The 55,610-nt window shown below is 71.5% G+C and carries 53 protein-coding genes and 2 tRNA genes (1 of these 55 running past the window's edge); 20 read left to right on the forward strand and 35 right to left on the reverse strand.

What is annotated here, in order from left to right; genetic code table 11:
* Positions 1-16 precede the first annotated feature (16 nt).
* The 10 genes from ACFYZF_RS19580 to ACFYZF_RS19625 form a co-directional block, all read right to left on the reverse strand.
* A complete protein-coding gene (locus tag ACFYZF_RS19580; protein ID WP_387022611.1) occupies positions 17-787 on the reverse strand; it encodes a hypothetical protein in 771 nt (256 codons plus the stop codon).
* Positions 784-1,233 carry an NUDIX hydrolase gene (locus ACFYZF_RS19585; RefSeq protein WP_387022614.1) on the reverse strand — a complete coding sequence of 150 codons (450 nt, stop codon included), beginning with the start codon at positions 1,231-1,233 and terminating at the stop codon, positions 784-786. Before ACFYZF_RS19585 ends, ACFYZF_RS19580 begins: the two co-directional genes overlap by 4 nt.
* Before the next feature lie 168 nt (positions 1,234-1,401).
* Positions 1,402-3,417 carry a hypothetical protein gene (locus ACFYZF_RS19590; RefSeq protein ID WP_387022617.1) on the reverse strand — a complete coding sequence of 672 codons (2,016 nt, stop codon included), beginning with the start codon at positions 3,415-3,417 and terminating at the stop codon, positions 1,402-1,404.
* 222 nt (positions 3,418-3,639) lie between these two features.
* Positions 3,640-4,689, reverse strand: a complete 1,050-nt coding sequence (locus ACFYZF_RS19595) for a glycoside hydrolase family 26 protein (RefSeq protein WP_387022619.1) — start codon at positions 4,687-4,689, stop codon at positions 3,640-3,642.
* 79 nt (positions 4,690-4,768) lie between these two features.
* Positions 4,769-6,304 carry a lipopolysaccharide biosynthesis protein gene (locus ACFYZF_RS19600; protein WP_387022622.1) on the reverse strand — a complete coding sequence of 512 codons (1,536 nt, stop codon included), beginning with the start codon at positions 6,302-6,304 and terminating at the stop codon, positions 4,769-4,771.
* On the reverse strand, positions 6,292-7,152 hold the full coding sequence (locus ACFYZF_RS19605) for a sulfotransferase domain-containing protein (protein ID WP_387022625.1): 861 nt from the start codon (positions 7,150-7,152) through the stop codon (positions 6,292-6,294). The genes ACFYZF_RS19600 and ACFYZF_RS19605 overlap by 13 nt, the downstream gene beginning before the upstream one ends.
* A complete protein-coding gene (locus ACFYZF_RS19610) occupies positions 7,149-8,378 on the reverse strand; it encodes a hypothetical protein (protein ID WP_387022628.1) in 1,230 nt (409 codons plus the stop codon). The genes ACFYZF_RS19605 and ACFYZF_RS19610 overlap by 4 nt, the downstream gene beginning before the upstream one ends.
* Positions 8,378-9,865: an O-antigen ligase family protein gene (locus tag ACFYZF_RS19615; RefSeq protein ID WP_387022631.1), complete on the reverse strand. Its 1,488-nt coding sequence runs from the start codon at positions 9,863-9,865 to the stop codon at positions 8,378-8,380. The genes ACFYZF_RS19610 and ACFYZF_RS19615 overlap by 1 nt, the downstream gene beginning before the upstream one ends.
* Positions 9,862-10,854, reverse strand: coding sequence for a DUF3048 domain-containing protein (locus tag ACFYZF_RS19620; protein WP_387022634.1), 993 nt, complete (start codon positions 10,852-10,854; stop codon positions 9,862-9,864). The genes ACFYZF_RS19615 and ACFYZF_RS19620 overlap by 4 nt, the downstream gene beginning before the upstream one ends.
* Positions 10,851-12,653, reverse strand: coding sequence for a lipopolysaccharide biosynthesis protein (locus ACFYZF_RS19625; RefSeq protein ID WP_387022637.1), 1,803 nt, complete (start codon positions 12,651-12,653; stop codon positions 10,851-10,853). Before ACFYZF_RS19625 ends, ACFYZF_RS19620 begins: the two co-directional genes overlap by 4 nt.
* A 204-nt stretch (positions 12,654-12,857) precedes the next feature.
* Here ACFYZF_RS19625 and ACFYZF_RS19630 point away from each other — a divergent pair, with 204 nt between their 5' ends.
* Positions 12,858-13,790: a hypothetical protein gene (locus tag ACFYZF_RS19630; RefSeq protein WP_387022639.1), complete on the forward strand. Its 933-nt coding sequence runs from the start codon at positions 12,858-12,860 to the stop codon at positions 13,788-13,790.
* A gap of 51 nt (positions 13,791-13,841) precedes the next feature.
* Here the strand turns inward: ACFYZF_RS19630 and ACFYZF_RS19635 are convergent, their stop codons facing one another.
* Positions 13,842-14,810, reverse strand: a complete 969-nt coding sequence (locus ACFYZF_RS19635) for a sulfotransferase family protein (RefSeq protein WP_387022642.1) — start codon at positions 14,808-14,810, stop codon at positions 13,842-13,844.
* 248 nt (positions 14,811-15,058) lie between these two features.
* On the opposite strand from ACFYZF_RS19635, the gene ACFYZF_RS19640 reads away from it, so the two are divergent.
* Genes ACFYZF_RS19640 through ACFYZF_RS19655 form a run of 4 tightly spaced genes read left to right on the forward strand, consistent with a single transcriptional unit; the run spans position 15,059 to position 17,965 of the window.
* Positions 15,059-15,499 (forward strand): UDP-N-acetylglucosamine--LPS N-acetylglucosamine transferase, encoded by a 441-nt coding sequence (locus ACFYZF_RS19640; protein ID WP_387022801.1) that lies wholly within the window; start codon positions 15,059-15,061, stop codon positions 15,497-15,499.
* 56 nt (positions 15,500-15,555) lie between these two features.
* Complete coding sequence (locus tag ACFYZF_RS19645; protein WP_387022803.1) at positions 15,556-16,092, forward strand: glycosyltransferase; 537 nt, start codon at positions 15,556-15,558, stop codon at positions 16,090-16,092.
* Positions 16,080-17,045, forward strand: a complete 966-nt coding sequence (locus ACFYZF_RS19650; protein ID WP_387022645.1) for a sulfotransferase family protein — start codon at positions 16,080-16,082, stop codon at positions 17,043-17,045. Before ACFYZF_RS19645 ends, ACFYZF_RS19650 begins: the two co-directional genes overlap by 13 nt.
* Entirely contained in the window at positions 17,042-17,965 is a 924-nt protein-coding gene (locus ACFYZF_RS19655) for a glycosyltransferase family 2 protein (protein ID WP_387022648.1), read from the forward strand. The genes ACFYZF_RS19650 and ACFYZF_RS19655 overlap by 4 nt, the downstream gene beginning before the upstream one ends.
* A gap of 3 nt (positions 17,966-17,968) precedes the next feature.
* Here the strand turns inward: ACFYZF_RS19655 and ACFYZF_RS19660 are convergent, their stop codons facing one another.
* A complete protein-coding gene (locus ACFYZF_RS19660; protein WP_387022651.1) occupies positions 17,969-19,102 on the reverse strand; it encodes a hypothetical protein in 1,134 nt (377 codons plus the stop codon).
* A gap of 79 nt (positions 19,103-19,181) precedes the next feature.
* On the reverse strand, positions 19,182-20,012 hold the full coding sequence (locus ACFYZF_RS19665; protein WP_387022654.1) for a 3'(2'),5'-bisphosphate nucleotidase CysQ: 831 nt from the start codon (positions 20,010-20,012) through the stop codon (positions 19,182-19,184).
* Positions 20,013-20,250: 238 nt separating this feature from the next.
* Here ACFYZF_RS19665 and ACFYZF_RS19670 point away from each other — a divergent pair, with 238 nt between their 5' ends.
* Both ACFYZF_RS19670 and corA read left to right on the forward strand, forming a co-directional pair.
* Entirely contained in the window at positions 20,251-21,345 is a 1,095-nt protein-coding gene (locus ACFYZF_RS19670; RefSeq protein ID WP_387022657.1) for a PLP-dependent aminotransferase family protein, read from the forward strand.
* Positions 21,346-21,719: 374 nt separating this feature from the next.
* Positions 21,720-22,862, forward strand: coding sequence for a magnesium/cobalt transporter CorA (corA, locus tag ACFYZF_RS19675; RefSeq protein ID WP_387022660.1), 1,143 nt, complete (start codon positions 21,720-21,722; stop codon positions 22,860-22,862).
* Between the two features lie 113 nt (positions 22,863-22,975).
* Here corA and ACFYZF_RS19680 read toward each other — a convergent pair whose 3' ends face one another.
* Positions 22,976-23,815, reverse strand: coding sequence for a hypothetical protein (locus tag ACFYZF_RS19680; protein WP_387022663.1), 840 nt, complete (start codon positions 23,813-23,815; stop codon positions 22,976-22,978).
* An 84-nt stretch (positions 23,816-23,899) separates the two neighbouring features.
* On the opposite strand from ACFYZF_RS19680, the gene ACFYZF_RS19685 reads away from it, so the two are divergent.
* Positions 23,900-24,430 carry a peptidylprolyl isomerase gene (locus tag ACFYZF_RS19685; protein WP_387022666.1) on the forward strand — a complete coding sequence of 177 codons (531 nt, stop codon included), beginning with the start codon at positions 23,900-23,902 and terminating at the stop codon, positions 24,428-24,430.
* A 65-nt stretch (positions 24,431-24,495) separates the two neighbouring features.
* Positions 24,496-25,407, forward strand: a complete 912-nt coding sequence (locus ACFYZF_RS19690; protein WP_387022669.1) for a rhomboid family intramembrane serine protease — start codon at positions 24,496-24,498, stop codon at positions 25,405-25,407.
* A gap of 35 nt (positions 25,408-25,442) precedes the next feature.
* Here ACFYZF_RS19690 and ACFYZF_RS19695 read toward each other — a convergent pair whose 3' ends face one another.
* Positions 25,443-25,892: a PH domain-containing protein gene (locus tag ACFYZF_RS19695; protein ID WP_387022672.1), complete on the reverse strand. Its 450-nt coding sequence runs from the start codon at positions 25,890-25,892 to the stop codon at positions 25,443-25,445.
* A gap of 177 nt (positions 25,893-26,069) precedes the next feature.
* Between ACFYZF_RS19695 and ACFYZF_RS19700 the strand changes: the two genes are divergently transcribed.
* Positions 26,070-27,242, forward strand: a complete 1,173-nt coding sequence (locus ACFYZF_RS19700; RefSeq protein WP_387022675.1) for a thiolase family protein — start codon at positions 26,070-26,072, stop codon at positions 27,240-27,242.
* A 102-nt stretch (positions 27,243-27,344) separates the two neighbouring features.
* Positions 27,345-27,854, forward strand: a complete 510-nt coding sequence (locus tag ACFYZF_RS19705; RefSeq protein ID WP_387022678.1) for a hypothetical protein — start codon at positions 27,345-27,347, stop codon at positions 27,852-27,854.
* Positions 27,855-27,956: 102 nt separating this feature from the next.
* Here the strand turns inward: ACFYZF_RS19705 and ACFYZF_RS19710 are convergent, their stop codons facing one another.
* Positions 27,957-30,131, reverse strand: coding sequence for a hypothetical protein (locus tag ACFYZF_RS19710; protein ID WP_387022680.1), 2,175 nt, complete (start codon positions 30,129-30,131; stop codon positions 27,957-27,959).
* A 124-nt stretch (positions 30,132-30,255) separates the two neighbouring features.
* On the opposite strand from ACFYZF_RS19710, the gene ACFYZF_RS19715 reads away from it, so the two are divergent.
* The gene (locus tag ACFYZF_RS19715; protein ID WP_387022683.1) at positions 30,256-30,963 is read left to right on the forward strand and encodes a glycosyltransferase family 2 protein; all 708 of its coding nucleotides are present in this window, start codon (positions 30,256-30,258) and stop codon (positions 30,961-30,963) included.
* 6 nt (positions 30,964-30,969) lie between these two features.
* On the opposite strand, the gene ACFYZF_RS19720 is transcribed toward ACFYZF_RS19715, so the two are convergent.
* Together ACFYZF_RS19720 and ACFYZF_RS19725 are read right to left on the reverse strand one after the other, a co-directional pair.
* On the reverse strand, positions 30,970-31,857 hold the full coding sequence (locus tag ACFYZF_RS19720) for a transketolase family protein (RefSeq protein WP_387022805.1): 888 nt from the start codon (positions 31,855-31,857) through the stop codon (positions 30,970-30,972).
* Between the two features lie 8 nt (positions 31,858-31,865).
* Positions 31,866-32,579 carry a transketolase gene (locus ACFYZF_RS19725; protein WP_387022686.1) on the reverse strand — a complete coding sequence of 238 codons (714 nt, stop codon included), beginning with the start codon at positions 32,577-32,579 and terminating at the stop codon, positions 31,866-31,868.
* Between the two features lie 46 nt (positions 32,580-32,625).
* Between ACFYZF_RS19725 and soxR the strand changes: the two genes are divergently transcribed.
* The gene (gene soxR / locus ACFYZF_RS19730) at positions 32,626-33,087 is read left to right on the forward strand and encodes a redox-sensitive transcriptional activator SoxR (RefSeq protein WP_387022689.1); all 462 of its coding nucleotides are present in this window, start codon (positions 32,626-32,628) and stop codon (positions 33,085-33,087) included.
* 10 nt (positions 33,088-33,097) lie between these two features.
* On the opposite strand, the gene ACFYZF_RS19735 is transcribed toward soxR, so the two are convergent.
* Positions 33,098-34,075 (reverse strand): NAD(P)H-quinone oxidoreductase, encoded by a 978-nt coding sequence (locus tag ACFYZF_RS19735; RefSeq protein ID WP_387022692.1) that lies wholly within the window; start codon positions 34,073-34,075, stop codon positions 33,098-33,100.
* Between the two features lie 312 nt (positions 34,076-34,387).
* Between ACFYZF_RS19735 and ACFYZF_RS19740 the strand changes: the two genes are divergently transcribed.
* A tRNA-Ser gene (locus ACFYZF_RS19740) sits at positions 34,388-34,474 on the forward strand.
* A gap of 135 nt (positions 34,475-34,609) precedes the next feature.
* Here ACFYZF_RS19740 and ACFYZF_RS19745 read toward each other — a convergent pair.
* The 12 genes from ACFYZF_RS19745 to ACFYZF_RS19800 form a co-directional block, all read right to left on the reverse strand.
* Complete coding sequence (locus tag ACFYZF_RS19745) at positions 34,610-35,986, reverse strand: tyrosine-type recombinase/integrase (RefSeq protein ID WP_387022694.1); 1,377 nt, start codon at positions 35,984-35,986, stop codon at positions 34,610-34,612.
* Complete coding sequence (locus tag ACFYZF_RS19750) at positions 35,983-36,192, reverse strand: helix-turn-helix transcriptional regulator (RefSeq protein ID WP_387022697.1); 210 nt, start codon at positions 36,190-36,192, stop codon at positions 35,983-35,985. Before ACFYZF_RS19750 ends, ACFYZF_RS19745 begins: the two co-directional genes overlap by 4 nt.
* Positions 36,189-36,356, reverse strand: coding sequence for a hypothetical protein (locus ACFYZF_RS19755; protein WP_387022700.1), 168 nt, complete (start codon positions 36,354-36,356; stop codon positions 36,189-36,191). The genes ACFYZF_RS19750 and ACFYZF_RS19755 overlap by 4 nt, the downstream gene beginning before the upstream one ends.
* A 446-nt stretch (positions 36,357-36,802) precedes the next feature.
* On the reverse strand, positions 36,803-38,368 hold the full coding sequence (locus tag ACFYZF_RS19760; RefSeq protein ID WP_387022703.1) for a hypothetical protein: 1,566 nt from the start codon (positions 38,366-38,368) through the stop codon (positions 36,803-36,805).
* Entirely contained in the window at positions 38,365-39,297 is a 933-nt protein-coding gene (locus ACFYZF_RS19765; RefSeq protein WP_387022706.1) for a bifunctional DNA primase/polymerase, read from the reverse strand. The genes ACFYZF_RS19760 and ACFYZF_RS19765 overlap by 4 nt, the downstream gene beginning before the upstream one ends.
* A gap of 188 nt (positions 39,298-39,485) precedes the next feature.
* A complete protein-coding gene (locus ACFYZF_RS19770) occupies positions 39,486-39,785 on the reverse strand; it encodes a hypothetical protein (RefSeq protein ID WP_387022708.1) in 300 nt (99 codons plus the stop codon).
* On the reverse strand, positions 39,782-40,021 hold the full coding sequence (locus ACFYZF_RS19775) for a hypothetical protein (RefSeq protein WP_387022711.1): 240 nt from the start codon (positions 40,019-40,021) through the stop codon (positions 39,782-39,784). Before ACFYZF_RS19775 ends, ACFYZF_RS19770 begins: the two co-directional genes overlap by 4 nt.
* A gap of 146 nt (positions 40,022-40,167) precedes the next feature.
* Positions 40,168-42,348, reverse strand: a complete 2,181-nt coding sequence (locus ACFYZF_RS19780) for an FtsK/SpoIIIE domain-containing protein (protein ID WP_387022714.1) — start codon at positions 42,346-42,348, stop codon at positions 40,168-40,170.
* A gap of 94 nt (positions 42,349-42,442) precedes the next feature.
* Positions 42,443-43,297 (reverse strand): ABC transporter permease, encoded by an 855-nt coding sequence (locus ACFYZF_RS19785; protein ID WP_387022717.1) that lies wholly within the window; start codon positions 43,295-43,297, stop codon positions 42,443-42,445.
* On the reverse strand, positions 43,294-43,491 hold the full coding sequence (locus ACFYZF_RS19790; RefSeq protein ID WP_387022720.1) for a hypothetical protein: 198 nt from the start codon (positions 43,489-43,491) through the stop codon (positions 43,294-43,296). The genes ACFYZF_RS19785 and ACFYZF_RS19790 overlap by 4 nt, the downstream gene beginning before the upstream one ends.
* Positions 43,488-43,814, reverse strand: coding sequence for a hypothetical protein (locus ACFYZF_RS19795; protein ID WP_387022723.1), 327 nt, complete (start codon positions 43,812-43,814; stop codon positions 43,488-43,490). Before ACFYZF_RS19795 ends, ACFYZF_RS19790 begins: the two co-directional genes overlap by 4 nt.
* 27 nt (positions 43,815-43,841) lie before the next feature.
* A complete protein-coding gene (locus ACFYZF_RS19800) occupies positions 43,842-44,084 on the reverse strand; it encodes a DUF6284 family protein (protein ID WP_387022726.1) in 243 nt (80 codons plus the stop codon).
* Positions 44,085-44,521: 437 nt separating this feature from the next.
* Between ACFYZF_RS19800 and ACFYZF_RS19805 the strand changes: the two genes are divergently transcribed.
* Together ACFYZF_RS19805 and ACFYZF_RS19810 are read left to right on the forward strand one after the other, a co-directional pair.
* On the forward strand, positions 44,522-45,388 hold the full coding sequence (locus tag ACFYZF_RS19805) for a GntR family transcriptional regulator (RefSeq protein WP_387022729.1): 867 nt from the start codon (positions 44,522-44,524) through the stop codon (positions 45,386-45,388).
* Positions 45,385-46,080: an HAD family hydrolase gene (locus tag ACFYZF_RS19810; RefSeq protein ID WP_387022732.1), complete on the forward strand. Its 696-nt coding sequence runs from the start codon at positions 45,385-45,387 to the stop codon at positions 46,078-46,080. The genes ACFYZF_RS19805 and ACFYZF_RS19810 overlap by 4 nt, the downstream gene beginning before the upstream one ends.
* 87 nt (positions 46,081-46,167) lie before the next feature.
* Here the strand turns inward: ACFYZF_RS19810 and ACFYZF_RS19815 are convergent, their stop codons facing one another.
* Positions 46,168-47,187 (reverse strand): bifunctional oligoribonuclease/PAP phosphatase NrnA, encoded by a 1,020-nt coding sequence (locus ACFYZF_RS19815; protein ID WP_387022735.1) that lies wholly within the window; start codon positions 47,185-47,187, stop codon positions 46,168-46,170.
* A gap of 98 nt (positions 47,188-47,285) precedes the next feature.
* Positions 47,286-48,419, reverse strand: coding sequence for a hypothetical protein (locus ACFYZF_RS19820; protein WP_387022738.1), 1,134 nt, complete (start codon positions 48,417-48,419; stop codon positions 47,286-47,288).
* Between the two features lie 1,743 nt (positions 48,420-50,162).
* Here ACFYZF_RS19820 and ACFYZF_RS19825 point away from each other — a divergent pair.
* The 3 genes from ACFYZF_RS19825 (at position 50,163) to ACFYZF_RS19835 (ending at position 51,975) form a co-directional block, all read left to right on the forward strand.
* Positions 50,163-50,271: transfer RNA gene (locus ACFYZF_RS19825), tRNA-Ser, on the forward strand.
* A 469-nt stretch (positions 50,272-50,740) separates the two neighbouring features.
* A complete protein-coding gene (locus ACFYZF_RS19830; protein ID WP_387022741.1) occupies positions 50,741-51,313 on the forward strand; it encodes a hypothetical protein in 573 nt (190 codons plus the stop codon).
* Between the two features lie 128 nt (positions 51,314-51,441).
* On the forward strand, positions 51,442-51,975 hold the full coding sequence (locus tag ACFYZF_RS19835; protein WP_387022743.1) for a YbhB/YbcL family Raf kinase inhibitor-like protein: 534 nt from the start codon (positions 51,442-51,444) through the stop codon (positions 51,973-51,975).
* A 102-nt stretch (positions 51,976-52,077) separates the two neighbouring features.
* Here ACFYZF_RS19835 and ACFYZF_RS19840 read toward each other — a convergent pair whose 3' ends face one another.
* A complete protein-coding gene (locus ACFYZF_RS19840) occupies positions 52,078-52,788 on the reverse strand; it encodes a class I SAM-dependent methyltransferase (RefSeq protein ID WP_387022745.1) in 711 nt (236 codons plus the stop codon).
* Between the two features lie 211 nt (positions 52,789-52,999).
* On the opposite strand from ACFYZF_RS19840, the gene ACFYZF_RS19845 reads away from it, so the two are divergent.
* Positions 53,000-54,850, forward strand: a complete 1,851-nt coding sequence (locus ACFYZF_RS19845; protein WP_387022747.1) for a hypothetical protein — start codon at positions 53,000-53,002, stop codon at positions 54,848-54,850.
* 26 nt (positions 54,851-54,876) lie between these two features.
* Here the strand turns inward: ACFYZF_RS19845 and ACFYZF_RS19850 are convergent, their stop codons facing one another.
* Positions 54,877-55,610: the 3' portion of an IucA/IucC family C-terminal-domain containing protein gene (locus ACFYZF_RS19850; protein WP_387022807.1), read on the reverse strand. Its footprint extends 43 nt past the window's final position; 734 of the gene's 777 nt are visible here — the last part of the coding sequence; the start codon falls outside the window, past its right edge; its stop codon occupies positions 54,877-54,879.

The raw sequence follows: 55,610 nt of genomic DNA on the forward strand, positions 1-55,610 counted from the left end.
CGCCGTCAACCGGGGTTCACCCCGGCAGCGCGGCCAGGTCGGCGAGCACGGCCAGCCGCTCGTCGGCGGTCAGCACCGCGTACGGGCCCGCCGCCCGCCGGTCCGTCTCCTGCTCGATGGCCAGCCGTTCCGGGCCGGCCGGCAGCTCGGTGATGCTGAGCGCGGTGTGCCCGGCCGCCGTCCACGCGGCCTCGTGCGCGTCGGCCCGGTGGTAGCGCAGCGTGCCGAGCCGGTTGAGCAGCAGCACCCCCGGCGAGGCGCTGTCCGGCTCGTGCGGGGGCGCCATCACGGCGAACGCGTCGCCGGCCGAGCCCGGCTCCTCCTCAGCGGCGACCATCGCGTACGTGAGCAGCCGGCCGAGCGCCTCGACCAGCCGGAGCACCCGGTCGTCGTGCCCGGCCCACAGCTCCTCGGTCACCTCGGCGTGCACCTGGTAGATCTCGGTGAGGAAGGCCTGCCCGCGTTCCGTCGCGGAGAAGCAGCCGTCGGGGCGGCGGTGCAGCATGCCGTAGGCGACCTGCTTGTCCAGCGCCCGCTGGCAGGACCCCGGGTCCCGGTACCGGGTCACCGCGGCGAAGCCCGCCGGGTCGACGGTCCCGCCCGGCGCGGCCAGCCGGGTGCGGAACTCGATCAGGAAGCCGGTGGCCGCCGGCCCGCCGTACCGCTGGCTCAGCTCCGCGCCGCCCCCGTCGCGGCCGGCGAGGATGCCGGCGACGAAGACCCGGTCCACCGGCGGGGCGACCAGCCCCGCGAACCGGTGCGGCGCGAGCTCGACGTCGTCGCTCACAGACCGATCGAGCGCAGCGCCGCGAAGGCGTCCTCGGCGATCCGCCGGATCAGCCCGTCGTCGACGTCGCGGTGCTCGTCCAGCAGGGCGACATCCCGCTCGGCCAGCCAGCGGAACTCGGTGTGCTTGCCCTCCTCCAGCCGGGGCCGGCTGAGGTCGCCGTCGACCCGGACGAGGAAGTCGATCTCGATCCGGTCCAGCCCGTCGGCGCCGGTCCAGCGGTACTCGCCGACCGGGCCGAGGACGTGCGACACGGTCCAGCCGGTCTCCTCGGTGACCTCCCGGCGCAGCGCGTCCTCGACCCCCTCACCCGGCTCCAGGTGGCCGCCGACGATGTCCCAGGTGCCGGGGAACAGGACCCGCTGCGGGGACCGGCGCTGGATGAAGAGGCGGCTGTCGTCGTCGACGATAAGCGCGCCGGCGCAGCGGAGAGGCTCTGTGGGCACGTCACGACAGTAGCGAGCCGGGGCCGGTACGGCGATGCCCCCGTACCGCCCGACGACCGCCGGTGGGTTCCACGGGCGGCGGGACGCCGACGGCCCGGCCCCCGCGAGGGGACCGGGCCGTCGGTGGAGGCCGGTCGGGCGGGGTCGTCCCCCGCCGTGGGACGACGGTTACGGGCCGGTGAAGACCGCCCGGGCCCGCCAGTCGACCCCGCCGACGGCGGGGCCGCTGCGCACGGTCCAGGCACCCGAGGGCGCCCCGTTGACCCAGCTCGCCGACGACAGGTTGCCGGTGGTGCGGCTGATCAGGTAGATCCGGGACCCCGCGACGAAGACGCTGCCGGAGTCGGCGAAGCCGGTCGCGCCGGCCACGGTGAACTTGTCCGCCCCGACGGTGCCGCTGTCCGGGTTGAACCAGCGCCAGAAGAGGCCGGCCTGCCCGCTGAGCGTGTAGTAGAGCCGCCCGTTGGTGTAGAACATGCCGGTCACGTTCGCGATTTCCGGGTAGAAGCTCACGGTGGCGCCCCGGAACGTCTGGCCCTCCGGCCCGCCGCCGGTCACCACCGTGTCCCACAGCGGGTCGTGGTACGGGTCGACCAGCTTGGGGGTGCCGAACGTGGTGCCGTTGAACGTGCGCCGCCACAGCGCGCCGTTGATCCCGTAGAACAGGGTGCCGCCGACCCAGAACGCGCCCTTGGCCGTCGACCAGGTGGTGCCGTCGGGGTTGGCGACCGAGGCGGCCGCGCCCACGGCGCCCGTCCCGTCGTACGACCGGCGCTGCACCGTGTTCGCCGTGCCGCTGCCGACCCCGGCCTGGTAGACGTTGCCCGGCAGGGCGGCGGTGGCGGTGGAGTGCGGGGCGGCGCCGCCGGCCAGCGGGAAGAACGAAATGCGCTCCCGGCGGTACTTGCGGTTGCCGATCCAGGGCTGGTCGGAGCCGAGCCAGAGTCCCTGCGGGGTGACCAGCAGTTCCGCCACGCCGTACCCGCGCGGGTTCCGGCCCGGGTTCCAGGACAACGGCAGGCCGTTGAGCGGGTCGAGCGCGGCGATGCTGGGCCGGGCGACCGCGCCCGGGAAGGCCGAGTCGGTGGCCGAGGTGTTGTTCAACCAGCGGAAGTGGCCGCCGACGTAGACCGCCTTCTCGGTGATGCCCACCGAGAGCAGGGTGTCCCCGCCGCTGTAGTTGACCCAGGTCGGCTGGACGGCGGTGCCGGTGGACGAGGTCTCCCAGCGGGTCGCGGCGTCGCAGAGCGTCCCGGCGGACGGCCCGCCCGTGGTGGCGATGACGAAGTAGCTGCCGTCCGGCGAGAAGCTCACGTCCCGCACGTACGAGTCGAACTTCTTCCAGGCGCAGCGCGGCTCGTAGCGGTTGGTGTTCCAGGACGAGACGGTCGCCGCGGTGCTGCCGAGGGCGAGCCGGACCACCTGGTCGTGCAGGGCGCCGTTGGCCTTCTTGAAGTTGCCGATCACCACGAGCTGGGTGCCGTCCGGCGAGACGGCCAGCTTCTCGGCGCCGACGCCGGCCGTCGCGCCGCTGACCCCGTCGTAGTTGTGGTGCTCGGTCAGCTTGGCGGTGAGGTAGCCGTCGACCGCGCCGGTGGTGGCGTTGACCGAGACCAGGCCGCCACGCGCCTGGCTGGCGACGGTGGTGAAGGTGCCGCCCACCAGCAGCCGGGTGCCGACCCGGGCCACGTCGTTGACCAGGCCGTTGAAGGCCAGGTTGGGGAAGCTGGTGACCAGGCTGCCGTTGGAGAGGTTGACCAGGGCGAGCTTGCGGCGGGCGGTGCTGTTGACGTTGTTGAACTGGCCGGCGAGGTAGACGGTGCCGGCGGTGGGGCCGGCGAGCACGTCGTAGACCTCGCCGTCGACCGCCGGCGCGAACGTGGTGTCCACCTTGCCGGTGGCCTTGTCGAAGGCCAGCACGTACTTGCGGGCGACGGTCACGTCGGAGTCGCGGTTCTGCACCCCGGTGAACGAGCCGCCGACGATCACCTTGCTGCCGGCGTCGTGGATGGCGAAGACCGTGCCGTCGATGATGTCGGGGGTGAGGGTGGACGGGATCGCTCCGACCACGGTGGTGTGGTCGGGCGCGGCGGGTGCCGGGCCGGCGACGAGCACGCCGGTGGCGGTGAGTGTGGCGGTCAGGGCCGCGAGCGGTCGGCGGGTGAGTGCCGGAAAACGGGTCACGGGCAACTCCGGAGGAACGGCGGAGAACTGATCTGGGAATGCCTCCGTGACCGGGCGGACCCGGTCGGTCACTGCCGGTCGGGGAGGCGACGACCGGTGACGACAAGTCTGAGGACACGATGGCGCATCGGACGCGCGGCGTCTACCCCGGGGTGTCCGATGTGCCCGTCGTCATTGTCGTATTTCCGGCCCGATCGGCCCGCCCGGGCGAGCCGGACGGCGTCACTCGGTACGTGGGCCGTGCACCGGGACCGGCGGGGGTGGTGCGGCGAACCACGGGTCGGCGGTCAGCTCCCGGTACGCGGCCAGCCCCTCCGGGTCATCGTTGAACGTGCTGTCGTACACGGGCTTCGTGGTCTGCTTCGCGGCGAAGTAGACCACCGCCTTGATCTGCGGGTGCTGCTTGACGTAGTCGCGGGCCTCGCTCAGCCAGGCGGCGCGCTGGCCGGGCCCGCCCGGGTACGTCACCCCGAACTCGCCGATCACCACCGGCCGGGGGTGCTTGGCGGCGAACGCCATGAAGGTGTCCATCTGCTCGGCGAAGCCGTCGAACTCCTTGCCCGGGTACACGTCGGTGCAGAGCCAGTCGACCTGGTCGTCGCCCGGGTAGTACGCGGCGGCGTTGCGCTTCTCGTCGACGAAACCCTGCACGTGCGGGCACCAGACGAAGCCGGCGTTGGTGGCCCCCACCTCGGTGAAGATGCCCCGGATCCGCTTCCAGGCGGCGACGTAGTCCTCCGGGGAGTGCACGCTCTGGGTCAGGTTGGGGCGGTCCATCTCCCACCGCCAGCGCAGCAGCAGCGGCACCCCGAACTGCTTGATCTTCTCGGCCCGTTGCCGGATCAGCTGGTCGTACACCCCGTCCCGGATGGACCGGGTGTCGGCACCGGACCAGGAAATCATCTGGAGCTTCCCGGCCGCCTGGAACGCGTGCTCGGTGGGGCCGGGGAAGTCGTCCTCCCAGTCGTGGAACATGTGCGCCAGGACGACCTTGCCGCGGGTCTGGTCCGCGAACGCGGTCAGCGCCTCGACCCGACCCTCCGGGGTCTGCCAGTCCGGCTTCACCCAGGCGCCCAGCCAGACGCCCTCCCCGGGCAGTTCGGGGCCGCGCCCGGTGGTGCTCAGGCCGTCCGCCGCGCGGGGGCTCGCGGCCGGCGCGGTGCCGGTCGGTGTGGCCGGTGGCGGCACGAATTCCGGAGCCGGCTCGGAGCACGCCGACACGGCCAGCGCCGATCCGAGCAGGAGCACCGCCGCCGTCTGGAACCGCTTCATCGTTGCCGTACCTTCCCCGTGCTGAGGCCACCGGCGTGCCGATGGCGGACGTTCAGTGGACAGGCCCGTGGTAGGGACCTCAGCGCCGCCGACCCCGGCGCAGCGCCCGCAGCGCGTCGAGTTGGAGCACCCGACGCAGCCGCCACACCCCGGCGGCGTACCCGGCGGCACCGAGCACCGCCAGCACGGCCAGCGTGACCGGCCCGACGTCGGCCACCGTGCGGGCCAGCAGCGCCGGCACGCCGAAGCAGGCCACCGCCAGCCCGGCGGCGACGAGCGTGCCCCGGCCGAACGGGTGCAGCCGGTACGCGTAATGCAGCTGGGCCAGCGGCACCAGGTTGGTGATCAGGATGGACGCCGACCAGGCGACCGCCGCCCCCATGATGCCGAAGCGCGGGATGAGCAGCACGTTGAGCACCACGTTGACGACCGTGCCGGCCAGCGCGTTGTAGAACGTCCAGGACGTCCGGCCGGCCATGTTGAGCACCGTGTCGACCATGCCGCAGCCGGTGGCCACCAGCATGCTCAGCGCCAGGAACACGGTCACCCGCTGGCCGGCGGCGTACCCGTCGCCGAACAGGTGCAGCATCGGCTCGGCGAAGACCGCGAAGAGCAGGTACGCCGGCCAGGCCAGCAGCACCAGCCACCCCGTGGCGGCCTGGTAGAGCCGGCCGGCGGCGGCCCGGTCGTCGCGTACCAGGTGCTCTGCCAGCCGGTGCTGCACGGCGGTGGACAGGGCCTGCCCGGAGAGCTGCCCGAGGGCGAGGAACCGGGTGGCCGCCGTGTAGAGCGCCGCCTCGGGCAGCCCGCGCAGCGCGCCGAGCAGCACGATGTCGAGCCGCTGCACCGCCATCTGGGCCAGCCCGCTCAGGGCCCGGGGGCCGCTGTAGCGCCAGTACGGCCAGAACTCCTCGCGCAGCGACACCGGTGGGGCCTGCGCGCCCCGCTCGGCCCGCCGGACCAGCCGGGCCAGCCACCCGGTGCCGAGCAGCGCCGCGGGCAGGTAGGGCAGCGCCCAGGCCAGCGGCAGGGCGGTGGTGGCGGAGAGACCGAACAGGGCGACCAGGCCCACCCCGGCCAGTTGCAGCCCGGTCCGACCGAGCCGCTCGACCAGCAGCAGGGGGCGCATCTTGCCGAACCCCCGGCAGGCGGCCAGCGCGAAGTCGCAGAGCGCGGCCACCGGCACGAAGACCAGCAGCACCCGCAGCGCCCGCACCGCCCCGGGCACCGGCTCGTCGAAGGTCAGCGCCACGACCTGCGGGGCGGCCCACCAGCCGGCCAGCGCGATCAGCGTGCCGAACAGCACCACCGGCAGCAGCCCGACCAGCACCGACGCGCGGATGCGCTCCGGCTGGCCGAGGGTGCGGTAGCGGCTGAGGAAGTAGACCGAGCCGACGCCGGTGCCCAGCCGGGCCGCCGCGTACGCGATCATGAAGGCGCTGGTGGCGGCGAAGAAGAGGCCCGCGTCGGCCATGGACCAGGCCCGGGTGACGACGATGTTCAGGCCGAACCCGGCGACCGCCGCGACCGCCACCCCGAGCAGGTTCGCCACCCCGTGCCGGGCCGCCCCGCCCAGCTCGCCGCCCGGGGACCGGGCCGGCGCTACCGTCGCCACGACGGCACGCGTCCCCACCAGGCGCTCAACCGCTCGTCGTACGGGGCGAAGTGCTCCTCCAGCCGGGCCCGCAGCGCCGGGTCCAGGGGCGAGCGGGACCGGGCGTTGTGCTTGCCGAACGAGATCCCGGACTCGTGGGGCAGGCCGAGGAAGTCGCAGACCGCGTCGAACGCCGGCCGGGGGTCGGCGAAGAAGTCGTCCGCGTCGACCACGTGCAGCCGATCCCGACCGAAGATCGACTCCAGTCGTTCGAGCTGCTCGACGTAGCGTCCCCGGGTCAGGTAGGCGTTGTGCTGGTAGTGGTGGCTGTGCGCGGTCGGGTCGGCGAGCAGCCGCTCCCGCTCCCCGGCGATCCGCTCCTCCTCCAGCTCCAGGGCGCGCTCGAAGCCCTCCGGCTCGAAGCCCCGGGCCGCCTCGTGCGAGTGCGCCGAGTACGCCCGCTCCACCGGGTCGCGCAGCAGCACCAGCAGCCGCACGTCCGGCAGGTCCCTCGCGATCCGCTCACCGGCCAGCGGGTGGAACATGTAGTACGGGCTCGACTCGCCGGTCACCCCGCGCACCCCGGCCTGCTCCCGGACCGCCTCCGCCCGGCGCACCGTCGGGAAGTGCCCCAGATACCAGTCCATCCCCCGGTCGTAGCCGGTGTCGAAGTAGTGCACGCCCTTGTGGTAGTTCGCCGGCAGCACCGCCGGGTGCTGCGAGAGGGTCTTGAACAGCGACGTCGTGCCGCACCTCTGGGCGCCCACGATGAGGAAGTCGGGGGTGAGCCGCGACCCGGCGGTCCACCGGCCGTACGTCCGGCTTACCGACCGCACCGCGCGCCGCGCCTGTGCCTTTACCAGCGTCACTTCGCCACTCCTCCCGCGCCCGGCCGACCGGCCAGGTGATCCTCCACCGCTGGCAACAGCCAGGCGGCCACGTGTCCCAGCCGGGCGCCCGCCTCGGCCTGCCGGTCGCGCAGGTACCGCGCGGCCAGCTCGACCAGGTAGAGCACCGCCACCAGATCGGCCACCCCGGTCGGCTGCCCGAACCCCGCCAGCGCCCCGGCCGCGTCGGCGATCAGCTGCCCGGCCGCCGCACGCGGCTCCACGCCGGCCCGGGTGATCGCAGTCTGCACCCGACGGTGCAGGGCGTCGAAGCCGACCGGCACGTCGTCGGCGAACCGCTCCCAGTCCCAGACCAGCACCCGGCCGTCGGCCAGGGCGGCGCTGTTGCCGCCGTTCCAGTCGCCGTGCCAGGCGCCGAGATCGAGCACCGGGTCGGCGCGGCGGACCTCGGCCAGCACGGCGCGCAGCCGGGCCGCCTCCGGCCGGTCGCCGAGCGCCGCCAGCTCGCCAGCGAGTCGCCGGGCATGGGCGCTCTCGGCGTACGGCCGGCGGTCGACGCCGACGCAGCGGCTCACCGCGACCATGGCGGCCCGCTCCGCCTCGGCGGCCCGAGCGGGGGCGGCCCGAGGCAGGCCCACCGGCAGGGCGCTCTGCACCAGCAGGGCGTGCCCGCCCCAGGTGCCGTGGTGCAGCACCTCGGCCGCTGCGATTCCGGGCAGGTCGAGCGTCGCCAGCCGGCCCAGCACCGCCGCCTCGGCGTCGACCAGGGCCCGGGTGAGCGGGTCGACGCCGAGCTTGGCGTACCCGATGGGGTCGCCGACGGCGTCGAGGAGCTGGACCACCGGCTTGCGGTTGGCCCGGGCCGGACCGATGTGGATGCTCAGCAGCGCCGGCCGGCCCAGCACGGCGGCGAGGTGCGCGTCGAGCGCGTCGGCGGCGGCGTCGACCACCAGCCGGTCCCGGAACGCGAGCCGGCCCAGCCCGGTGCGGAACGCCGCCGCCAGCACCGCGCGGCGCAGCCGGGCCTTTGCCCCCTGCGCCTCGGTGGAGTGCCGGACCGCGCCCGCCGCCGCCCGCCGGGAGCCGGCCGGGATCAGCAGCCGGGGTCGCGCGGCCGACGGGACCACCGCGAAACCGGCCCGGCCGCCGCGCCGCAGCGCCGGTCGGGCCGGCGCCGGCCAAACCACGCCGGCCAGCTCGGGCAGGTACGCGCCGCGCGCGTCCGCGCCCGGGGGTGGGGTGAGCATCAGTGGGACCGCCGTTCCGGCCACGCGCGCGGGCCCGTTGTCTCCAGTGCGGCGAGCCGGGCCTCGCGGCGCAGTTCGCGCAGGTGCACGTCGTTGCGGGCGAGCAGCGCCACGCTGATCAGCCCGTACGCCAGGGTGGTGTTGAGCGAGCCGTAGAGGAACTGGAAGAACAGCATCAGGATCAGCACCAGGCTGCCGGCGATGCCGATCGGGGTGTGGTCGTGCCGGAACCGCCACAGGCACCAGAGGAAGAACGCGCTGTAGCAGAACGCGCCCACCCACCCCTGGCCGGTCAGCAGGTTCCACAGCTGGCCGTTGCTGCCCAGCTCCCGGTTGCCGCACTGCTTGCAGTCGGCCGACTTGCCGATCGCGATGGACCGGTTGCTGCCGATCAGCGCCCGGTTGCCGCCGTAGCCGAGCACCGGTGAGTGGTTCGCCGCCTCCACCGCCCCGTTGGACAGGGTGGACCGGATGTCGTCGCTGTGCCCGTTGGCCATCCGCTCGTTGAGCAGGGCGCCCAACGGCGAGGCGAGCACCGCCACCCCGACCAGGCCGGTGGCCAGCGCCAACCCGACCAGGACGACGATCCGGCCGCGCAGCGCCATCCGCACCGCCACGTACACCGCGCCGATCACCAGGCCGATCCACAGCCCCCGGTTGAGCGAGTAGACGATCGGGAAGATGGCGGCGGACACCACCAGGTACCCGGTGAGCCTGCGCGGCCCCCGACCGAGGACCACCCAGCCGACGATGAACCAGATCAGCAGGATGGCCATGTTCTCGCCCCAGGTGTTGGTGTACTCGAAGGGGGCGGCCGGGCGGGGCGAACTGGCTTCCCCGGCGAGCACCTCCTGCACCTGGGCGACCTCGACGTGCATCAACCGGTTGACGAACGGTTCCTTGGCGATGGCGGCGGGGAGGATGTAGTTCAGCGGCGCGACGAACTTGAGCTGGGGAAACAGCGCGCCGACGTACCCGCCGACGACGGTGATCACGGCCATGAAGCCGAACAGCTTCACCAGCCGCTTGCGGGGCAGCTCGCGCTCGCTGAGGTTGAGCACGTACAGCATCGTCACGGTCAGCGCGGTGTAGTTCATCACCCGGATGCCCCAGCCGATGTACCGGCCGGACCCGTTCGGTGTGAGCGTGTTGGGGGCGGTGATGTCGAGCATCAACCCGGACAGCACCACCCAGGCCAGCAGGATCAGCCAGAGGCCGAAGCCCGGCGGCACCCGCACGGCGCCGCGCCGGTAGAGCTGGAAGCCCATCGGGACGGCCAGGATGGCGAAGATGAACGAGGGCAGGCCGAGCGCCCACCACAGCGGGTACAGCACGAAGAGCGCGGTCACCGGCCAGGCGACGGGCAGCCGCAGCGACCAGCGGCGGGCCCCGCCGACCGGCGGGCTCTGCGGCGGGTCGGCCGGACGGCGACCGGCCCGCGCCGGCTCCGGCCCGGGGTTGGGCCGGAGCGGGGCGGCCGTGGTCATGTCACGCTGACCTTGGCGGTCTTCGGGGCGTAGATCACCCAGGCCGGTCCGGGCTGCGGGCGGATCTGGTAGCCGGCCGCGTCGGTGACGTTGCAGACCAGCTTCTGCCCGGGCTTGCTCCACTGCGCCTTCGCGCTGGACGGCCCGGACACCACCACCGCGGCCCCGGACCCGTACACGTTCGCCCCGGGCAGGGAACGGGGGCTGGGCTTGCGGACGTCGATGGTGCGGTACTCCATCGTCAGCACGACCACCGAGGCGACGCTCACCGTGGCCTTGCCGACCCGGCCGCGCCACGACGAGCTGGCCGCGTCGTACGTCCAGGTCTGGCCGGGGTGGCCGGGCGCGGTGACGGTCAGCCTGCCGGCCGGGGTGACGCCCTGGCTGGCCAGCGGAGTCCCCGGGGTGGCGTGGTCGAAGACACGGGTCGGCGCGGGGCCGCCCTTCGGGGCCGCCTGCCGCAGCGCGGCGACGGACGCCTGGCCGGACGGGAACGCGGCCGAGCGCTGTGCCGGGGTCACCCCCGGCAGGTCCGCCGCCTCGAACTGGCGGAGGAACCCGGTGGGCCCGCCGGCGTAGCCGACGAACGGGCGCAGCACACCGACCGTGCGGATGTCCACCGGCCGGATCTCGGCGACCGGTCCCACCCGGGCGGCGTCCCGGGACTGGTAGACCGCAGTCAGGTGCAAGCTCTCCGATTCGGCGAACTCCTGGTAGACCAGGTCGGCCTCGGCCAGCCCGGTCGGGCTGGTGCCGGCGGTCACCCGCAGCGGCACCACCACGGCCTGGCGGGCGGCCGTCGCCGCCGCGACCGGCTTTCCGGACAGCGGCGCGGCCGGCAGGCTCGGGGTGAGGCTGGGCCGGGGTGCCGGGGAACCCGGGTCCACCACGTTCGTCGCGCCGGGCGCCTGCTCCTCGGCGCAGCCGGCGCCGAGCGTGGCGACGAGCACGGCCGCGAGCGTCGTGCCCAGCGCCCGCCGGCGGTTCACTCCCGCTCCTCGACCGGGTCGAGGGCCATCGAGTACCGGCTGGGGTCGGGGCCGTCGGTGTCCCGGGCGGAGCGGTAGACGGTGGACTTGCCGGTGGGCTTCTGCTGGGCCGCCGGCTTCGGCGGCCCGGGCGGCGGGACCGGCCCCGACTTGCCCATGCCGGGCGGGACCGGGGACGGCCTGGCGGCGGTGTCCCGGGCGCCCGCGCCGGCTCGGGGCAGGATCATCGTGGACTCGAAGTTCGGCGTGCCCGGCTGGGGCCGCCCGCCGGGCGCCGGCCGCGGGCGGGGCGACGGCGGGCCCCCCCGGCGGGCCTGCGGGGTGGGCGGGGCCGGCCGGACCGTCGGGCCCCGGTCGGTCAGCCGGGGGGTCAGCACCGCGCCGAGGACCGGCGCGTCGACCTGCTCGAACTGCCGCATCGCGGCGGTGATCTCGCTGCTGCGGGTCTGCCCGCCCTCGACCACCAGGATCACGCCGTCCACGTGCCGGGCCAGCGCCTGCGCCTCGACCGCCGCCGTCGGCTGGGCCGTCTCGATCAGCACGTGGTCGAAGCGGGCGGCCAGCTCGGCGAGGATCTCCAGCATGGTGGCGACGGGCAGCTCCACCTCGGTGTCGAGTTTGCCCGGGAGCAGCACCCGGAGCTGGTTCAGGCCGGGGGCCGGGGTCAGCGCGATGAGCGCCGAGACGTCGTGGCGCAGCACGTCGGCGAGGGTGTGCCGGGGCCGGACCCCGTCGAGCATCCCGGCCAGCGGGGAGTCCGGCTTGGTGGTGACCACCGCCACCTGTGCCCCGGTGCGGGCGTACGCCGCGGCGAGGTTGCCGGCGACGAAGCCGGCGGCCGGGCCGGGGGAGGTGTCGGTGAGCAGCAGCAGACGGCCCCGCCCGGGCCGCGATTCGGGCAGGGTGGACTGCAACACGTTGCGCAGCCGGCCGAGCTCCCGGGAGACCTCGTGGGCCGCCGGCAGGACGGTCAGCCCGGTCGGCCGGGGCGGCAGCTCCAACAGCATCGGCAGGCCGAGCCGTTCGGCCACGTCCCGGCCGCGCCGGACCCGGGTGTCCAGCCGGTCCAGCACCAGGGCGACCACGATGCCGAAGAGCAGCCCGGCGCCGAGGCCGCTGGCCAGGTTGAGGGTGGTGTTCGGGGAGCTGGGCTTCCGGGGCAGCGCGGCGTCGGAGATGATCTCGCCGGGGTCGAGCGCGATGCTCAGCAGCGGGCTCAGCCGGCTGTTGAGGCTGGCGAGCTGGTTGGTCAGCACGTTCCGGTCGGCCTCGGCGCGGGCCCGCTCGACCGAGTTGGACGGGGTCCCGGCGATCTTCCCGGCGACTGCGGCGAGCTGCTTGTTGGTCTCGGTGATCTGCTGCTTGAGCGCGGTTGTCTCGTTCTCCAACGACCGGGTGGCGGTGGCCAGCCGCAGGTCCAGGTACGCCTGGGCGAAGGAGTGTGACCCGGCCTGCGCCGCCTCGGGGCTCTGCGCCTCGTAAACGATCTGGAGCACCTGGCTGTTGGGCGGCACGGTTACCGAGAGTGAATGGACCAGGTCCTCCGGCGGAATGGCCGTCTTCAGCAGTGCCTGAGCCCGTTCGGCCACCACCAGGGAGCGGACCACCTGTGCCTCGGTGTCCAGGTTGACCTTGGCGGCCTGGTTGGCGTCCTGGCCGACCTGGCGGACCAGCAGCGACGTCGTCGAGACGTACGTGCGGGTCTGCACCTGGCTGACCAGCATGCCGGCACCCGCGCCCAGCAGCGCGGCCACCACGAGGATCCACCACCGGCGGCGCAGCCACTCGAGGTAGGTCATCAGTGTGGGACCGTCTGAATCGCGCAGATCGGTGTGGTGAGGCGAGGGCATCGGGCTGTGTCGCTTCCTGTGGACCGGGACCGGCCAGTCGGCCGCAGCGGGCGGCACCATGGCGGAACCCTGAGTCTCCCCGATCCGGGCGGTGAGGGGAAGCCGACGAAGGTCCGCTTCTCCGCAGGCGGGTTCGGAAGGCAGGATGGGTGGGTGCGGTTTTGCTACCACATCCAGAGCCACCGGTCCCCCGAACAGATGAACCGGCTGGTCCACGCCGTGAAGCGGTACAGCCCGGACAGCGTGGTGCACATCAGCCACGACGTCAACGGCCCCCCGCTGGACCTCACCGAGCTGCGCTCGCTGCCCGACGTCGTCGTGCAGACACACGAGGGCGGCTACGGTGACTTCAGTCATGTGGACCGCTACATGGCTGCCGTGGACTGGCTGAACGACGAGGGGGTGCAGGTCGACTGGCTGGCGAACATCACCGGTCAGGACTACCCCCTGCGTCCGCTCGGCGAGTGCGAGGCGGAACTGGTCGACTCGGGCGCGGACGGGTTCATGGAGTACTGGGACGCGTTCGGCCCGGACAGCCACTGGCCGAACCGCCGGGTCCGGTCCCGCTACCACTTCCAGCACCGCCGGCTGCTCCCCCTCACCCCCCGGGGCAAGAAGCTGCTCCGCCCGATCCAGGCAATCAACCGGGTGCAGCCGCTGGTCCGGGTGCACGTGTCGTACGGGCTGGCGGTGGGCCGCCGGGCCCGCACCCCGTTCGGGCCCGACCTGCGCCTGCACGGCGGGTCGGCGTTCACCTCGCTGAGCTGGCCGGTGGTGGCGTACCTGCGGGAGTACTTCGACCGGCGGCCGGACGTGGTGTCGTATTTCCGACGCTGCCTCTCCCCGGTGGAGGCCGTCTTCCAGACCATCGCGTGCAGCTCCGGGCTGTTCAACCTGGTGCCGGACTGCAAGCGGTACTTCGACTTCCGGGACAGCACCTTCAACCACCCGAAGTCGCTGACCGCCGAGGACCTGCCCCGGGCGCTGGCCAGCGGGGCGCACTTCGCCCGCAAGTTCGACTACGAGCGCGCCCCGGAGCTGCTGGACACCCTGGACGCCCACCTGGCCGCCGCCCGCCGCCCCTGACCCGCCGCCCGGGTCGTGCCACGCACGGGGTCGGCGGGCGCGGCGGGCGGGTCAGCGGTAGTCGTAGCGGCGGCGCAGCGGCCAGGTCAGCGCGCCGACCAGCCGGCGGTGGCCCGGGGCGTACTCCCGGCGCCACTTCTCGTCCAGCGCCAGGGTGATGGGGCCGCTGCGCATCCGGATCCGGCCACCGGCGACCGCGTGCGAGCCGGCCTGGTCGAACTCGTTGTCCCGCAGGAACCCCAACGGGTCCACGACGCCGGTCACGTCGGCGGTGAGCGCGGCGATCCGACCCAGCTCGGCGCGCGGGTCGCGAACCAGGTCCTCGTACCGGACGGTGACCCGGGGGACGCCACGGCGGGCCAGCGCGGCCACCATCGCGTTGACGGTGACCCAGCGCCGGGCGGTCAGCCGGGCCGAGCGCTGGTTCATCCGGCCCTTCGCCGAGGTGCCCTCGGGCAGCTCGACGACCTGGCTCCAGGAGTACGCCACCCCGCGCGGGTCGCGCAGCACGTGCACCAGCCGCAGGTCGATCTGCGGGGCCCGGGCCAGGATGTACGCCAGCGAGGGGCGCTTGGTCGAGTCCACCACCACCTTCGCCCCGGACACGTCGGCCACCGCCCGGTAGAGCTTCGTCAGCAGCTCGGTGTAGCGGTCCAGGTCCCGTCGGAACGCCTGGGACATCCGGGAGTTCACGATCAGCGGCAGCTTTCCGGTGGCGTCGACCCGGCGTTGCAACGCCCGCACGTCGGCCACGTCGACCTGGGTCCACCCGCCGTACGCGCGCCGGCCGACCTCGCCCCAGAACGGGCAGGCGTCGAAGTGCTCCCCGCAGGCGCAGCGGAAGTTCCGCTCGACGCCGGACTGCCACAGGTAGAACAGCTCGCCGACGTCGCAGTGCCCGACGAACTGGCCGAGCATCAGGTCGAGCAGGGTCGAGCCGCTGCGCGGCATCCCGCAGACATACAGGACGGTGACCGCCCGGCTGCCGCCGCCCTGCGCCGCCTCGGCCGTGTCGGTCATCCGCCATCCTCTCGCCCGGGTTGCTGTCAGCAGGCAGTCTAGGCACGGGACGGTGGAGTGAGGCACTGGCGGAAGGGCCGCAGCCGATCATCCGACAGGTCCGATGATGGTGAGAGCCACTTATGTTTCCGGCCGGGTGGCCGATACATTGTTGCGGCGTCGTGCCGTCCGGTCGACCGCCCCGTTGGGCGTGTCCCGGGGCGCGGCCGGGGCCGTGGGAGGCGGGTGACGTGGAGTCTGGTGAAGTCATGCTCGTCGGATCCAGCGGCGGGCACCTCGCCCAGCTGGTGGCGCTGCAACCGTGGTACCGCGACCGGGCCCACTCCTGGGTCACGTTCGACACCCCGGACGCCCGGTCGCTGCTCGACGGCGAGGACGTGGTCTGGGCACACCACCCGACCACCCGCAACGTGAAGAACCTGGCCCGCAACATGTGGCTGGCCGTCCGGGTGTTCCGCGGGCGGGACGTCGCCGCGGTGGTCACCACCGGCGCCGGGGTCGCCGTGCCGTTCGTGGTGGTGGCCCGGCTGCGCCGCATCCCCACCGTCTACATCGAGGTGTACGACCGGATCGACACCGCGACGCTGTCGGCCCGGCTGTGCCGGCCGTTCCTCTCCGCGATGCTCGTGCAGTGGGAGGAGCAGCGCCGGCTCTACCCGAAGGCGACCGTGGTGGGGAACCTGCTGTGAGCTCGCCGATCCCCCGCCAGCGCACCAACTCCCCGGCCCGGCGCACGGTGCTGGCCATGGTCGGCACCGACGTGCACCGGTTCGACCGGCTGGTCGAGTGGCTGGAGCGCTGGCACGCCGGCCGCGACGCCCTCGCCCCCGAGGTCCGCCTCGTCGTCCAGCACGGGCGCAGCCGCGCGCCCCGGCTCGCCGACGCGGCCCCGTTCCTGGCCCACGACGAGCTCCAGCGGGCGATGACCGAGGCCGACCTGGTGGTCTGCCACGGCGGGCCGGCCACCATCACCGAGGCACGCCGGCACGGGCACCTGCCGATCGTGGTGCCCCGGGACCCGACCCGGGACGAGCACGTCGACGACCACCAGCAGCTCTTCTCCCGCCGACTCGGCGCGGCCGGGATGGTCCGGCTGGCCGAGTCCGAGTCCGACCTGGTCGCGGCCCTCGACCGGGGGGTGGCCGACCCACGGGCGTACGCGTTGTCTGCCGACCCGGGCCGGCCCGACCCCCGCGTCGCCGCCGCCACGGCGGTGGGCCGGATCGTCGAGGACCTGGTCCGGACCAGCCGGGAGCCAGGGCGGCGCAGGTGGTGGCGGTGAACGCCCGGGTGCTGTTCGTCGGCGGCCTCGGCCGCAGCGGCTCCACGCTGCTGGAGCTGATCCTCGCCCAGCACCCCGACGTCTGCGCCGTCGGCGAGGTGGTCCACCTGTGGGAGCGGGCCCTCGGCGGCGACGAGCGGTGCGGCTGCGGTGAGCGGTTCACCGCCTGCGACTTCTGGCAGCGGGTCGGCGAGCACGCGTTCGGCGGCTGGTCGGCCGTCGACCGCGAGGACGTGCTCGCGCTCAAGGCCACCGTCGACCGGACCCGGCACATCCCCCGGCTGGCCCGGGGCGACCTGCCCGCCGCCGAGCTGGCGCAGGTGCGCCGCTACGCCGACCTCTACACCCGGATCTACGCCGCCGCGATGGCGGTGACCGGGGCGCAGCTCGTGGTGGACTCCAGCAAGCACGCCTCGACGGCGTTCGCGCTGCGCTGGGCCGACGACCTCGACCTGCGGGTGCTGCACCTGGTCCGGGACAGCCGGGCGGTGGCCCACTCGTGGGCGAAGCAGGTGCGCCGGCCCGAGGTGGTGGACGCCGAGGCGTACATGCCGACCTTCTCGCCGTTCACGGTGAGCAAGCTGTGGACGGCGCAGAACGCCGCGTTCCACCTGCTCGCCACCCGGGCGCCGGTGATCCGGCTGCGCTACGAGGACTTCACCGCCGACCCGCGCGGCACCGTCGCCCGGGTCCGCCGCTTCGCCGGCCTGGCGGACACCCCGGACGCGCTGCGGGTGCTCGACCCGACGCCCACGCCGCTGGTCCGGGCGCACAGCATCGCCGGCAACCCGCTGCGGTTCAATGCGGGGCCGCTGCGGGTCCGGCAGGACGATGCCTGGCGCACGGCCCTGCCCTCGCGCAGCCGGGCGGTGGTGAGCGTCGCGACGCTGCCGCTGCGGCTGCGGTACGGATACGTCGGCCTCGGCCGCCCAGGCTCCACGGAGGCACCATGACCGAGCCGTTGAACGAACACCCGTCGGTGACCGCGGTGGTCCCCACCCGGGACCGCCCGGAGCTGCTGCGCAAGGCCCTCGACGCGATCCTCGGCCAGGACTACCCCGGCCGGATCGACGTGGTGGTCGTCTACGACCAGTCCGAGCCGGACCGCTCGCTGGCCGACGACCCCCGGGTCACCGTGCTGGTCAACCAGCGCACCCCGGGCCTGGCCGGTAACCGCAACACCGGCATCCTGGCCGCCACGGGCGACCTCGTGGCGTTCTGCGACGACGACGACGAGTGGCTGCCCGGCAAGCTCGCCGCGCAGGTGGCCGCGTTGCGCGCCGCCCCGGACGGGGCGTTCGTGAGCTGCGGCATCCGGGTCGACTACGACGGCCGTCCCCCGGTCGACCGGGTGCTCTCGGTGGACCGGGTGCCGCTGGCCGCCCTGCTGCGGGACCGGCACACCGAGCTGCACCCGTCCACGTTCCTGATCCGCCGGGACGCGCTGCTCGACGGGATCGGGCTGGTCGACGAGGAGATCCCGGGCAGCTACGCGGAGGACTACGAGTTCCTGCTCCGGGCCGCCCGGCACGCCCCGCTGGTGAACCTCGTCGAGCCGTACGTGACGGTGCGCTGGCACAAGCAGTCGTTCTTCGCCCAGCGCTGGGAGACCATCGCCACGGCGTTGCAGTGGCTGCTCGGCCGGTACCCGGAGTTCGCCACCGTGCCGGCCGGCGAGGCCCGGGTCAGCGGGCAGATCGCCTTCGCCCAAGCGGCGATGGGCAACCGGGGCGAGGCGGTCCGCTGGGCCCGGCGCACGCTGTCCCGCAACCCCCGGGAGCCGCGCGCGTACCTGGCCCTCGCCGTGGCCAGCCGGGCCGTCGACCCCGACCGCGTCCTGCGTACGCTGCACAAACGCGGCCGGGGGATCTGAGCGTCAGGAGGCGGCGCACCAGGCCCGCCACGCGTCCCGGCTCGGCGCGTCGGTGAGCCGGAAGTCGCCCCCGGCGACCTGGTAGTCGTAGTAGGCCACCCACAGCGGGCGCTGGCCGTCGAGGTACCGGCTCATCGCCCGGATCCACGCGGCCCGCCCCGCGCCGCTGTCCCCGGCGATCCGGACGCTGCCGGTCTCGGCGAGCCCCCACGGCTTTCCCAGCGCCTTCGACTTGGCGATCATCGGGGTGAAGACCTGCGCCGGGTCGGTGTACCGGTTGAACTTGCCGCCGCTGTTGTAGCAGTCCCAGCCGAGCACGTCGATCGCGTCGCCGCCCGGCCAGTAGTCCTCGAAGGTGCGGCGCGAGCTCGGGTTGAGCGTCCAGCACATCAGGATCAGCGTGGCCCGCAGCCGGGCGTTGCCGGCCCGGTCGGCGATCCCGGCGAGCCGCTGCCACGCGGCCCGGTACTGCGCGGCGGTGTACGAGCCCTGGGCGATGTCGTTCTCCGGCTCGTGGAAGTACGACCAGTAGACGTCCAGGTTGCGGGGGACGGTGCGGAACCAGGCGGCGAGCCGGGAGTCGTGCCGGCCGGCGGCCACCTCGCCGGGCGGCGCCTTGAAGGAGACCACCACGGTCCGGTCGGCGACGTCGGCGCGACTGCCGGACCAGGCCGGCGGCAGGCCGGGGTAGAAGACCCGGACCATGCGCAGCGGCCCGTAGCTGCGGTCGGACCGGGCCAGCCCGGCGGCGAAGTTCTCCCCACCCTGAAGGTGGATGCTCGCCCCCGGGAGGGTGTTCCGGCCGCCCGGGAACACGCCGGCCTCCGTCCCGGCGCTGGTGCTCGGGCTCGGCGAGGCGGACTTCGGGCTGCTGCCGAAACCCTCGTCCCCACTTGGTGTGGGCCGGGCGCCGGGGGCGGCCGGGCCGAGGCCCGCGCCCTCGGACGCGGCGTCGGTGACCGTCGGGGCCGGCCGCCCGGGCAGCTCCCCGTTGGTGGCCAGGGCGACCGTGGTGCCCAGCGCTACCGCGCCGGCGGCCACCGGGAGCAGCAGCCACCGGCCGAGCCGGCGGCGCGGGCCGCCGGGTTCGGCCGGGGCAGGGGGCGGGGCGGGTGCGGTGGTGGGGCCGGAGCTCATGACCCTCCTCGGGTCGGCGGTGTCGATGGGACCGGGCGGGAGCACCCCGACCGCGCCCGCCGGGCGGCGGATCCGTCGGTCAACGGTGGCGGTCGATGGCCGCCAGCAGGGACTCCGCGTGTTCCGGGCGGCAGACCAGCAAATCCGGCAGGCGCGGGTCGTCCCGGTTGTAGCGCAGCGGCGAGCCGTCGATCCGGGACGCGTGCATGCCGGCGCCCAGGGCGACCGCGACCGGGGCCGCCGAGTCCCACTCGTACTGGCCCCCGGCGTGCACGTACGCGTCGACCTCGCCGGTCACCACCGCGCAGACCTTCACCCCGGCCGAGCCCATCGGCACCGCCCGGGCGCCGATGCCCTCGACCAGTTCACCCACGAACGCGGGCGGCCGGCTGCGGCTCACCGCGATCCGCAGCGGCCCGGCCACGGCGGGCGCGGCGGGTACGGCGGTGCCCAGAACCAGCGGCGTGCCGTCCGGCGCGGTACGGGCCGGCATGCCGACCGCGCCGGCCACCAGCGCGCCGTCCGGGCCGGCCGAGCGCTGCCAGAGCGCCACGTGCACCGCCCAGTCGTCGCGGCCGGACTCGGAGAACTCGCGGGTGCCGTCGAGCGGGTCGATGATCCACACCCGGTCCGCCTCCAGCCGCGCGGGACGGGCCCCGGCGGCCGGGTCGCCGGCCCAGGCGTGCCGGCTGTCGGCCTGCTCCTCGGAGAGCACCGCGTCGGCGGGCCGCCACCGGGCCAGGGCGGTCGACATCAGGTCGTGGGAGACCTTGTCGCCGGCGTTCTTGAGTGCCGCCGGGTCGGCGAAGCCCTGCTCCGCGCGCAGCGCGGTCAGCGCCCTGCCGGCCGCGCCGGCCAGCCACTGCGCGAAGGCCTGGTCGTCGAGCCGACCCGTACCGTCCTCGGTCACGTGAAACTCACCACTCCTTCGGTGCCGGTGCCGGTGCCATCCGTCGGCGCCGCGCGGACGCCCATCCTTCGGCGGTCGCGGGGGCGCGGCCAGGGACCGGTCCGATAATCGACACCTGAGTGTCGCGTACCTTCGGCCGCTTCCGCCTCGGCCGTTCCGCCGTCCGTCGGCTGCCCGCATGTTGAACTTGGCGTGTATGCCGGTCGGATCGCCGGGGCCAGGCCCTAGGCTCGTCCGCATGACCGCCGAGCAGCTGATCTCCTTCGCCCGTGGGGCTCCTTCGCTGGACATCGTCGATGTCGAGGGGCTCAAGGCCGCCGCCGTCCGCGCCTTCGACGCCGACCCCGCCGGGGTCACGGCCTACGGCACCTCCGTCGGCTACCCGCCCCTGCGGAAGTGGATCGCCGAGAAGCACGGCGTCGAGGCCGACCAGGTGCTGGTCACCAACGGTTCGCTCCAGGCCGACGCGTTCCTGTTCGACCACCTGGTCCGCCCCGGTGACGCGGTTGTGGTCGAGCGCCCGACGTACGACCGGACGCTGCTCAACCTCCAGCGGATGGGCGGCGAGATCCACGGCGTGACGATCCAGCCGGACGGCCTGGACATCGCCGAGCTGCGCAAGCTGCTGGAGTCCGGGGTCCGCCCGAAGCTCGCGCACGTCATCCCCAACTACCAGAACCCGGCCGGGGTCACGCTGTCCCTGGAGAAGCGGCGGGAGCTGCTCGACCTGGCGGCCGAGCACGGCTTCATCATCTTCGAGGACGACCCGTACGCCGACATCCGGTTCCGGGGCGAGCCGCTGCCGTCGATGCTCTCGCTGGACACCCGGGGTGTGGTGGTGCACGCCTCCAGCTTCACCAAGACGGTCTGCCCGGGGGTGCGGGTCGGCTACCTGATCGGGGCGGCGGACCTGATCGCCGACATCGCGAAGAAGGCGACCAGCCTCTACATCTCGCCCGGCATGGTGTCCGAGGCGATCGTGCACCAGTTCTGCGTCTCCGGCGACATCACCCGCTCGATCGAGACGGTCAGCACCGCGCTGGGCGAGCGGGCCCGGGTGCTCGCGGAGTCGCTGCGCCGGCACCTTCCCGAGGCCCGGTTCGTGGAGCCGGACGGCGGTTACTTCCTCTGGGTGGAGCTGCCGGAGGACGTGCTGGTGGACCGGCTCGCCCCGGCGGCGGCCGAGCGGGGCGTGGCGGTGGTCAAGGGCAGTGACTTCGTGCTCGACGGCGGTCAGCACGCGCTACGGCTGGCGTTCTCGGCGGTCACCGCGGATCGGATCGACGAGGGTGTTCGTCGTCTCGCGGAGGCGGTGGCGGCCGTCCGAGGCTGACCTTCTGTCGGATTCCTGACAGAAGGGCGGTGCCGGCCGGGTCGGGTCTCCCGCCCGGCCGGTTCGCGGCCCACAATGCTGCGAGCGCCACTCACGTTGCACGGCCGACCTGCCCCGATGCGGGCCTCGGCCAGCCGACCGGTGGTGCGCGCAGCACAACCCCCGCCCCCAAGGGCGCCGGGTGGGCCGTGTCGTCCCTCACCCCCCTGACGCGGCACGGCCCGCCCCGGCGCCGTCCCCACTCCGGGCCCGGGGCGGCTGTCGGCCACCCGCCGAGGCGCCGGCCGACGCCGGCCGGTCCGCGTCGGGCGCGGGCGTACCCTGCAACCCGCGACGGCGTGCGGCTGCCGCGACAGCGTGGGGAGGGGGTCGCCATGTCGGACCGGGCGGAGCGGAGCCGGGCCACGTCGCCGGACGGCGGGCGGGTGATCAAGCCACGGGCGTGGGCCCCGGTGCGGGTGATGACCAGGATCCTCAACCCCGACGAGGGCCAGCACGTCCCCGAGCCGGTCGCGCCGGGGCGCAGCGCGGTGATGGACTGCGGGCTCTACGTCGACGGCAGCCGGCAGCCGGGTGAGTGGCACTACGCGGAGGCGCTGGCCGCGGCCCGCCGCGAGCGCGGGTTCGTCTGGGTCGGCCTGCACGAGCCCGATCTGGCTGAGATGTCCGCGATCGCCGATACCTTCGGCCTGCACGAACTGGCCGTCGAGGACGCGGTCAAGGCCCAGCAGCGGCCCAAGCTCGAACGCTTCGGCGAGGTCACCTTCCTGGTGCTGCGCACCGCCCGGTACTGCGAGCACGACGAGCTGACCGAGAACTCGGAGGTCGTCGAGACCGGGCAGGTGATGCTGTTCATCGGCCCGAACTTCGTGATCAGCGTCCGGCACGGGGACGCCTGCCGGCTCGCTCCGGTCCGCGCCGACCTGGAGGCCAGGCACGAGCTGCTGGAGCACGGCCCCTGGGCCGTCGCGTACGCGATCACCGACCGGGTGGTCGACCTCTATCTGGAGGTGGCCGACCGGCTGGAGGACGACCTGGACGTGTTGGAGGCCGACGTCTTCGACCGGCAGAGCAGCGGCCGGATCCAGCGGATCTACCAGATGAAGCGGGAGCTGGTCGAGTTCAAGCGGGCGGTGGCGCCGTTGCAACGGCCGTTGATGACCCTCACCGCCCAGGTCAACCGGGAGGTCCCGCAGGAGGTGCGGCGCTACTTCCGGGACGTGCAGGACCACCTCAGCCGCACCGTCGAGCAGGTCAACTCGTACGACGACCTGCTGAACTCGATCCTCCAGGCGCGGCTGGCCCAGGTCACGGTCGACCAGAACAACGACATGCGCAAGATCGCCGCGTGGGCCGGTATCGCCGCGGTCTGGACCGCGATCGCCGGCATCTACGGCATGAACTTCGCGAACATGCCGGAGCTGAAGATGACGTACGGCTATCCGGTCGTGCTCGCCCTGATGCTGGTCGTATCGCTGTCCCTGTACCGCTGGTTCCGCCGCAACGGCTGGCTCTGAGCCCGACGCCCGTCACCCGGCCTGGCCCGGCTGCGATGGACAGGCGCGCCGGACACGCCCGCGGCGCGGGACGACGATGGTCGTCTCCGCGCCGCGGGCGATGGCACGACGGGTCAGCGCCGGCCGCCGGACCGTGCTGCGTGCTCCTTGCCGAGCGCCGTGGTGAGGTCGTCGGCCGGACGGCCGGAGACGTCCCGGGCGCCCTCGGCGACCGAGGGCACCTTGTCGTTCGGGTGGATCACCGGCTGGGTGTCGAGGGTGCTGGTGGAGGCGCTGTCGCCGCCGGCCACCGCCGAGCTGCCGGCCCCGGTCGGCCCGCCGACCACCGGCGAGTCACCGGACCTGATGGGCGAGTCGGTCACCTTCGCGCCGTTCGCCGACGGGGTCTCCACGATCAGGGTGTCCACCTCGTCGCGGGCCGGCTCCAGGGTGCGGGCCGGGGCGTACTCGGTCCACTCCTGCTGCTCCCGGCGGCGGCGCATGGCCATCGCGCCGGCCAGGCCGGCGACGGTGCCGGCGGCCAGCAGGCCGGCCATCATCCCGCGCGACGACTTCTTCTGCTTCCTCCGCGTGACCTTCCCGCTCTTCGCCTTGACCTTCTTGCTCAGCGCGGCCTGCCGCCCGGCGGCGGCCTTCTTGCCGGCGACGGCCTTGCCGGCCGCCTCGGCCTGGGCGTTGCGGACAGCCAGGGCCAGCGGTGCGAGGGCCGCGACCGTCGACGCGAGACCGCTCGACGCCCGGTCCCGCACCACGAGGGCGGTCGGCGCGACTGCGCCCCGGGCCGCCTGGACCCGCGGGCCGACCGTGGCGCCGGCACCCCTCGCCGCGTACGTGGCGGCCTGCTTCAGGTGACCGATGCCCTGGTTCAGCTCGACCTTGGCTCGCTGTCCCTGGGTCTTTCGCCGCCCGATTCCAAACACGGTCCCACCTCCTGGGAGTTGTTCCTCCGTCATCCTCCACCTTCGGATGCCTCCGCATTGCCAGATCGGGCACATGGGAGGATCCGCATGGAACTGACCAACGACTGAGGAGTACCCGTGGCCGAGGCTGTCTACGCCACCTTGCACACCAACGCTGGCCCGATCCGGCTGGAGCTCTTTCCCAACCACGCGCCGAAGACGGTCCGCAACTTCGTTGACCTGGCCGAGGGCAACAAGGAATACACCGACCCGCGTACGGGTCAGCCGGGCAACGGGCCGTACTACGACGGCACGATCTCGCACCGGGTGATCAGCGGCTTCATGATTCAGATGGGTGACCCGACCGGCACCGGTCGCGGCGGCCCGGGCTACAAGTTCGGTGACGAGTTTCACCCCGAGCTGCGCTTCGACCGTCCCTACCTGCTCGCCATGGCGAACGCCGGGCCGGGCACCAACGGCTCGCAGTTCTTCATCACCGTGGGGCCGACCCCGCACCTGACCAACCGGCACACCATCTTCGGCCAGGTGGCCGACGAGGCGTCGGCGAAGGTCGTCGACTCGATCGCCAGCACCCCGACCGGCCCGAGCGACCGCCCGATCTCCGACGTCGTCATCGAGCGCGTCGAGATCGAGCGCACCCCGGCCTGACCGGGGTGGCGAGGTACCTTTGCTCGCATGACTGAGCGCCCCGCCGGCACCGGGAGGCAGCGGCCGTGAGTGAGTCCCCACCGACCACCCCGGTCTGCTACCGGCACCCCGGCCGGGAGACGTACGTCCGGTGCACCCGCTGCGACCGGCCGATCTGCCCGGACTGCATGCGGGACGCCTCGGTCGGGCACCAGTGCCCCGAGTGCGTGGACGAGGGACGTCGTAGCGTGCGGCCGACGCGTACCGCCTTCGGCGGCGGTACCGTCGGCCGCCACGGCTACGTCACGAAGACCCTGATCGCGCTGAACGTGCTGCTCATGGTCCTGTCCATCGCCTCCGACCGGGGCGGGGACGCGGTGGCGGGCGGCTCCGGCTTCGGTGGCCTGATGGGCGGCAGCACGCCGCTGACCGACTGGGGCTCGGTGCTCGGCCAGGCCCTCTTCCCCGACGGCAGCGTGCACGGCATCGCCCAGGGCGAGTGGTACCGGCTGGTCACCGCGATGTTCCTGCACTACGGCGTGATCCACCTGCTGCTGAACATGTGGGCGCTCTGGGTGCTCGGTCGGTCGCTGGAGGCCAACCTCGGGCCGCTGCGCTTCCTCTCCCTCTACCTGGTCGCCGGGCTCGGCGGGAACGTGGCCGCCTACCTGTTCAGCGCCGAGAACTCCACCACGGCCGGGGCATCCACCGCGGTCTTCGGCCTGTTCGCCGCGTTGATCGTGATCGAACGCCGGATGGGGCGGGACATCTCCTCGGTGCTCCCGGTCCTGGTGATCAACCTGGTCTTCACCCTGACCGTGCCGGGCATCTCCATCCCCGGCCACCTCGGCGGGCTGGTGGTCGGCGGGGTGCTCGCCCTGCTGCTGGCGTACGCGCCCCGGTCCCGGCGCGGGCTGTTCCAGGCCGCCGGCGCCGTGCTGGTGCTGGTGGCGCTGATCGGGCTCGCGGTGGTCCGCACGGCGTCGCTCACGGGCTGATCACCGACGCGGGGGGGCCGGGCCGCAGCGTGGCGTCAGGGGGTCTCGCCGTGGGCGGCGCGTAGCGCCTCGGCCACCTCAACGGGCGGGGCGTCCAGGTCGTACCGGCCGAACAGGTGCAGCGAGTCGCCCGCGTCGATCTCCAGGATCTCGGTGGACAGCCCCAGCCGGGGTCTACGGTCCACGGTGATCGCTTCGACGGTGTCCCAGGCGACCCGGCGTCGGCCGGCGAAACCCCGGACCACCGTGATCCCCGCCGGGTCGACGGCGAGCCGCACCGGCACCAGCAGGTCGCGGGCCGCCCAACCGGCCAGCCCGACGGCGGCCGCCGCGGCCAGCACCAGCCGCACCTGGTCGCCCTCGGCGAAGAGCAGCCCGAGCCCGACCAGCGCCGCCGCGCCGACCAGCTTGACCACCGGCACCGAGGTCGGCACCCGCCACTGCCGCTCCGCCGTCGACGACTCCGGGATCCGCTCTGGCCGCATGCGTACAGCATGCCCTGCCGGGACCGCCTCGGCCTGCCGGGACCGCCTCGGCCTGCCGGGACCGCCTCGGCCTGCCGGGACCGCCTCGGCCTGCCGGGACCGCCTCGGCCTGTGCGGGGCACGGCGGGCCGGGACAGGACGTAGTATCGAGGCCCGCCAAGTTACCGGGGAGTAAACATGAGTGACGCGGTCATCGTCGGTGCGGTACGGACCCCGGTCGGGCGACGCAAGGGCAGCCTGGCGTCCGTGCATCCGGTCGACCTCTCGGCCCATGTGCTGCGCGCCCTGGCCGAGCGCACCGGGATCGATCCCGAGCAGGTCGACGACGTCGTGTGGGGCTGCGTGTCCCAGGTCGGCGAGCAGTCGTGGAACGTCGCCCGCAACGGCGTGCTCGCCGCCGGCTGGCCGGAGTCGGTGCCCGGCACCACCCTGGACCGGCAGTGCGGGTCCAGCCAGCAGGCCCTGCACTTCGCCGCCGCCACCGTCGCGTCCGGCCAGGCCGAGCTGGTGGTGGCCGGCGGCGTCGAGTCGATGACCCGGGTGCCGATGGGCTCCAGCGTCGGCGACGCCGCTCCGTTCAGCGACCAGATCCGCGACCGCTACCGGGGGGTCGAGGGCTTCGCCGAGGACTCCCCGCTGCCGTTCAACCAGGGCGTCGGCGCGGAGCTGATCGCCGCTCGCTGGCGCTTCTCCCGCGCCCAACTCGACGAGTTCGCCCTGGCCAGCCACGAGAAGGCCGCCGTCGCGCAGGACGCCGGGGCGTTCGACCCCGAGCTGGCCACCGTGGTCCTGCCCGAAGGCGGGAGGTTCGCCGCCGACGAGGGCATCCGCCGGGACACCACGCTGGCGAAGCTCGGCGAGCTGAAGACCCCGTTCCGGTCCGACGGCGTGGTCACCGCCGGCTCGGCGTCCCAGATCTCCGACGGCGCCGCCGCGCTCGCCGTCACCACCTCCGAGTGGGCCGGCCGGCACGGCCTGCGCCCGTTGGCCCGGGTGCACACCGCCGTGGTCGCCGCCGACGACCCGGTCGCCATGCTCACCGCCCCCATCCCGGCCACCGCGAAGGCGCTGCGCCGCGCGGGGCTGGGCATCGAGGAGATCGGCGTGTACGAGGTGAACGAGGCGTTCGCCCCGGTCCCGCTGGCCTGGCTGGCCGAGACGGAGGCCGACCCGGAGCGGCTGAACCCGCGCGGCGGCGCGATCGCCCTGGGCCACCCGCTCGGCGCCTCCGGGGCCCGGATCATGACCACCATGCTCCAGCACATGCGGGACAACGGCATCCGCTACGGCCTGCAGACCATGTGCGAGGGCGGCGGCATGGCCAACGCCACCATTGTCGAGCTGCTCTGACCGCCCAGCCCGCCCGGCGGACCGCCGGAACGCCGGAACGTGGAAGTTCCGCAAATCGGCCGTGACCCATGTCACGCCGCTCCCCCTGTCGTTGGGCAGGGCATGGACGTCTTCTCCCGAACGTTCCTGCCCGCAGCCGCCGACACCGGACTGGCGGCGCAGACCGTCAGCCGGCACATACCGATATTCCGCCGCTGCGTCGGCGCGGGCGACGCCACCATCCTGGTGACCCGGTGCAGCCGGCCCCAACGCCCGGTCGGCGAGTACCTCCTGCTGCTGACCCACCGGCGACTCGTCGTCATCCGGCAGACCCGGGTGCTGCACCGTCTGTGCCTGCACCTCAACGCCGAGCTGCGCGAGCTGACCGACGTCACGTGGAGCCCGGACCCCCGGCTGCCCGCGGTCGAGCTGGCCGCCACCGCCATCGACGGCGTCCGGGAGCGGTTCCTCATCCGGCCCCAGCACCCGAGGCAGGTGTGGCAGCTCGACGCCCTGCTGCACCACGCGTTCCGGACCCGGCTCCGGACGGCCCGGGAGCGGATCGTGGCCACCATCGGCGAGGCCCCGGCCGCCGCCCGCCCCACCGCGTTGCGGCCCGTGGTGATCCGCTGAGCGGATCCTTACCCGATTCGAACACGGCTCGGCTCGTCCCGGGCGTCGAGGTTCGGCAATCATGAGCCGGTGACCGTCGACGTGCCGCCACCCTCGTCCTGATCAGGCCGGCGGGAGGGCGTAGCCGACGTAGCCCCGCCAGGTCAGCGTCCAGCCGGGCGGCACGAGCTTCACGCAGGCCGCCCGGCTGCCGGTGCAGACGATCGCGTCCGTCGAGGCGGGGGCGGCCGGCGAAAGGTCAGGCAGCACCGACTCCAGCGCCACCAGCTCGGGCGGGCGGCCGTCGGCGTCGCGCAGCAGCAGCCACCACGGGTACTCCCAGTTGTCGTTCTGTTGCACCAGCCCGATCCGCCGTGCGCCGGACGCCCGCACCGCGTCGGCGGCCCCGCGGAACTCGTCCGTCCACTGCGGCCGACGCAGGAAGCGGGTGTCCCACTCCGAGGTGGTGAAGACCGATCCGGCGCCGACCAGCCGGCGCGGGAAGCCGTACGACAGGGTGAGCACCCCGGCGAGGGCGGAGGTGGCCAGCACGGTGGCGGCCAGGCCGGCGGCCACCGACCGTCGGCCCGGCGCGAGTCGGCGGCGGAACAGCGCGTCCAGCCACAGGCCGGCCAGCGGGGCTGCCAGGACCAGGGCGTACAGCAGCAGCCGGTTGCCCCACGGCTGCCATTTGATCATCGCCGTGTGCAGCAGGACGGCGGCCATCACCACGACGGCGTACGCCCGCAACGCCCCGGCCGATGCCGGGGCGACCCGGGCCGGCCGGGCCAGCGCCAGCACCGCCCCGACCAGGGCGAGCGCGCCGGTCAGCGGGAACGCCACCCGGTCCTCGTCCGGGTACCAGGCCGGCACCGGGAACACCTCCCGGCCGAAGGTGATGGCCCGGTCCTGCGGGTCCACCCCGATCGCGCGGGACCCTGCCATGATCGCTTCGGCCGCGCCGTCGCGGACCGGGGCGAGCGGCGTGTCCAGCGCGGTGTGCCCGATGCGCAGCGCGTTCACCAGGACCGACGCCGGGTCGTGCCGCTCCATCGGGATCGACTCGCGCAGCCGGGGCGGGCCCAGCGGGTGACCGAACTCGGCCTGCACCCGGGCCAGGAACGGCCCGACCACGGCCAGGGCGACCAACAGCACCAGCAGTGATCCGGCCACGGTCCGGACCACCCGGGCCGGTCCCGCCGGGCGGCCCGGGACGCCGCCGCGCACCGCCGATCCGGCCGACCCGGCCGTGGCCGCCGGGTGGCCGCCGCCCCCGACCGTCCCCGTACCGCCGGCCGCCCCGACCCCGACCAGCACCGGTCGGCCCGGGGTGCCGCCGGCCGCCCGCGCCGGCCCGCCCAGGTACGCCAGCCGGAGCTGGCCGATGCCCCAGAGCAGCAGCAACGGGCCGACCCCGATCAGCCCGCTGGTCTTCGTCACCGCGGTCAGCCCGGTCGTCGCGCCGAGCAGCAGCAGCGTGCCGGCCCCGGCCCGCCGGCGCAGCCCGTCCAGCGCCAGGGTCGCCACGCAGGCCACCCAGGCGGCGCAGACCAGGTCGGTCTGGGTGCTGGTCGCCTGGAGCGCCACCATCGGGGTGGTGGCCAGCACGAACGCGGTGAGTAGCTGGGCCCGCCGCCCCCCGCCGAGCTGGGCGGCGATCCGGGCGGCGACCAGCAGGCAGCCCACCCCGGCGGCCCACTGGACCAGGTTGTGCAGCGCGTCGCCGCCGGTGAACAGCCGCAGGTGCAGCAACAGGTACTCCGCGCCGGGCGGGATGGTCACCTGCCGGTGGATCGCGGTGGGCCAGAAATCCAGGCCGCGCTGGGCCACCCAGTGCTCCACCTTGGGCAGGTGGTAGGTCTGCGAGTCGAAGTTGTTGGGCTCGGCCAGCAGCGCGATCAGCAGCTCCACCAGGACCAGCCCGCCGAGCGTGCCGGCCAGCAGCCGCTCGCCCCGCCCCGTCGTACGCCACCGGCCGGCCAGCCCGGCGAGGCCGGCGCGGGCGGCGGCGGCCGGGCCCCACGGCGTCCCGTCGCGGCGGCGTCGCCAGCCGGCGGCCCCGGCGGCGGCGGCGAGGAAGATCAGCCAGGCGACCGCGAAGGCGGGCAGGGTCAGCAGGCGCAGCGCCCCGAGCAGCTCCACCGTCAGCACCGCGAACGCACCGGTGACCACGGCGGCTCGGATCACGGCCAGGCGCAACGGGGCGACCTCGTCGATCCCGCGTGGTCGCAGCGCCACGGTGAGCGACAGGACGGCGGCGAGTGGGGCCGCCACGAGCAGGAAGCCTGCTGCCGACATGGCGCGAAGTAAACACCATCAGACTGGATATGTTGCCCCCCACGCCCGACGGTGGGGAATACCGCCGGGTTAACTGCCAGGCTAGGCTGGGGCCGACGTGTCGCCGCCACCGTGGAGATTTCCCGTGAAGCTCTCGATCCTGATGCCGGTCTACAACGAGGAAGAACGCATCGCGGATGCGCTCAAGCAGGCGCTTGCGGTCGACTACCCGTGTGAGATCGAGATGCTCGTGGTCGACGACGGCAGCCGCGACGGCACCGGCGAGATCCTCGGCCGCGCCGACGACGCTCGGCTGAGGGTGATCACCCACCAGCGCAACGCGGGCAAGGGCGCGGCCATCAAGACGGCGGTCGACAACGCTGACGGCGAATACATGGTCATCCTCGACGCCGACCTGGAGTACGACCCGCAGGACATCCCCAAGCTGCTCGCCCCGGTGCTCGACGGTCGGGCCACGGTGGTCTACGGCAACCGCACCTTCGGCAGCCACAGCGCGTACAGCTTCTGGTACGTGATGGGCAACAAGGGCGTCACCATGGCGGCCAACGTGCTGTTCAACTCGTACATCGGCGACCTGGAGACCTGCTTCAAGCTGATGCCGGTCGCCCTCTACCGCTCCCTCGACGTCCGCTCCCGGGGCTTCGGCATGGAGGCCGAGGTGACCGGCAAGCTGCTGCGCCGGCGCATCCGCCCGTACGAGGTGCCGATCAGCTACCGGGCGCGGGGCCGCGAGGAGGGCAAGAAGATCACCTGGAAGGACGGCGTCGAGGCGATCTGGATCCTCGGCCGGGAGCGCACCCGCCGCCGTCCCGTCGACACCCCGCGGCGCTGACCCAGGTCAGCGCCCCGCTTCGAGGAAGGCGCTGACCGACCGGCGCAGGCCCGCCGCGTCCAGCCCGTGCCAGCGGGTGTGGTCGGCTGCGGAGCCGTACCGCCGCAGCTCCTCCCGGCCCACGCCGAGCGACAGCAGCCGGTGCGGCCGGTCCACCAGGGCGTCACCGACCAGCCGGGCGGACGTCCCGGCCAGGTAGGGCTCCACCAGGATCACCTCGGCCCCCGCGAGGGCCCGTAGCCCGGCCGCGTCGAACGGTCGCGGCCGGTGGGTGTACGCCACCGTCACCCCCAGGCCGGCGACCGCCGCCAGCGCCGCGTCCAGCACCGGCCCGACCGCCACCAGCAGCGGCGCTCCCGGCCCCGCGTCCCGCACCACGGCGAGCGACCCGTCCGTGCCGCGCGGCCGGTCGTTGCCCAGCGTCGACAGCCGCAGGTACGCCGGACCGTCTCCGGCCACCGCCGCGCGCAGCAGGGCGGGCACCTCGCCGGCGTGCCCGGGCACGTGCACGGTCCAGCCGGCCAGGGTGTCGATCAACGCGACGTCGGCAGGGGACAGGTGGGTCCGCCCGGCGGCGGCCCGGTCGTACGACCCGCCGATGCCGACCAGCACCGCGCTCACGCCCTGGTGGTCCAGGTCCAGCTTGATCTGTTCGTACGCCCGCTCGACGAGGAACGGGGCGTAGCTGTGCACGATCGGCCGCAGCCCGGTCAGCGCGAGCCCGCCGGCCACCCCCACCATCAACTGCTCCCGGATGCCCACGTTGAGCACCCGGTCGGGGTGCCGCCCGGAGGCCGGGGCGAACGACTCGGCCGAGATGTCGGCGAGCACCAACGCGGTACGCGGCTGCTCGGCCAGCAGCGCCGTGGTCGTGTCGACGAAGGCGTCCCGCATCATCGTGGTCACTCTCCCTCCCGGACGACCGCGACGACCACGTGCGGCCGGTTCCCGTCCTGCCCGGTGAGGGCGTCGTGCAGGGCGTCGTGGTCACGCCCGTCCACGGTCGCGGCGGTCCACCCGTTGACGGTGAACCGGGTCGCGATCCCGCCGCGCCAGCCGTGGCTGGCCGAGTCGTTGTCGATCACCACGGCGGTCAGGTTCGCCAGCCCGACCGCGCCCGCGTACGCGATCGCCTCGTGGTTGGACCCCTCGTCCAGTTCGGCGTCGCCGAGCAGGACGTACACGCGGGGGGTGGCCAGGCCCTGGGCCCGCAGCCCGAGCGCGGTGCCCGCGCCCAGACCGAGGCCGTGGCCGAGCGAGCCGGAGCCGATCTCCACCCCGGGGACCAGCAGCCGGTCCGGGTGTTCGCCGAGCAGGCTGTCCGGGCCGCCCTGGTCGTCGAGCCAGTCGACGGGCACGAAGCCCTTCGCGGCCAGCACGGCGTAGTAGCCGGCGACGGCGTGCCCCTTGGAGAGCAGGAACCGGTCCCGGTCCGGGTCGTCGACGGTCGCCGGGGTGATCCGTAGCACCCGGTCGTAGAGCACCCGGAGGACGTCGAGGGTCGAGTACACGTTCGGGTCGAACTCCCGGCCTGCCCGGACCCGCTCCAACAGGTGCCCGAGCGGTGCGGGCGGGTCGCCTTCGGCGGCCCGCGTGGTGGCGCTCATGATGGTCATGCCGCTAGCCTGCAAGTTGAAGTCCCCTTCAACTCAAGGCGACGTGATGCAGGAATCCCTGACCATCGGCCAGCTCGCCGCCCGCAGCGGCGTCGCGCAGTCGGCGCTTCGCTACTACGAGCGTCTCGGCCTGATCCGGGCCGACCGCACGAGCGGCAACCAGCGCCGGTACGCCCGCACCGAGCTGCGCCGGGTGGCGTTCGTCCGGATCTCCCAGCAGGTCGGCATCTCGCTGGAGGAGATCCGCGACGCGCTGGACTCGCTGCCCGCCTCCCGCACCCCGACGGCCGCCGACTGGGCGGAGCTGTCGACCGCGTGGCGGGCCCGGCTGAGCGAGAAGATCCGGCTGATGATCAAGCTCCGCGACGACCTGGACGGCTGCGTCGGCTGCGGCTGCCTGTCGTTGCAGCGCTGCACCCTCTACAACCCGGAGGACAAGCTCTCGGGCGAGGGCCCCGGTGCCCGGCTCCTGCTGCCCCCCGCCGAGCAGGCACCGCCCGCCGGGTGACACGCCGGGGTCACCCGAGGGTGAGCAGCACCTTGCCGACGTGGTCGTTGGACTCGACCAGGCGGTGCGCGTCGGCGGCCTCGGCCATCGGCAGCCGCCGGTCGACGACCGGGCGGACCGCCCCGGCGGCCACCAGAGGCCAGACCTGCTCCCGCACACCCGCGACGATCGCCGCCTTCTCCGCCGGCGGCCGGGACCGCAGCGCGGTGGCCGCCACCGAGCCCCGCTTCGCCAGCAGCGCGCCCAGGTCCAGCTCCGCCTTCCGGCCGCCCTGCATGCCGATCACCACGAGCCGGCCGCCGGTGGCCAGCGCGGCCACGTTCCGGGCCAGGTAGGAAGCGCCCATGATGTCGAGGATGACGTCCGCGCCCCGGCCGCCGGTGACCCGCCGGACCTCCTCGACGAAGTCCTGCTCGCGGTAGTCGATCGCGTGCGCGGCGCCCAGCTCGCGCAGCCGCTCGTGCTTGGCCGACCGGGCGGTCACCACGACCGTCGCACCGACCGCCCTGCCGAGCTGGACGGCGAACGTGCCGATCCCGCTGCCCCCGCCGTGCACCAGCAGCGTCTCGCCCTTCGCCAGCCCGGCGAGCCGGACCACGTTCGACCAGACCGTGCAGGCCACCTCCGGCAGCGCCGCCGCGTCGACCAGACTTACGCCGGCCGGCACCGGCAGGAGCTGCCCGGTGGGCACGGTCACCCGCTCGGCGTACCCGCCGCCGGCCAGCAGCGCGCAGACCTCCTGGCCGACCGCCCACCCGGTGACGTCCGCGCCGACCGCGCCGACCACCCCCGAGCACTCCAACCCGGGGTACGCGGGCGCGCCCGGCGGCGGCGGGTAGTGCCCCTGCCGTTGCAGCAGGTCGGCCCGGTTCACCGCGCTGGCCCGCACGTGCACGACCACCTCGCCGGGGCCGGGCTCCGGATCGGGCACCTCCGCCCAGACGAGTGCGTCGGGTCCGCCGGGCTCCGGGATCGTGATCGCGTGCATGGCCCAGTCTTACCCCATCCGGCCCGCCGTCCACGCCCGGACGGGGATCGGGCCGGCCGTGTCCCCTGGGGGCGGCTCGACGGTGCCCCTGCCGGAGGCGGCCCGCACCGCCGCAGGCGCACCGATCGGGGGAGCGGGCGGGTCGGCAGCTCGGCCACTGTGGACCTCACGCAGCGGAGATTCCGCTGCTCAGCACGACGGGCAGGGGCGCCCACATCCGGCCGCCCTGCCAACCAGGGTGGGATGGCGGCTCGCCCGTGCGCCGGCTTCTGGCAGACTAGGCGGCGGGCGCGTCCTGCGGGGCGTGGTCCGGGAGGGTTCGCCTAGTGGCCGATGGCGCTGGTCTTGAAAACCGGTAAGGCAGCGATGTCTTCGTGGGTTCGAATCCCACACCCTCCGCTCCGTGGGCAGCAAAAATGCCCCCTGACCAGCGCGAACGCCGGTCAGGGGGCGTTTCACGGTTGGCGAACCGGTCTCACTTCGTCCCGCTGGTGGCCGTCGCGTCTCACTGGTCATGTCGTATCCGTGTCGGCGCTATCCGGCCTCCTCGGTGCCCAACGCTCCCTCGATCCGCTTCCGGGCCGCCTCGTCTTGGCCGTCGATGCACGAGGCGTAGACCTTCAACAGCACGTGCACGCTGTGCCCGGCCCACTGCGCGACCTGGGTCGCTGGCACGCCAGCGTTGAGCCAGAGCGACACGGCAGCGTGCCGCAGGTCGTACGGCCGGTGCGCCAGCGGTGAGCGCTGTTGAGCGGGTGTCAGCGCTGCCTCGCGCGCTTGCCGCCAGGCGCGGAGGTAGGTGCTCTTCGACACCGGGGCCACCCGAGCGCCAGCGGCGTTGAACATGCGGCCGTTGGCGTTCCGGCAGTGCTCCCGTAGGTGGTGCCGCAGGATGCGAACCAGTTCCGGACAGGCCGGTACGTCGCGGGTTGCCTTCTTCGCTCGGTGCTTCAGTTCGCGGTCTTCGAGCGACGTGCCGCCATCGCTCCAATCCTCGCCCACCTGCTGCGTCGACCCGCTGAGGTGAAGCCACCCCCACCCCTCTTCGGGTAATTCGCATTCGTCGGCCCGAAGATGGATCACCTCGGAAGGGCGCAGGGCGGCGAAGTACATGCAGGCGAAGAATCCTTCCAAGTGCGGGTCACGGTCACGCACCGCGGCGAGCAATGACCGGGCCTGCTGAGGGTTCACCACCACCTTCCGGTCGACCTGGTCGGTGTTCTTCGGTGCGCGCCACTGGACGAACTCCATCGGGTGCGCATCGAGGTATCGCAATTCGACGGCGTATTTCAAGGCGCTGTAGAAGACTGCGCGCTTTCTCGCCACCGTGTTGGCGGCGGCCGGGCCACCGTCAATCCGGGTGGTCAGAAGGTCGAGCGACTTCCGGATGGTCGCCGGATTGGCTACCTCCGTCAGCGGCAGCGTGTTCGCGGTGAGCCACCGTACTACCGGCGCAAGGTCGCTCGGCGGTACGCCGTTGTCCCGGTCCCGCTGCTGCTTGTTGAAGGCCCAGGTGTAGAGAGCGTGGCGTAACTCCGCTTCGTTGGGTACCCCACGCGACGTGGCGAGCAGGGCAGGCGTCACGGTGGTGAGCGCGTCGGCGATGCTCTTGCGCTGAGTTGCGGCGGCACGGGGCCACTTCATGTCCACGAACGCAACGGCCAGGTCGTACCAACTTCGGCTGTTCAGTTCCCGGGCCATCGGTTCAGGCAACCCGGTCTTCTCGTCGAACGCCGTTCCCTCCCGCTGCGCTACGAGCAGCTTCGACCGGAAGCTCTCAGCGAGTGCCCGCGTTGCGAACGTCTTCCGGAAGGGCTTTTCAGCGACCTTCCACCGGACGGTATAGGACTTTTTCTTGCCGGCCAGCTCGTTCGCCAGGATCGCGTGAATTCGTACGCTGTAACTGCTCAAGCGGCCTCCTCGTGATCGTTCAGCCAGGCGTCGAGGTCACGGCGGCGGACGTACAGGCTGCCGTTGGGGTACTTGATGGTTCGGGGCGCGCGGCCGGTGGCCTTCCAGCGGAAGAAGGTCGACCGGGGTACGCGGAGTTCGTCCAGGACTTCGGCGAGGGTGAGCAGGCTGCCGGTGGGGGTGGTGCGCTTCGGCCTGGTGGTCACGGGCGGCTGTCCTTCCTCGGGGTGGCGTCGAGGTAGATGCGGTGCCGGGTGGATGGAGGCCGGTCGGGGTAGGGCCAGCTGACGTGGTGGATGGTGAGGACGTGGGCGAGGGCGGTGAGGGTCGCGGCTGTCTCAGCGGGTGTGCCGTGCAGCCCGATTCGCATGTAGAGCGCCTTTCGGTCGATGGGTGGCGATTGCGGAGAATGCGGGAGGTATCACCGCAGAGTGGCGTAGAACGGGCCGCTGAGAGCGCCGTAGAGCCAAGATCTCTGGCGGGTCGATGTGAAGGCATAGCCGGATGCGGCTACGTGGCTCTCAGCGGGTCGCGCTATGTCGGCCGGTGGTGGATGGTTGGTGCGTGGTGTGGGGAGGGCTGAACCATCTCGGCATCTCGGCAACTCGGCAAAGGTGCCGTTGGCCTGGGGAAACGTCTGCCGAGATCGTTTAGGGTTCGCTGTTCCATCTCGGCAACCGGCGTTCATCTCGGCAGATGGCTTGCCGAGATGCCGAGATCGATACCGATCGGCCGGTGGGATCTCGGCAGAGTGTTGTCCCTGGTAGCGGGCTGATTCTGCCGAGATGCCGAGATGCCGAGATGGTTCAGCGGGTTTCATCCGTCGTGCTGCTCGACCCAGAACACGGCCCGGTTGCCGCGTTCGTGTTTGCCGGCCCGGATGACGTGGTTGCCGCGCCAGCGTCCGGCCTGCCCGGTGAGGAGCCTGCCGAGTTGCAGCGGGTTGGGGAGGCGTCCGGCGTGGGTGGTGATGAACTGCCCTTCCCACGGGTCGTGGACGTCGCTGCCCAACTGCATGGGCTCAGCGTCCTTGCGGAGTTCAGCGGCGGTCAGAGCCCGTCCACGGTGGCGTTCGTGCCAGGTGGTGAGGAACGCGCGCCAGCGCGTTTCGTCTTCGTCGATCTCGCGGACGTCGGCGGCGTTGGTGAGGAACCCGTCGATGCCGTGGTGGGCAAGGAACCCGCCGAGGGCTTGCGCCCACGGGGTGAACTGCCGCATCGACAACCCGCTGACGCGTGGTGCCCCTTGGCGGGTCCAGTCGAGCACGAGGACCAGGAGGTGCCACAGCACGGTGAGTTGGTTGGTGGGGTCGGTGATCCACTGGTCGAGGTGGGGGATGCCGAACCCGGATTGGTCGCGCAGTTCGGGGCGGGGCATGTTCGGGTCGAGGTGCACCCGCACCGTGCGGGAGGCCATGTCGCCGCCGACTTGGAGGTTGTTGCCGGTGGCCATCCATAGCCGGTCGTTGACGGTGGCGACGTTGCGGGACGCGCCAAGCTGCCGGTCGGACCATACGCCGCTGGTGACGAGCTGGGCGAGTACGGCGGAGTCGATGACGGTTCCCTCGGCGAGGTTGTCCCAGATGACCACGCCGACCTGTTCGGCGAGAACCGCGGTGATGGACTTGCGGAGTTCTTCGTCGGAGTAGGCCCAGGTCATGACCCGCTGCCCGTAGAGCATGCCGGGACCAGCGGTGAGGATCGTTTTCCCGGACGATGGCATGGTGGCGTCGATCAGCGCGAACGGCGTCAGGCTACGGGTGAAGTGCCGCAGGATCGGCGTCGCCAACAAGGCCACGTAGTTCGCCCGATCGGCGGCGCTGGCCCAGGGAAAGTCACGCAGGAACCGGCCGAGCAGGAACGTACGCGCCTCGGCCACCTGCTCCGGGGTGGGTTCGTCCGGCACCGGCGGGAGAGCGACCTTCGACGCGAGGTAGAGGCCGGTGGCCGGGTCGTAGCCGGGCCGCTGCAACAAGGTGCCGTCCCGGCGTAGCACCGGAGCGCCGATGATCCCGCGCAGCGGCGGCACGTTCGGCCACGTCTTCCCCGCGAGCACGGACGACAGGATCTCCCGAGGTGGCGTCACTTCTTCCTCGAAGAGTTCCGGGTCACCGGCTTCGTTCTTGCGGGTCTTGAGCCGGTAGACGTAGGCGTGTTCGGCGAGCAACCCCGCCAGCCCGGCTGGGGTGAGCGTGCTCGCGGCCACCGGGAGCGGGGAGTCGTCGTCGGCGGCGGTGGTCAACCCGCCCGAGACGGCTTCCATGTGGACGAGGGACCCGGCGGACACGTAGGTGTCGGGGAGTACGCCGTCGGTGAGTGCGGCCTTGAGGACGCGGATGGTTTCGGGTGCTGAACCAACCTGGAGGCGGGGCGTGGTGGTCATGCGGCGACCTTCCGGGGTTGACGCGCGCCGACCCGCAGACCGGACGCGATGGTGCGGGTGATCTCGCCCGGCTGGAGGCCGATGGACAGGGCAGCGGGTTCCAACACGGCGGTCACGTCGGCGTCGGTGAGGGCGCCCCCGGCGGCCAACTGCCCCAGGGCGACAGCCGAGGCGAACAGGGCGTGGTTGCGTTGACCGTTCGGGGCGGCGGTCAGGTGGGCCAGCTGGCGGCGGATCGCGGCAGCCACGTACGCGCCGTGCCGGTCAACGGGCAGCGTCACCACCGGGGCGCGGTGTGCGGGTCGCGGGGCGTGGGTGAGCAGTCCGGCGAGCCATGCGGGTAGCGGGGCGGGGTCGACGTCCAACGCCACCTCGTAGGGGCGTCCGGTGACGGTGGTGCCGGCGGCGACGACGTAGCCGCCGTGGGAGCGGGTGTCGACCAGCCATCCGAGCGACCCGGACGTGTTCCGCAACGCCGGCCCGGTGTCGGGGTGCCGGTAGTAGAGGTGGCTCCCGCCCCGGCCGGTGGTCACGGTGTAGGTGGGTTCGATGGTGCCGCCGTGCTGGTGGGCCAGGGCGGCGAGCACGTCGACACCATCGGCCGCATCGGCCCACGGCGGGGGTGGGGTGTCCGTGTCGGTCTTCGGGGTGTCGAGGTCGACCACCATCAGACCGGCCGGGCCGCACGCGATGCCGATGCCGTAGGGGCGCGTCGACCAGGCCCGGCGGATACGGGTCGGGTCAGTGGTGGCGCGGTCTTCCCAGCCGAGGTGCCGGCCAGCGGCCCGGCAGCGCGGGTCGGTGAGGGTGCACCGGTCGGCGGGGTGGTCGGGAAACGCGGGTCGCTTGTCGTCGGGGCGTAGCGGGAAGACGTGCCAGCCACGGGCGGCGTGTTCGAGAGCGGTAGCCAACAGGCCAGAGTCGGGCATGGGGTGCCTCCGTTCGATGGGAGCGGGCGGGGGCGGATGAATCGACGTCGAGTCGGGTTCGGGGCGACCGGCCAGGGCGGCGGGGGTGTGCGCCGGGCAGCGAGGCCCTTGCAGGTACCGGCGCACACCCTGCGCCGTGTCGCAGTAGCGGGCGGCCGTACCGATCCAGTGCCGGCAGGCCGTACCGGTCACCGCGCGGTGTTCCTCGGACACGGGTGAGCGGCGACAGCAGCGCGGGTCACGGTGTGCCGCACATCGACGAGCAGCCCGGCCAACTGGCGGCGGGCGGCGGGTTCGATGACGGCCAGGGCGACGCGCACCCGGATTTCGGCGTGGTCCCGGCCGGCGGCCGTGCGGACGCGGGTCAGCACGGCACGCGCGCCGGGCAGGTCGACCAGGATCTCCGGGGAGCGGTGTTCGGTGAGGTTGCAGCGGTGGTCACGGGCACACCACCCGGTGTGGCCGTCGGCCGTGCGGCGGCGGGTCACTGGTGGCCTGCCCGGTACTCGTCGCGGATGTGCTCGATGATCCGGCGGCCGGTGCGGACCCGTAGGCGGGTGCCGTCGCAGCGGCGGCATTCGCGGTGGGTGCCGATGATCGTGCGGTGGTGGCCGGTGCCGTCGCAGTGGTCGCATCGCTTCCACGGGGCGACCATGCACAGGAGTAGGTACCACGCTGCGTAACCGAGGGTGGCGAGGCTAGCGAGCAGAACGATGGGGGTCACGGGATGCCTCCACAGGCCGTTTTCAGGGCGCGAACGGCCGTCGCCGCTAGGAACTAGGGCACTGGCCAGGGATGGTGTGGATTGCTAGCGGGGGTGCTAGGTCTAGCGGAGGGTGCCGCTAGACCTAGCCACGATCGCTGTCCGGCTTACGCCGCTTTGTCCCGCCGCTGCTTGTTACGCTCCGCTACCGCTTCGGCGACGTGGGAGCGGTCGATGCCGCGCCGGTTGGCGCCCTTGGCGGTGGTCGGGTCGGTGCCCCACACCTGCCCCGTCGTGATGCCGTACGGCTTCAACGCGGCGGTGAGCTGATCGCGGGTCAGGTCGGCGTACGCGTCGGGGTTCGCCTCGGCGAGCCGTTCGGCGAGGATCTCCGTCCACACCTTCGGCTCATCGGCCGGGACCACGGCGAGAATGTCGTCGAGCAGGGTGTCTCGCCGTGCCGCCGGGGTCACCGTTTCCTGCCCGATGGCGTGGCCGGTGAGGGTTCCGGCCTGCTCCCGCAGTAGCCGCGCCCGGTCGGTGATCTTCTCGGCGGTGGGTCCGTCGACGTAGAAGGTACGTACGATCTGCGCGTCGTCGGCCGCGCCGACCAGGTAGCCGACGCCCTTGTCCTTGCGGGTGAACATGGTCGCCCGGACGCCGTTCTTGTACGCGCTGGTGCCCAACACCATGTCGTTCTCGAGCTGGCCCATGACCCGCAGGCAGAACCGGGTGCCCACGTTCGCCGACACTCCGGTGGGCAGGCTCTTGGCGTCGGGGCGTTGGGTGGCGAACAGCAGGATCACCCCGAGGGCGCGGCCCAGCTTGATGACCTTCTCGGCGAGTTCACCGGCTTCCTTGCCGAACTCCGGGTGCGAGAACAGTTCCTGGATCTCGTCGAACGCGGCGACCAGCCAGTGCAGACCGAGGCCCTTGCGGCGGGCGAGTTCGGGGGTGACCTTGTTGTCCGGGCACACCTGCTTGGGCAGGCCCTTGATGACGGCGGCGCGGCGCTGGCACTCCTTGCGCAACTCTCGCAGGGCTTCAAGGCCCTGCTCGGCGGTGTCGTCGTCGGCACCGGACCCGTACCGGGCCGCCACCTTCGCGAGAGGGTCGAGTCCCCCGGTGCCCTTGAACTCGAAGCACCACAGTTCGGCGTGCGGGTCGAGGGCGGCGGCGAGGATCGGCACCTGAATCGCGGCCGTCTTGCCGTAGCCGGGAATCGACCCGATCAACACGTTCGTGTAGGGCAGGTCGAAGGCCACGATCCGGCCGCGCGGGTCGGTGCCGAACGGCACCGGCCGGGACAGGTCGAACCCGGCCGCTTTGATCAGCGGCCATGCCGGCTGGCGGGCGGTGGCCATGTCCTGATCCCCCACCCACAACATCAACCGACCGGGGTGAACCTCCGGCATGCCCTCGGGCCAGACGCAGCCGAGGGGGCGGGTGAGACCAGCGGCGAGCCGGTCACGCCGCTCGATCACGTCCCCGGCGGTCACGCCAGGCGGAAGGTCGATGTCGGCCCGCCAGCCGGGGCCGTCGCGGGTGATCGGCGCGGTGAACCCGATCGCCTTGGTGCCTTGCTTCGCTATGGCCTGGTTGATGCCGGCGATGCCGAGCACGGCCAGGGCGCGCACCACGACGTCGGAGGTGAGCCGAGCGACGCGCGGCACCACCACGGCGGTATCCAACAGGGGCTTGTCGGCGGGTTGGCCGAGCATGCCGCACAGGGTCACCAACAGCGCCGGGACGGCCCACTGCGCCCACGTCGGTGTCCACAACATGCCCACGCCACCGGCCAGGCCGAGGGAGAGGGCGAAGGTGGCGACGATGCCGCGCCACCGGACCCGCCGGTCACGCTGGCGGGACAGTTTCAGGTACTCCTCGGCGTCGTTGGTGCGGGCAGTGGCCTGCCGCAGCGGCTCACCCTCCCAGTCGAACAGCCACCGGGCCGCACCGGAGATGAGTCGCCACGCGCCGACCGGGGCACGCCACGCGAGCTTGCCGAGGTACTTGGGCACCCGCACGAGGTGGTAGGCGGTGGTGTGGAGCAGGTGCCCAACGGCCCACCGCATCACGTCGCGCAGCTCATCGGTCGAGCGCAGCCAGCCGGGCAGGATCGGCCGACGCTGACCCGCGCGGACGTCGGTGAGGGTGAACCGCAGAGCGCGCTGCGCGGCGGGCGAGTCGACCAACACCCGGCCGTCGTCGCCGGCCTGGCCGGCGGTGGTGGTGCGGGCGGCGCGGACGGCGTCCAGGTCGACCACGTCGGCGTCCGGGCCGGTGGTGTTCAGGTCGGCTTCGGCTGCCTGCCAGTCGAAGCGGTCATCAGGGTTGTGGGGAGTCATGATGGTGGTTCCTCCAACTGATCCGTCAGGGATCGGGTAGGGGGCCGGCGGCACAGCGGGTTTCCTAGGCCGTGTGCTGTGCCGCCGGGCGTAGCTAGTGGTCGGCGTGCACCAGGTGCGCCAACGCCGCGCCCATGCCGAGCACGGCCACGGGCAGGCAGGCCACGAGGGTGGTAATCCACCACGGAGCCGAGGTGACCCCGGCGGCGATGAGCAGGTGGTAGGCCACCTGACCGAGCGCACCCACCAGCAGTGAGGCGATAGCGGACCACTTGGCGAACCGGGCCGCCCGTGCAGGTACGCGGCCGGACAGCCACACGTAGAGGGCGAACGCGCCGTACGTCTCCACCCCGATCGGGAGGGTGATCGCGGTGTCCACCACCCAGCCGTCCCCGATGCCGGGCAACAGGTTGACCTTCCCGAACCCGGTCAGCTTCCCCAGTCCGACCCAGCCGCCCCAGATGGCGACGAACGCGGGCAGCGCGAGGAGGATCACGGGCCATACCACCGCCCGCCGGGTCGGCGTGGGGGTGATGTTGGTGTCCGGGTATTCGACCGGCGTCACCTGCTCGACCTGCTCGACGGCCGGGGCTGGCGGGGCGGGGGTCGGGTCCGGGGCGGACTCTTCGGCGGGCGGCGGCGTGTCCGGGTCCGCGCTGGTGGGGTCCGGGTCCGGGGTGGGGTCGGTCGGGAACAGGATCGGCCGGTCGGCGAGGCTGCCGCGTACCACCATCGCCGTGTGCAGCGTGTCCACCCGGTCCTGCCGGTTCCGTTCGTCGGTCAGCAGGGACAACAGGTCGTTGGCCTTCTTCGGGCCGATCCGGAACTGCTTCATCAGCCGGTTCCGCGACGGCAGCCCCTCCAACTCCTGGGTGAGCTTGCGCGCGGCGGGTAACAGGTCCTCGACCGGCTGGGGGTAGGTGGTGCCGTTGATCGTGGGAGCGGTCATCGGGTGCCGTCCTCTCGGCTCGTCTCGGTGGTGGGGGTGTTGCAGCATTCGCCGTCGGGGGCGGGGCAGCCGTGCAGGCAGGACCCGCACGACCGGTCGATGCAGTGCTCTCCGGTGTCGTCGGTGGCGCAGCGCACCGGGTCGCAGACGCAGCACGGCAGGATCACGGCGGAGAACATGTCGGTGACGGTCATCGGGCCGCCGTCGTCAGGAACTCGGTCGGGGTGTCGGTGGTCGGCTCGCAGCAGTGCAGCCGCACCCGGATGCCGCGCCATTCGCCGTACACGTTCGTCAGGACCTTCGGCACGTCGTCGTGCTGGTAGGGCTGGCTGTTCCACTGCTCGACGGGCAGGCGCATGTACCGAGCCCAGCGGCGCAACTCCGTGTGCGTGGACAGGTTCAGTTCCAGCCCGTACGCGGCAGACGCCTCCACCTTGACCGGCAGCGGCAGCGCGTTACGGGCCATCGCGTCGGCGACGGTGAACAGGACTACAAGGATGCTCGGCGGGGTCTTCACAGGGGGGACTCCTTCCGGTGGTGGGTGTCAGGCGACGCGGCGCGGGGCGGTGGTACCGGTGGCCAGGTCGGCGGCGGCGCGAGTGACGCGGGACTCGGCCCGGCGCAACCTGCGCCAGTCCAGGACGGTCGGGCCGCCGTGGTCCTCGGCGTAGAGCAGGGTGATCTCGGCGTCGAGCACGTCGAGTTCGGCCGCGATCAGCGGCCATTCCTGCTCGATCGCGGCCAGGTCGACGGCGGACGGCCCCTGGTCATCGTGGTTGTCGATCACGTCGTTCGGTTCCTTCCGGAATGAGGGCCGGACACAGTCCGGACCCGAGAGAGAAGCCCAGGGCAGGGGCACGCCGGAACAGCGCGACACCCACCCGGGCGGGGGGAATCAGTGGCAGAAGCTCAGCCGCGCGCCGGACCCGTCCGCTCGGCCCGCTCGCCCGGGACCTACCGGGGTCGACCACCGTGTGGCTCAAGGCGGGATTACCGCAGACGGATCTACGCGGCGCTTCTGCTGTGAAGTTCTCAATGAACCTGCGCGCGGCAGCCCGTACGCGAACCCGCAGCCGAAGCCGCAACGCCGACGCCGACAACCAACCAGCTTGTCGTTCCTGGCTAGCCAGGTGCGATGAGATCAAGGTAGGTGCTCCTGGCTAGTCAGGTCAAGCGTGCGCGGCAAACTTTCCCAACTTGGCTAGTCAGAGCTACGGTGGACGGGTGAGCCAAGACCTCGACTTCCTCGGCCAGCTGGACCCCGACGACCCGAAACAGGCGTCACAGCAGATCGCGAACAAGCTGCGGGCCGCCATCCTCACGCGCCGACTCGCCCCCGGCGACAAGCTGCCGTCACAGCCCGAACTAGCTGCCCGCTACGGCGTCGCGCGGGAGACCGTCAAACGCGCCCTGGACCTGCTCCGGGCAGAGCGGCTAATCGTGTCCCGGCAGGGAAGCGGCGCGTTCGTCCGCGCCCAGACGCAACGGGCCGTCGAGCTACGCCCACACATCGAAGCCGCGTTTGAGCGGCCCCACGTCACCATCGACTTCGCCGGGTTCTCGGGCGAGACGTTGCGCGACGCGCTCGCCGAAGCTCTCGACATGGTGCGTGTCGGACGGCTCGCGCCGGAGACGATCGCTGTGCGAGTCCTGATCTCCGACATGACCGCGCCGATGGCGCTGCCAGCGCGAGCCGAGACTCAGGCCGATGATCCGGCCGTACGCGAACGCGCGGAGCGGATCACCCGTCGTGCTGCGGACGGCATCATCGACCAGGTCACCGAGCTGGGCGACCTCGGCCTGATCCGGTCGACCACCGTCGAGGTACGGATGCACCGGGCATCCCCGCTGTTCAAGCTCTACATCCTCAACGGCGAGGAAGTCTTCTACGGCTTCTACCCGGTCGTTGAGCGCACCGTCTCCATCAAGGGTGAGCCCATGGCGATCTACGACCTGATGGGCAAGGACGTGCCGCTCTTCCACTACGCGGTGACCGATGACGACGCCTCCCACGGCACGCAGTTCGTGGAAGCGTCCCGCCAGTGGTTCGACTCGGTGTGGTCGACCATCGCCTACCGGTACGACGGATGAACGCCGACCTTGAACGGCTGCTAGCCGGGGTCAGTGCAGTCCTGCTCGACTTCGATGGGCCGATATGCAGCGTCTTCGCCGGCTACCCCGCACCGCAGGTGGCCGCCGAGTTGGTCGACGTGCTCCGGCGTCACGGCGTCCACGTGCCGCCGGATCTCGCCAGCGAGCCGGACCCGTTAGAGGTGCTACGCCGCACCGGCGCGGCCGGCGACCAGGACGTCACGCGGGCGGTAGAGGACGCGCTCTGCGCGGCCGAGCGCCGGGCTGTCGAGACTGCCGAACCCACGCCGTACGGCCGGGAAGTCATCGTGGCTGCACGGCAGGCCGGGCTGCCGGTGGCGGTGGTCAGCAACAACTCAGCCGGTGCGGTGAGCGCATACCTGGCAGCGCACCGGCTCGCCGCGTACGTCTCACCGGTGGTCGGTCGGGCGCATGCCGACCCTGCCCATATGAAGCCCAACCCCGAGCCGATCCTGCAAGCCGTGCGCGTCCTCAGCGAGCCGCCGAATCGGTGCGTTTTGGTCGGCGACTCGCTCTCAGACATCGGCGGAGCGAGGGCGGCCGGAGTGAGAGTGATCGGCTACGCGAATCGGCCTGCCAAGGTTGAGACCTTTCGGGCCGCTGGGCCGGACGTGGTGGTTACGAGCATGGGCGAGATAGCTGGCGTCCTGATTGAACGGCCCCGCGGTTGATCTAATAAGCCATCGGCTATTTGCAGGATTGGTAGGTTAGCTGCCCTCTGGCGTGAGATGCCTGATCTGCTTATCAAAGCAGCGCCCTCAAGCCTTCTCGAAGCCTTCCAGCAACTGCCTCAACCGCATCAACGCCCTTTCTTGCCCAGCGTGTGCGGTGAATCCGGCAGCTAGTCGATGGCCGCCGCCATTAAGTGCTGTGCATACCGCCCCGACGTCCAAACGGCCATTAGAACGCAGTGACACTTGGTAAAGACCCTTGTCATCTTCCCGGAATACAATAGTAACCTCTGCCTCTCTGGCTTTTCGAACGATATCGATTATTCCCTCTGTCGCATCCATAGCCACACCAAAGCGATCGCGATCGTTCCGCCTGACTGTCGTCCAGATTATCCCCAACCCGCCCGCCGCGTCAGCCTCTAGTCGAGCATCAGCCAACACAACCGATAAAAGCTTGAGATATCCGACCGACGCCATATCCCAAAGGTGGCGGCCTACCACATCCTGCTGCACTCCCGCGTCTAGCAATTTTGCAGCAAGTCGGTGAGTCTTTGATGTTGTGTTCGGATATTTGAAGGAGCCAGTGTCGGAGGCGATGCCGGCGTAGAGGGCCGTCGCGATGTCTCTGGTTAGATCTACACCAAGCCGGGTAAGAAGTTCTTCGGTTATTGCAGCAGTGGCTTCTGCTTCACTATCGATCAGCGAGTATGTGCCAAATCCCGGATTGGTTGCGTGGTGGTCGATGATGATTACCGCCTTGGCGGTATCTATACGATTGGCAAGCGATCCCATCCTGTCACGGCTAGCTGTGTCGAGAACGACAAGCACTTCTGGCCGCTCTGGGAAATCTGCCGGCGAAACGACGAGCTCCAGCGCAGGCAAAAAAGAGAGCGACGTGGGAACTATGGATGGGTCATTGCCAAACGAAACGCAGACGTCCTTGCCGAGTGCGCGCAAGGCGAGCCCTAAAGCGATTGCGGATCCAAGGCTGTCGCCATCTGGATTAATATGTGCCGCGAGAGACACGCGCTCGGCTTGGATGAGTACTTCAACTACAGAAGTCCAATCGCCCTCCCCCGGTTTGCGCCGTTTTGAGTCGGCCGTCATGGGACAATCTCCTTTAAGTGTTATGGTTCCAGTAGACTTCGGGTCTCTAAGCCTCAACGGACTTGCATCGGACTTGCATCGGGCTTGGGTGGCTGTGGCTAGATCTGTCGATAGGCACTCGCCAGCGAATCGCAGAACATCGCGATCTCATTAGACGGAACAATGGCCCAGGCCGACTTCTCCAAAATTCCAGCGACGCTGGGGGTATAAAAGTGGGTCTGCCGGTTCAGTAGCGCTAGAAAATACCCAGCTTCCTTGCCCTTCTTCCTTACCACTATGCTTGCATGGCTAGCAGTTGGCGACGACAAAACAAAAAGATGGTTCGGGTAGCGGGAGGCCGCGATACGCGCGACCGAGTCGACGCAGTCAGACTCAACAGGCAATGTCGCACAAACTAGTGCACCATCTCCTACTCGGACCTCAACATAATCGAGTCCTTTGGTGATATCTTCTTCTCTCGCCTGTCGAGCAGCCGTCAGTTCCAGGGTGCTGTGTATCAAGCGAAGCCCCTCATCAAGCCTGATCGTAGCGGACGCACTCTGAAGGCTGCGAAGGGCTCGTTCGAGATCTGGACGACCATAACGGCCAAGGTGGATGTCGATGCCGTCGGCTAGAATCTTCACTTGCTCAACGGGAGGAGGCTGTTGTGCGCCACCCAGAATCGTTATCGACGAGGTGTGAAGACTGGAATATCGGTATTCATTTGCAGAAACAGCACCGGCTCCAACGTACAACTTCTCCAAATCGGACAGCGATAGGCCCGACGCTCGCGTCAACAGGGCCAACTCGATCGACGCGGGATGAGAATCTAATGCCTCGGGCCAGTGCCCAGGTGCGGTTGCAAGGGCTTGGCCACCGTTAATCATTGATTCGCTGATCTTTTTTACTCGTGAGCCGATGACCATACCCTCGACGTTCGCGAGCGTGCTTTGCGCCTCCGCTGTCAGAGGGAAAGGCGGGTCGAGTAGCAAGACTAGCATGTGAGGATGGTTTTGAATCAAGGGCGGCAGCCATTCTAAATCAATATCCGATTGCTGGACTGCCCTGTAGATTCTCTTAACTCCTGGGCGCAACTCCGCAAAGAGGCGCTCTAGCAAATATGCTGCTACGGCGCCATTCGTGTCCGCGCCGCAGAGAACTAGGCAGTCTTCCTTGCCTCGTATTAGTTGGCCGAGTGATCCGAACAGGAAATCCGCGATTTTCTCGTTGGTTCCATCCATTGCTTCCCTCAAGAAACCCTCATCGCGCTCGATAACATGGTCCGGTCCCGGCTCTGCTGACAATCTACCGCCCTCCGTATTTTTTCTGGGCATCCCAGACGAACCCAATAATCCCCACGATGGATCCTACCACCCCAATGGCTGCGCCCAGTCGGCCCCAAGAGAGAGGGATCAAGATTCCCAACGCGGTTGAGCCGAGAGCAACTGCACCGAGCACCGTAACAATCCGTGCAGTTCGCATTAGGCGCTGACGTAGGCTCCAATCTGGCAGTGCAATCTCTATAGCCCGTTGAGGTTGATAGCGCTGTGTGTATATGGCTAAAGCCCTAATCGGAACCGCAGTAAAATACGCCTCTGATTGTGGATCGCCGCTATATAGAGGTGGTTCGGTCGGCCATCCACCTGTCCTTTGATCTTGTCGGCCAACGATCCACCTTGCTGCGCCATGGATAACTGTCTGCAATGCTGGATCTTGGCTCACTTGCTCGGATCGGCAGCAGTTCAGAACGAAGTAGCTTGTTTCTATTATCGATCCATTGAGATGGTAGGCTCCGCCTTGCTTTCGGAGGCTCTTCGCCAAGGTGTCGAAGCTAAAATTGCCCGGTGGGAGAGCCTTTGCTCTTTCTAGTGCTACGAATGCCCATAGCGCTGGGGTGTCATCGATGATTGCAGGCAGGCTATTCCTCACAGTGGCTGTGTAGGTTCCCAGCCAATCAGGGGACTCTTTTAGGCTAACCATGCAGTCGATAAGATAGGCTCGATAGTTGAGCTGTCCGTCGATGCTCACGTGGCCGTCAATCGCGTTGCGCAATGCCAGTGCGTCGCCCTCGACGACTGACCTGGGAATGCCGGATGCGCGAACTTCCGAAAGGGCTCCAAGCCGCCAGAAGTGGTGATTGAGACTAACTACATGGCTAGGCTCGCATAGCCAATGAATGGCTCGGGAAACTGTCCCATAGGTGGCAGGAAAGCCGCACGCCGTGAAGGCCCGGAGGGATTGTGAGGTAGCCGTCAGTTTTGCCTGAGCGCTTGGGCCATCCCATGAGCCATCTCGTTGCTGCCGTTTTTCGAGCCATGCTAGTCCCCGCCTAAGAGACGCCGCCACCTCGTCCAAGGCTCGCTCCCGTCCGTGAAACGTTGGACTCAGACGATATCTCTAACGGGGCAGGTAGCACGAGGGTGCCCGCCACGCGCACCATGATCGTTTGTGCAGGACGATGCTTGGCCGGGGGCGATGCCAAGCCGGCCATACGACGATGGCCTTTAGTGGTCTTGACACGAGCCGCTACGAGGCTGCAGCAGCCAACCTTTGCCGGACGTGCGGTCGCCGTCGAGATGAGGGGTGTATAGCAACGCTGCCAGCAGGCGCACTGCCCGGGGGCATGACTACAAACGCTGGTAAGGCCGAAGCTCCGAGCGTGCAGCCGTGGGCGGATGCGCGCGGACGCGACGCACGGAGCTCGTAAGCGACCAGTCCGGCTCTGTCACAAGATCTGGATCATACGTGGAGTGATCAAGCTCACCGACCTAACCCGGGCTCATCGGTCGTGCGTCCTCTTGGTAGCGCGGTGCTACCTGCTTCCTAAGCCGCGAGTTGCGGTGCTACCGACAGATAGTGGCGTGACAGCAACCACGCCCCCGAGTAACCCGAGGAAGCGGACGGGTAGCCGCCAGCGTCAGGACGCGGTCCTTGCGGCCCGCCTGGGTTGGTGGGTCAGGGCACGACCTGAATGCTCCATGCGTCGTATTCGTGTCGGAGGGTGGGCGTTGGCTCGCATAGCAGCAGGTCAGCGCCGTGAGTTGCGTGGTCTTGAAAACCGGTAAGGCAGCGATGTCTTCGTGGGTTCGAATCCCACACCCTCCGCTCCCCGAACAGCAGAAATGCCACAGGGGGCATGCCTGTGGCATTGACCCGGTCCCACTGGTTCTCGCCCATGACGCCGGACGGGCAGCCCCGCCTCTAGCGACGGCGGCTCGCCCGGCTCACCAGGAACCAGACGAGACCGGCGAGCAGCGCTGCCGACGTGACGAGACAGCAGAGCGTGGCGATGTGCCACGGCTTGAGTGCGCCCATGCTGCGGCACTGTACCGGCGGCGGCCCACGGCCACCGGCCCCTGCCGCCCGGTCGGCGGCGAATGAGCGGCAACCAGTCTTCGTGGGTTGGGTTCGAATCTCGCGCCCTCCGCCCCCGAACAGCAGTCTGTTCCCTGAACAGCGAAAACGCCGGCCAGGGGCCTATCGTCTGCTGGTGGGTCAGTCTCACTGCTTGCCAGGGACGTCACAGCCGCCACCTAGGCTCGGCGCGACGAATGCTGGCCTAAGGAGAGTGACCATGCTCGACAACGAGACGCGGGGGTTCATGCGCGAGGTCGCCGGCCTTGCTCCTGAGACGTTGGCCCGGATATTCGATCGTGCCCTCGATCTGTGGCAACAGGGCGGGCGCGACGCCAGCAGAGCGGCCAAGGTTTCCGCGTCCCAGAACTCTGAGATCCGTAGGACCGTGCTCACGAGCTTCCGGCCGCGTACGGAGGAACTCGATGCCCACCAGCCTGAGCTGATGTCGAGCGCGATCAGCGGCACGGTGATCGCGGCGCGCGGCGTGCTGAAGCGCGACCGTTTGACGGCTGAGCAGTACCACGTGCTGATGGAGCCGTTCGTGTCCGCGGGCATGGTCACGCCGGAGCATCCGAGAGCCGGGATCATGTCGGATGACACCGCCACCTCGGCCGATGACCGGCCGGGGCACCCTCAGGACTCGACGGACGACCACGTGGCCGTCGCCGAGCAGATGCGGGCCCGCGGTCTTTCCACCGGGTCCGACTACTCGTTGTACGTCGCCGGCGAGCCGGCATCGGCCACGACGACGCCGGTCGAAGCAGGCGAGTGTCGGCGTCTTCCCCAGTAGGGCCGGTTTTCCGGCCGGCCCTACCCGTAGGCCCTTCGCGCCGATCCGACGTGCCGGCGGTCGATTTCGGGTCGTGGCGGGGTAAGAAGGGCGGCAGGAAACCGTGCTCACCGGAAGGACCGTCCCCGATGTCCCTGGAACGACCGATCGCCCCGGACCCGTACGAGCTGCTGCCGACCGTTGCGTCGTTCACCCTGACCAGTGACGACGTGCACAACGGCGAGCCGATGGATGCCCGATACGCCCACGACAGCGTCGGCGGGGGGAACGTCTCGCCCCAGCTCGCCTGGTCGGACTTCCCCGCCGAGACGAAGAGCTTCGTGGTCACCTGCTTCGACCCGGACGCGCCGACCGGCAGCGGCTTCTGGCACTGGGTGCTGGTCGACCTTCCCGCCTCGGTGACCGAACTGTCCCGGGGCGTCGACGAGGCCGCCCTGGGCGACGCGTCCAGTATCCGCAACGACTACGGTGTGACCGGTTTCGGCGGCGCCGCCCCGCCGGCCGGCGACCGCCCGCACCGGTACGTCTTCGCCGTGCACGCCATCGACGTCGAGCGCCTCGGCGTGGGCCCGGACGCCACCCCCGCGTACGTCGGCTTCAACCTCGCCTTCCACACCCTGGCCCGCGCGGTCATCCGCCCCACGTACCAGGTCAAGGACTGAGCCACCCGCCCGCGATCTTGCACTTGCGGCCCGCGTCTCGCGGCACATGCCCGGATTGCCCGGGCCCAAAGTGCAAGATCGCGGGGCCGGCGGGGGTGGGGGTCAGGCGGGGACGCGGGCCACGGCGAAGACGGACTGGCCGAACGGGGGGCGGACCAGTTGCTCCGCCGCCTTGGTGGCGGGGAGGACGAGGGTGTCGTAGACCTTCACCATCGGGCCCTCCTTCGGCATCAGCCGGAAGACCTTGGTCGCCATGAAGTAGCCGATCAGGCCGAGCGCGTTCGCGTAGTGGATCTTCTCCACGGTCAGGCCGGCCTCGGTCATCGCGGCGGACAGGGTCTTCTTCGTGTACCGCCGGACGTGGCCGGTGGCGATATCGGCGGGGCCCATCGCGAACTGGAACGCCGGCACGATGATCACCACGGTGCCGCCCGGCCGGACCAGGTCGCGCATGCTGGCCAGCGCGCTCACGTGGTCCTCGATGTGCTCCAGCACGTTGTACGACACGGCGGCGCTGTAGTCCCCGCGCTCGGAGTGCGGCAGCAGCATCTGCCGGACCTCGATGTTCGGCTGCTCGGCGAGGCGCTCCTTCAGGGCGACCAGCCGGTCCGGGTCGGCCTCGGTGGCGGTGAACCGGGGGAAGTGGTCCGCCCACGCCAGGGCGTAGTCACCCAGCCCGCTGCCGATCTCGATCGGGTTGTCACCGAGGTGTGGGACGGCCAGTTCGACGAACCACCTGCGGTGGTTGACCGCCGTCGCGAGGCCTTCCAGCACCTCGGACTGGACACGCTGATCCCCAGTGATTTCTGCCATGCGTCGATTCCTCACGGTGTGACTCGACCTGCCCCGGGACCGACAGAGTGAACCATCCGAAGCGGACGGTGGGGAAATCGGGGCATCGTGGTGGCCGAATTGCGGTCGGGGGCGGGCACGAGATCGGCGGTCGGCGAACCCGGCACATAGTACGCCAGTCCCCAGAAACATGTCACGTCAGTGCCATACCCTGACTACTCTATGAATTGTCATGACTACTCCTCAATCGGACCGCCCCGAAGGCGAGCCCGGGGGCGGCGAGGCCGAACCCCCGGTGTCGGACGTGTCAGACGAGGGGGTGGGCAGGGCCGCGCCGTCCCGACGGGGGCGCTGGACGGACGTCCTCGCCGTGCTCAGCTTCGCGCTGATCGCTTTCTGGGTGACCGTCCGGCTCTGGGTGAATCCGACGCACGGGGTCCGGGACAACCGATCCGACCAGGCGCTCTTCGAGTGGATGATGGCGCACGGCGCACGCGTGCTGACCGATTTCGCCTATCCGTTCGGCTCGGACCGGATGAATGTGCCGGACAGCGTCAATCTCATGGCAAACACGTCCGTATTATCCATTTCTCTGCCAATGACGCCGGTCACCGTCCTGCTCGGGCCGCGTATCGCTTTTCTGGTGTTCCTCACCGGCGGCATGATCGCCACCGCGACCGCCTGGTACTTCGTCCTCTCCCGGGTGCTGGTCGGCTCCCGGGGGCCGGCCTGGCTCGGGGCCGGGTTCTGCGCGTTCGCCCCGGCGATGGTCTCGCACGCCAACGCCCATCCCAACATCGTCAGCCAGTTCGTGGTGCCCCTGATCGTCTGGCGCACCCTGCGGCTGCCCGACGGCGGCCGGTGGCTGCGCAACGGCGTGCTGCTCGCGCTGGTGATCGTCTGGCAGGCCTTCATCAACCTGGAGATCCTGCTGATGACCGCCATCGGGCTCGGCGTGGTGGTTGTCGTACTGGCCCTGGGCCGGCCCGAGCTGCGCCGGCGGGCCCGGCCGTTCCTCGCCGGGCTGGCGGTCGCCGCAGCCCTGGCCGCGGTGCTGTTGGCGTACCCGCTGTACGTGCAGTTCTTCGGCCCCGGCGCGTACGAGGGCCTGTCCGAGCTGATCCGCGGCTACCGCACCGACCTCGCCTCGTTCACCGCGTTCGGCCGGGAGTCGATCGCCGGCGTCCCGCAGGCCAACCTCAAGCTGGTCAAGAACCCCACCGAGGAGAACGGCTTCTTCGGCTGGCCGCTGGTCATCCTGGTCGGCGCCCTGGTGTGGTGGCTGCGGCGCAGCCCCGTGGTCCTCGGCCTCGCCGCGGTCGGCCTGCTCTTCGCGGTGCTCTCCCTCGGCCGGGAGATCCAGTTCGAGGGCCGGGCGACCGGGATCGCCGGGCCCTGGGCGGCCCTGGAAAACCTGCCGATTCTGCACTCGGTGGTGCCCACCCGGTGGGCGCTGGCGACCGTCCCGATAGTCGGGGTGCTGCTCGCGTTCGGCGCGGAACGGGCCCGCCGGCTGGCCCGGGAGCACCCGGTTGCCCGCCCGCAGATCCGCTTCGCCACCGCCACCATGCTGACCATGGCGCTGCTCCCCGCGTTCCCCACCCCGTTGCCCTCGGTACGCCTCGACCCGGTGCCCGAGTTCGTCACCTCCGGCGCCTGGCGTCCGTACGTGGCCGGCGGGCGCAGCGTGGTGACGCTGCCGCTGCCGGACACCGACTACCCCGATCCGCTGCGCTGGTCGGCGGCGACCCGCCTGGACCTGCCGCTGGCCCGGGGCTACTTCCTCGGGCCGGACACCCGGCCGCGGGCACCAGAGGGGCGGATCGCCCTGTTCACCGCCCCGCCCCGCCCCACCAGCAGCTTCTTCATCACTATCCGGCGCACCGGCCAGGTTCCGCCGGTCACTGCGCCGATCCGGGCGTCCGCGTTGGAGGACCTGCGGTACTGGCGGGCCGGGGTGGTGCTGCTCGGCCCGCACGAGCACGCCGACGCGCTACGCCGGGGGATGACCGAGCTGACCGGAGTTCGCCCCACGTACACCGGGGGGGTCTGGGTCTGGGACGTCCGTCCGCTGACGGACTGAGCCCGCCGCCGGCGGACCGGTCCGTGTCAGCGGAGGCAGCAGCCCTGGCAGACCTTCGGCCTGGGCAGGGTGAAGGCCAGGCAGCAGGTGCGGCGCTGGACCGTCGGCTCGCCGGCTGGGCCGGGCACCAGCTCGACCAGGTCCGCCAGGTCGAGGGCGTGCAGCAGCGTCTCGACGTGCCGGGTGGCGGGGCCGGGCAGCGCGTCGGCGGCCCGCAGCACGCCGTGCGCGATGCCGGAGGCGACGGAGCCGAGCAGCGTACGGGTGCCGATGCGGACCTCCGCCTGGATGGCGGTGACCAGCGGGGTGAGGTGGGCGTCGAGCAGTGAGGCGCGGAGCACGGCCAGCAGCTCGGCCTCGTCGGCGACGACCCGGACCTCCGGCAGCCCCGCCAGGGCCAGCGGGTCGTTGGGGAGCACCGCGACGGTGGTGGACCGGCGAAGCCCGAGGGTGACCAGCGGGCGGTGGTCCTCGAAGTGGATCAGCACGTCGGCCGGGTCGAGCAGCGGCACCCGGCGGGCCGCCGCCCAGCCGAGCACGGCCGGCAGGGCGACCCAGTAGCTGTACGACTTCCAGGCCAGCGCGGCGCAGGCGTGCGGGGTGCCGCCCCAGAGCAGGGCGGCGGCGTGCAGCAGCTCGGGCAGCCGGGTCCCGTCGACCAGGGTGGTGGCCGGGGCCCAGCCGAACCGGTCGTCGGTCACCAGCAGGCCCGGCGCGAGCCCGGGCAGGTCGTCGGTGCCGAACATGGCACGCAGGGTCG

Source organism: Micromonospora sp. NPDC001898 (assembly GCF_042891255.1).
Taxonomy (GTDB): Bacteria; Actinomycetota; Actinomycetes; order Mycobacteriales; family Micromonosporaceae; genus Micromonospora.

What these genes read in the sequence shown, in the direction of transcription:
- ACFYZF_RS19595 (WP_387022619.1), bottom strand. Translation starts at nt 4,689, where the DNA reads ATGAAGCGGTTCCAGACGGCGGCGGTGCTCCTGCTCGGATCGGCGCTG.
- ACFYZF_RS19610 (WP_387022628.1), bottom strand. Translation starts at nt 8,378, where the DNA reads ATGCTCACCCCACCCCCGGGCGCGGACGCGCGCGGCGCGTACCTGCCC.
- ACFYZF_RS19615 (WP_387022631.1), bottom strand. Translation starts at nt 9,865, where the DNA reads ATGACCACGGCCGCCCCGCTCCGGCCCAACCCCGGGCCGGAGCCGGCG.
- ACFYZF_RS19625 (WP_387022637.1), bottom strand. Translation starts at nt 12,653, where the DNA reads ATGACCTACCTCGAGTGGCTGCGCCGCCGGTGGTGGATCCTCGTGGTG.
- ACFYZF_RS19635 (WP_387022642.1), bottom strand. Translation starts at nt 14,810, where the DNA reads ATGACCGACACGGCCGAGGCGGCGCAGGGCGGCGGCAGCCGGGCGGTC.
- ACFYZF_RS19640 (WP_387022801.1), top strand. Translation starts at nt 15,059, where the DNA reads ATGCTCGTCGGATCCAGCGGCGGGCACCTCGCCCAGCTGGTGGCGCTG.
- ACFYZF_RS19645 (WP_387022803.1), top strand. Translation starts at nt 15,556, where the DNA reads ATGGTCGGCACCGACGTGCACCGGTTCGACCGGCTGGTCGAGTGGCTG.
- ACFYZF_RS19655 (WP_387022648.1), top strand. Translation starts at nt 17,042, where the DNA reads ATGACCGAGCCGTTGAACGAACACCCGTCGGTGACCGCGGTGGTCCCC.
- ACFYZF_RS19660 (WP_387022651.1), bottom strand. Translation starts at nt 19,102, where the DNA reads ATGAGCTCCGGCCCCACCACCGCACCCGCCCCGCCCCCTGCCCCGGCC.
- ACFYZF_RS19670 (WP_387022657.1), top strand. Translation starts at nt 20,251, where the DNA reads ATGACCGCCGAGCAGCTGATCTCCTTCGCCCGTGGGGCTCCTTCGCTG.
- corA (WP_387022660.1), top strand. Translation starts at nt 21,720, where the DNA reads ATGTCGGACCGGGCGGAGCGGAGCCGGGCCACGTCGCCGGACGGCGGG.
- ACFYZF_RS19680 (WP_387022663.1), bottom strand. Translation starts at nt 23,815, where the DNA reads ATGACGGAGGAACAACTCCCAGGAGGTGGGACCGTGTTTGGAATCGGG.
- ACFYZF_RS19695 (WP_387022672.1), bottom strand. Translation starts at nt 25,892, where the DNA reads ATGCGGCCAGAGCGGATCCCGGAGTCGTCGACGGCGGAGCGGCAGTGG.
- ACFYZF_RS19700 (WP_387022675.1), top strand. Translation starts at nt 26,070, where the DNA reads ATGAGTGACGCGGTCATCGTCGGTGCGGTACGGACCCCGGTCGGGCGA.
- ACFYZF_RS19705 (WP_387022678.1), top strand. Translation starts at nt 27,345, where the DNA reads ATGGACGTCTTCTCCCGAACGTTCCTGCCCGCAGCCGCCGACACCGGA.
- ACFYZF_RS19710 (WP_387022680.1), bottom strand. Translation starts at nt 30,131, where the DNA reads ATGTCGGCAGCAGGCTTCCTGCTCGTGGCGGCCCCACTCGCCGCCGTC.
- ACFYZF_RS19720 (WP_387022805.1), bottom strand. Translation starts at nt 31,857, where the DNA reads ATGCGGGACGCCTTCGTCGACACGACCACGGCGCTGCTGGCCGAGCAG.
- ACFYZF_RS19725 (WP_387022686.1), bottom strand. Translation starts at nt 32,579, where the DNA reads ATGACCATCATGAGCGCCACCACGCGGGCCGCCGAAGGCGACCCGCCC.
- soxR (WP_387022689.1), top strand. Translation starts at nt 32,626, where the DNA reads ATGCAGGAATCCCTGACCATCGGCCAGCTCGCCGCCCGCAGCGGCGTC.
- ACFYZF_RS19735 (WP_387022692.1), bottom strand. Translation starts at nt 34,075, where the DNA reads ATGCACGCGATCACGATCCCGGAGCCCGGCGGACCCGACGCACTCGTC.
- ACFYZF_RS19755 (WP_387022700.1), bottom strand. Translation starts at nt 36,356, where the DNA reads ATGCGAATCGGGCTGCACGGCACACCCGCTGAGACAGCCGCGACCCTC.
- ACFYZF_RS19760 (WP_387022703.1), bottom strand. Translation starts at nt 38,368, where the DNA reads ATGACCACCACGCCCCGCCTCCAGGTTGGTTCAGCACCCGAAACCATC.
- ACFYZF_RS19765 (WP_387022706.1), bottom strand. Translation starts at nt 39,297, where the DNA reads ATGCCCGACTCTGGCCTGTTGGCTACCGCTCTCGAACACGCCGCCCGT.
- ACFYZF_RS19780 (WP_387022714.1), bottom strand. Translation starts at nt 42,348, where the DNA reads ATGACTCCCCACAACCCTGATGACCGCTTCGACTGGCAGGCAGCCGAA.
- ACFYZF_RS19785 (WP_387022717.1), bottom strand. Translation starts at nt 43,297, where the DNA reads ATGACCGCTCCCACGATCAACGGCACCACCTACCCCCAGCCGGTCGAG.
- ACFYZF_RS19790 (WP_387022720.1), bottom strand. Translation starts at nt 43,491, where the DNA reads ATGACCGTCACCGACATGTTCTCCGCCGTGATCCTGCCGTGCTGCGTC.
- ACFYZF_RS19810 (WP_387022732.1), top strand. Translation starts at nt 45,385, where the DNA reads ATGAACGCCGACCTTGAACGGCTGCTAGCCGGGGTCAGTGCAGTCCTG.
- ACFYZF_RS19815 (WP_387022735.1), bottom strand. Translation starts at nt 47,187, where the DNA reads ATGACGGCCGACTCAAAACGGCGCAAACCGGGGGAGGGCGATTGGACT.
- ACFYZF_RS19830 (WP_387022741.1), top strand. Translation starts at nt 50,741, where the DNA reads ATGCTCGACAACGAGACGCGGGGGTTCATGCGCGAGGTCGCCGGCCTT.
- ACFYZF_RS19835 (WP_387022743.1), top strand. Translation starts at nt 51,442, where the DNA reads ATGTCCCTGGAACGACCGATCGCCCCGGACCCGTACGAGCTGCTGCCG.
- ACFYZF_RS19840 (WP_387022745.1), bottom strand. Translation starts at nt 52,788, where the DNA reads ATGGCAGAAATCACTGGGGATCAGCGTGTCCAGTCCGAGGTGCTGGAA.
- ACFYZF_RS19845 (WP_387022747.1), top strand. Translation starts at nt 53,000, where the DNA reads ATGACTACTCCTCAATCGGACCGCCCCGAAGGCGAGCCCGGGGGCGGC.